Here is a 57671-nt window from a genome sequence, read left to right as displayed (position 1 = left end):
CGTCTTTCGGCATAGCCCGCCAGAAACGCCACAGATAATGGTGGGCTTTCTCAATATCATTGGGAGACGCGGTCGGGTTCACCACATATCCGCGGGCATCCATCTTCTCGGTCAGCCGCTTGATGGCGCCGCCTTTTCCTCCGGCGTCCCAGCCCTCGAATCCGAGCACAACCGGGATTCTTCTCCGGTACAGTTCGCCGTGGAGTTTCTCGATTTTCTTCTGAAGCTTATCCAGCTTCTCCTTGTACTCTTCCCTGGTATATTTCAGCGACAGATCTGCTTTTGAGAGGATGGAAACCTGCAGTTCTTTCATATCATGGTCAGCTTCCTGCGCAATCTCCGCTATTTTCTCAGTGCCGGAAAGGACGGCATTGTCCCTTTCTTCCACCTCTTTCTCCGCCTTTTTCTGTTCTGCCGCAGCCTGCACTTCCTCGATGGCATCCGCCAGCGCCTTGATCACGGTAGTATAGATCTTCACCGTGGCAAACCTGCGGTCCGTGGACTCGATAATCGTCCAGGGGGCATAATCTGTGTCTGTCTTAAAGAGCATGTCTTCCATCATGGCGGAATACTCGTCAAACTTCGCATTTCGTTCCAGGTCTCCCTGGGTTACGCGCCATGCCGTCTCCTTGTTCTTTTTCAGTTTTTCAAAACGTTTCTTCTGTTCTTTTTTGTCTATATCAAGGAAAAGCTTGATAATCACATTCCCGTCCACGGCGAGCTGCTCCTCAAAAGAATTAATGGAATGGAACACCCGCCCGATATCTTTTTCCTTTGTCCGCTTCTCGAAGCGGTCAATCAGGACTTTCCGGTACCAGCTCCCGTCAAAGATGGAGATCCTGCCCCGCTCCGGGGTCTTCGTCCAGAAACGCCAGAGGAACGGATGCATTCTCTCTTCCTCTGTCTCGTTCTTGATCGGATATACCTGGAATCCTCTCGGGTCCATACTCTGGATGAGACGCCCGATCTGCACGCCTTTTCCCGATGCACCAAATCCTTCAAATACAATCATCACCGGGATTTTCAGTTCCTTGCACTGCCTCTGCAGCAGTCCGAGCCTCGCCTCGAGCAGCGGCATCTTTGCTCTGTATTCTTCCTTAGACAACGATTTTGTCAGATCAACTTTTTCTAACATCTCTTTTTCCTCCGGTTCTTTATTCAGATATTATTGACGTGTTTCCTTAAATTATTGTAATTATATCATACAATCATAATAAAAAAAGGAAAAATCGCGTTTGGATTCTTCCTTTTTTCTAAATATTTTAGTCTTCATAAAAACGCATGTCATCCCAGACGTTCATAAGCTCTGACCGGTCAAGCACTTCCGTCCTTGTCTCGTGGTCAAAGATTCTCACCGGCGAGACCGCTCCTTCATACTTCGGCCAGTTTTCCGGATCGGGATCTCCGGTCTTAATAAAGCGCACCCATGCTCCGTGCATGTCGGAGATAATCTTATTCGCCGCCTCCTCGGACTCTCCCTCAAAGAACACCTTGCTGAACTCATGTTCTTTTACGCCGAACACGCAGGGAAGATCAAAGGCATGGGTCACAAGCATTCCCGTCTTTTTCGCGAACTCTGTGAGGTATTCGAACCGGTACATCCATGTATCCGCATACTGTCCCTGATACATGGCAGCCTTGACGGAAGGCATCTCCCACACGTAGTCTGTGGCGAAATGTACGAACGGCGACCCGTATTTTTCTTCTTTCGCGGGATCGTCATAGTACGCTTTAATGGCGTCATAGCCATCGAGATGACCGTTCTGTCCAAACATATCATGTACCATTTCCCAGCTGTTCGGGAATCCGGTATTCTCCTCGTGAACGAACATGGTTCCCTCGTGGAGGTTGTCGCCGATGATCAGTTTCACGCCTTTCGCGCAGCCGTCTTTGATGGCGTCAAGAGGACGGCGGGGAAGCAGATCATCGATTACCGGGCCCGGCTCAAAGATCCCCGGATAGTGGTACTGGTGCACCCTCTCCTGATAGCGGGTGGCTTTGATCATCTCCTCGGCATCTCCGTTTTTAAGTTTCTCCGCCAGATTCCTGTCGTCCCATCCCATTCCTTCCAGGAAGAGATCCACATTTTTCCGCTGCATCTGCGGGGTCATCACACAGTTGCACAGAGCGCTCTGGGCGATAACCTTCTGAAAGTATCCCTGCACAGCCGGAACCGCCATCAGCGTAACTACAGCCGCTCCTCCCGCAGATTCTCCGGCAATGGTCACATTTTCGGGATCGCCGCCGAAAGCCGCGATGTTCTCGTGGATCCATTTCAGGGCCATGATCATATCAGAAAGTCCCCGGTTGGACTCGATCTCCTCACATCCCTCGTAGGTTGAAAAATCATAGAATCCGAACACTCCCAGACGGTACTGGAAGTTGACGTAGATCACGCCGTCCTGCGCAAAGGTATCGCCGTGGTACAGCGTGTCGCTTGCGCTTCCGCACATGTATCCGCCTCCGTGGATCCAGACAAAAACGGGAAGCTTTTCTCCCGCAGCCTTTTTCTCTTCAATATTTTCCGGGCAGACAACATTAATGGTCAGACACTCGTTGGACCCCTGAAAGATCCCCTTGTCATCCTGCAGCGCCACCGGTCCGTATGCCTTTGCCTCAAGGACGCCGTCCCAGGGCTTACACTCCCGGCACCGTTTCCATACAAGGGCGCCTACAGGCTGCTCTGCAAACGGGATTCCCAGATATTTCACGAGACTGTTTTCTTCAAAGCCTTCCACTTTTCCATATTTGGTTTCAACGATATGATTCATTTTTATAGTCCTTTCTGTTCTGACTTGTACAGAACTTATTTTTCCCAGCCCGTTGTCCCTGCAATTCGCGGGAAATGCGCCATTACATGGCAGATCGCCCCATCTTTAATTTTAAAAGCTTCTACAATCATCATTCCCCTGCATCCATCAGGAGCTTCTTTATTATCCTGAAGCAGACACTCACTGACAACAAGTCCGCGAACCGGATCTGCAACTGGATAGCTTCTGGTGTTTTTTGGTGTTTTCCAACGGAACCCCGGATTATGTTTAAAATCCCCCAAAAATGAATATGAATGATTCGTCGTACGATACCCATTTTCAATTCGTTGGGCATCCGGGTGAACCGGAAGCTTTTTCCGCGCTTCTTCCTGTTCACAAGCATCCCAGTATGTTTCTACGATCTCAATCAGTTCCATGCGGGTTGAGCGTTCTTCTTCTGGAACAGGTATTTCGAATTCAAGATCAGGAAGTTTAATATCATGAATCTCATTATAAAAATTACGGATTCTCCTGTCACATGCAAGCTCTTCTATTTCTGTGATCTCATGGTTTTCCACTTTGATCCGTACCGTATACTGGTAATAAATTACGTAAACCGGAAAATCTATTTTAAAATCCTGATTTCTGTCTATTGTTTCATTTGTCATCATTCCAAAAAATACAGCTTCTCCACTGACAGGATCTACAAAAGTCTGTCTTTCTCTTATAACCAATGTATTTTTCCAGACTTCATTTTCTCCGGGATGGATTTCCATCCCATTATATGTTGCCCGGCAGTTATCTGCCAACGGAAGTGCAGACGGATTCTTTTCAATCAGAGCCTCCGTATATTTTGTCATGATGTTTACTAATTCACGACGTTTCACACTGTTTCCCGTCATTATATTCCCTTCCTTTAATCAATTTTTTATTTTATAACTTTTCATAAAAACTCTCACCATCACAAACTTTTTTCCCTCTTATCTTAAAACATCCATCCGGATCTCAGATATCTTCCCGGCTCTTATACTATAATACACCGAACTATCCAGTTCCTTCAAATGCCTGGGCTCGGGATCTTCTCTGAATTTTACCAGGATATTTGAAACCGCATACTCACCCGGGATAAGATCTCCTTTTCCATAAATGTGATAAACAACATCCACACTGCCAAAAAGTCTTGCTTTTACAACACCATCCTCTGGAATCAGGTACTCTGGAAGGGCCGGCGAAAACATACATTTCACGCTGCCTTCCTGTTCCTTCACAAAATGATTGCCAAAAAACATCCTGCGCCATATATCAAGAAATTCTGCTGTAGAACCGGAAAGCCGTGCCACAAAGCCTCTGCCGTGAAGAGATTTGTTTTCATTGACACTGCTGGCGATAAAAGAAGAATTTTCTGTCAGGCTTCTGCCATAAGTCCGATAATCCATAAACGGAACGCATGCCGTGTGCAATGCATCAAAAAACTCTTTATACATCCCGGATTTCAGCAGTTCAAGAAGATACTTATACTCCATGTGAAGCCATATGGACTCGTTTTCCAGCCATCCCCTGCCAAAAGCTCTTGCTCTTCCGATATCCTGAGGCTGATCTTCCAGAGATGTGTTTATTTTATACATTTTAAGTTCTTTGTCATATAAATCTGAATTCCTGACCTTTTCAAAAACAGATTTCTTTACTTCCTGACTTACCGGAAGCTTCAGAAAACGGACTGGACCTTCAAGGAAATCCGGCATGTGCCATTCCGTCAGGTTATGGAATGTTATCGCACCGTTCTTTTCTTCAAATCCATCCATATGATACGAACAGTATGCCGGAGGAATGCCCTTGTTCTCCCTGACAGCCTGTGAAATTCCATCATCCAGATAAAAAGAAAAATGGGAAAGAATATCTGCGAGCTCTTCTGCCTCAATTTTTCTCTGCTTTCCATCAATACCTTTTTCTGTGGCAGTTCGATATGCCTCTTTGGCAATATTGATCCTGTTCCACACATCCAGTTTATCCGCTGTTTTACTTTCAAATGAGTTCAAAGCTTCTTTCTCTTCCTCCAGAAGTCGCACCAGTTCCTCCGGCAGAAGGACAGGACGGTTATATCTCTTGAGGTTCTCTACTACGAAAAGTAACATTCTCTTCAATTCATATGTCTCACACATGGAAGAACCAAACATGCTTGGAAGTCCATTCAGTGCGTCATACCATCCCGGTCTGCCCGCTTCCATCTCAATGCCTTTTCCCTTCATATCCAGTGCAGCAAACTTCACTATACAAAGCAGGATCAGTTTTGTCATAAGAGAAGAACGGTAAACTTCTCCTTTTCCGTAATCAGTGTGAACCCATTTTTCAGTGTTTTCATCTGATTTTTCGCGGAGAAAGATGAATTCCCGCACTCCATTTTCTGTTTGTACATACCTCTCTTCTCTGGGGAGAACAGACGCACAGGAGCTATAGTACAGATAATCTGTATCATCATAGAGCAGATACTCTCTTTTCTCCGGATAAATCTCAAGATATTCTTCCACTAGGTCTAAGTTATAAGTCCAATGATCTGTCCAATACCCTTCGCTGAAATCAGCATTCTGAACTTTTTGTGAATGAGACAGGATCTTTCCGAACAGTTCTTCTTCACCCTCGTGCAACGCCATCAGCAGCCTGCCAGGGAAAAATTTTTCTTCCAGAATCAAAGCAAGTTCCTTTTCTCTTTTTTCGGACACAATTCCTTGCAGGAAAGATGTATCTTCTGTTATAAATGTCTCAGGGAGCAGAACAAGAGGGTTATATCCGTCCAACTGTATCAGATTATAGAATATTTTTATATTATAGTCTCCGACAAATGGTGAAAAAATAAGATCGCTTCGCCTGTTCTGGTTCACATCCCGGTAATTTCCATTTCCCTGGGAACAATATTCTGCTGACATAGAGAAAGAGTTATAATCACGTTCCAAATCGCCATGTTTTCTTGAGTAAATATATAAAATCTTATCTTTTGTAATTTGAACCGGATATCCTCCGCGGAGCAGATTATCCAGATAGGTCTGCCTGCAGTATTCGTCAAAACATTTATCTGCAGTTACTGTATTAATATGGGCAGTGATCTCATCCGCGATTTTTTCTGTCCTGGCATATTTACTGTCGAAAAATGTCTGATCCAGCCCTTTCTCCGCAAACAATTTCAACCCCTCATAATCCATTGTATGGCCTATCAGTGTATTAATTTTCAGTGCTCCGCCCGGAGCGATCTTTCTGCTCAGGCAGGAAAATCCGCATGGAATCTGATTCAGCACGGTCTGGTTTCCAGAGATCAATTCTGATAACGCATGTTTTTGAAAATTGACCGCATTCTCCAACGCCGTATCATATGCGAACAAAACCCCAGGGTCAACAATAACAGGCAGACGGTTTCCATTCTCATCAAACGCTGCATAAAAATTTCCTTCTTCGATCTGCTTAACTGCAGTTGTATCTCCAGAGCTTGCCCTAAGACGATAAAAAGGGAGATTTTCTTCGACATTTTCCACCTGCATCCACGCCTGTATTGTCTGAGTTACATTTTTCATATCATTTAATGTCACGCCATATGGGATCAGTTCGGGGATTCCGTCCACAACCTCCAGATCCATGGAAGATCCTGACTGATTCGTAATCGTCAGCTGCCGAACGAGGGCTCCGTTTTTTTCTTCGGGGAGAACATAATAGAGAACTTCTGTCCTGATGCCTGTTTCTTCATTCTTAACCGAAATTTCAAGCTCATTGTTTCCCACATACATATAGCTTTCATCTTCATAGGATGAAAACGGTTCGAAATATCTTCCGTCTGCTTTCACAAATGTGCGGAATCCTTTTTTTCTTACAAGTTCATAAGAAGTATGTGCAGGATAGAATTCCATAATCGGATTCTGCTTGTCGCTTATCCCAAAGCTGCAGATTCCCTGTCCACGGTTCACGTAGAAGCTCCATACAGGAATTCCCTTTATACCTGCAATACCCGGAAGAAAACTGGAAAATTCTTTCTGCTTCTGGTAATTTTTAATTATAAAACGTCTTTTTTCATCAAACATATCACCAACTCCTTGTCTGTCCACATTTCCCTTTGATCAGGATTTTAAAAAAGCGCCGCTGTCTGCACAGCAGCGCTTCAGATTACTCACAAAATCATTCTTTTACCGCACCTACGGTGATACCTTTTACAAAGTACTTCTGCAGGAACGGATATACAATCAGCACCGGGATAAGACCGATTACACCGATCGCCATACGGGATGTGGTCGTCGGGATGTTCGCCGTCGTCACTCCTGCGCCCTGGGCTGCAGTGGACAGCCACTGGATATTTTCACTGATCCTGTTTAACAGAAGCTGGATCGTGTAGTACTGGCTTCCGTTTCTTTCTGTCAGATAGTACAGACCGTTTGTCCAGTCATTCCAGTAGGCAAGCCCTGTCATCAGACCGATTGTTGCGTTGATCGGTATGGACAGAGGCATGGCGATTTTCCAGAAGATTCCAATCTCGCTGCATCCGTCGATTCTTGCCGCCTCACGCAGAGATGCGGGAATGCTGTTGACATAATAGTTCTTTACCAGAATAACGTTGAATGCATTCATCATCAGGTTCGGAAGAATCAGCCCCCAGATCGTATCACGGATGTGGAACACATTACTCCAGATATAGTAGCTTCCTACCACACCGCCGGAAAACAGCATAGTGAAGATACACAGGAAGTTCAGAATCTTAACGCCCGGAACAAAGTCCATGGACAGCGTATATGCGAACATACTTGTAATAATCATGCTGACGCCGGTGCCGATCAGGGTAACAAGGATCGTCATCAGATAACTTCTGCCGATATCCGCCCATCTGGTTGCAATATAGGTATAGGCATCCAGGCTGAACTCTTTCGGGATAATGGAATACCCCTGTGTCATAACCGCGACCTCGTCGCTGAACGACGCAGCTACAAGGAGGATAAACGGAATCAGTGCACACAGTGCAAAGAACATCAGGACAACATGTGATATAACCTGCCATTTAAAGGCGTCTCTTGTCTTCATAATCTTTCCTCCTCACTTAGAACAGCGCGTCTCTCTTGCTGATCTTTCTTACAACACCGTTGGCAGCCATGATAAAGATAAATCCGACTACTGACTGGAATACGGCTGCTGCCGCAGACATTCCGAAGTCGTTGTTGTTCATCAGGGCATTATATACATATACATCGATGGTCTGGGTTGTGTCGTAAAGGGCTCCGGAGTTTCTCGGGATCTGGTAGAACAGACCGAAATCTGAGTTTGCGATACGTCCCAGCATAAGGATCGTCATAGTTACTACGGTAGATTTGATCAGCGGCAGGGTGATAAAACGGATCTGCTGCCACTTCGTCGCGCCGTCAATCGTCGCCGCCTCGAAATAATCCGCGCTGATGCTGACGATACTGGAATAATAGATGATCAGCATATAGCCTACATTCTTCCAGATATAAACAATGAACAGGATGACCGGCCAGTACTGTTTGCTTGTATACCATGCCACATCCGGAAGTCCGAAGAAGTTCAGGATGCTGTTGATCAGTCCCACGTCCTGCGCCAGAAAAGCATATGCCAGATAGCTTGCCAGAACCCAGCTGATCAGGTAAGGAATGAGCAGCATGCTCTGATAAAATTTCTTAAATCCTTTCAGCCGGACCTCGTTTAAGAGAATGGCAAGGGCAACTGCAATAGCCGTTCCGACGATGAGAAATACCAGGTTATAACCGATTGTATTTCGGATGATCTTGAACGCTGTATTGGAACTGAAGAGGAACTCAAAGTTTTTCAGTCCCACCCACTCACTCCCGAAAATGCCTTTCCGGACATCCAGCTTCTTGAACGCAAGGAGCATTCCGTAAAGCGGCATGAAATTGTTGCAGATCAGGTACGCGATTCCCGGAAGCGCCATCACATAAAACGGAAGGCAGCGTACGATTTTATTACTCTTTCTCTTTGTCTTCATATTTTCCGTCCTTCCCGGTTCGGGTATTCAGAAGGCGGCCCCGGCGGACCGCCCTCATCATGATGATTTTACTGATTACTCCTGTGCTGCAAGCCATGCGTCAAGCTGCTCCTGGTTTGCCGCAATTACGTCGTTGATACCTGCTGCCTCAAGCTCTGAGATAAACTGCGGAAGCACCGTATCCACGTCTACCATTCCAAAACCAAGCTGTGCCCCGTAAGTCTCAATCACATTATTGATCGCAGAGATCTGGTTGGAATACTCAGACGAGTCGAATGTATAGCCAAACGCCTTGGAGTATTCGATGGAAGTATCATTATATGCAACAATCTCGTCAAACATCTCAGCATCTACCGGCACATACTTCGGTGCAGAAAGCGCATCGCCATAGATCGGACCTGAACCGGTATACGGTACTGTCGCAGCATCCAGTCCTTCCGGGTAATCGATGATAATCCTGCCATCGTCCAGCGTCTCAACAATTTCATAGCTTTCCCCTTCAATTCCGGCGGAGAGCAGCCAGCTGACATTTTCAGAAAGTTCCCTGTCCTGATAGAGAATGTTGAGGAACTCCATGACTTTTTCCGGGTTTTCACTTGTCACCGGGATCGCCCACAGCGCATAAGCCGCTTTCGTAGTCGTCGCATAGTCCGGGAAGAAGCGGATCACTGTCAGATCCTGTCCCACTGTTTTCTCATTCTGCGGAATTCCTTCCAGTCCGTTGCTTTGTACATACATAAAAGCGCCTAAATACTGGCCGGATGCAAGAAGTGTTGGCCATGTGTCTGTAATGGAAATGACATCCGGGTTTATGTAACCTGCCTGATTCCAACCCCGGATTCTCTCGTAGGCCTCTCTGTACTCATCCGTCGCGAAACGGTTTACAACGGTTGTATTGTCAAGGCCTCCGTTCATCAGAGAACCTATCGCCGGGTCGCCCAGATCGTCTGTCGGCACGAGATTTGTGACAAGCGGTCCATCTGCAAAACCTGCAATCGCATAATATCCGGAACCTTTAGACTCCTGATAAGCCGCCAGAACTTCCTCCACGTCTTCCAGTGTATAGATCTGATTCTCGTCAAAGGAGAAGCCGAGCGCTTCCAGCTCAGAAGTAATCGCTGCAAAGCAGTAGCCTCCGCCTGCGTAATAATTAGCCGGAACTGCATACAACGTCTCGCCCATGTATCCGATATCGATAAGATTGCCGAGGCAGGACTGAATATCCTTTCCATACTCATCATAAATATCATTAAGCTCTGTCAGCCCGTTCACATTTACATAATTGGAAATGGAATCCATGTTGCTTCCCATTGATTCGATACAGAGCAGATCCAGCTTTTCGCCGGAGGTAATCTGCAGTGTGGATGTATTGGGAATGTCCCAGGCTGCGATGGGTTCCAGAGTCACTGTTGCGTTGATCTCCGGTTCAATGATGGCATTGATTGCAGCCTCTACATCGGCAAGTCCCGAGTACTCCTGTCCCCAGGTCGGAACCTGCATAACGATATTGTAAGGTTCTTCTCCTTCTCCACCGCCTCCGCTGTTTCCGCCTTCACTGTCTCCGCCGCCGCTGCAGGCTGTCAGTCCGAATACCATTGCCGATACTAACATAAGTGATACGATTTTCCTTTTCATGATTATCCTCCTTTTTCCTGATCTCTTGTGATCTCCTTAAGATGTCTTTATTATAGCCGTCCGGATTCTTTTAGACCATTCAGATTTAAAACCTCTGACTTTTGAATTTTAAACTTTTGCATCTGAAATTTATAAATCTGAAACTTCTGAATCTTCTGAATCTGAAAAGAAAAATCGATTATTCAGAATTTCTCCGCTTATTTATTGATCCGGCTGTTCGTGGAAAACCGGTTGCGCTCCACCGCCCGGTTTGTCTCTATCACCGTCTGATAATTTTCCTCGTACGACAGGGCAAAAAAGCAGCTGTAGATAATATCAAGAATCGTGTGGATACTCTGTCTGGTGGAAAATGTGCTGATTTTGGAATGTACGTTTTCCCGGGTGCTGATATCAAGACATACATCGCTGTATTGTCTTACCGTATTCTCCCCGATCCCGGTAACCGCCATGATGGGGATTTTTTTCTTCTTCAATATATGGCATACCTCCGCCGCATGGGGCGTCTCTCCGGTATAGGAAATCACCATCGCACTGCTGCCCTGGCGCACTGCCCTGGCCTGGAAAAGCTGTTCTGCCTGCAGCTCACAGTATTCCACCGGCTTTCCGATCCGCTTCATGGAATAGGCAAATTCCTGGGCAGCCATATAAGACATGCTTGTCCCGTACATATACAGGATTTCCGTTTTCTTTAAGATCTGGAGCACCCGCTGCAGCCGGTCCTGGCGAATCAGCGAAAGTGTGTCCGAGATCGTCTCCTGCTGCAGCACGGCAATCTTGTTGGCAATCTTCATAATATTATCCGTCCCGGTAAAGGGTACATTTGCATCAATATCGTGGAAATGGCTGTCCAGATACGTCTGTTCCTCACCAAAAGACTGCCTGAATTCATTCCATCCGGAAAACCCCAGTTTCTTTGCAAACACAACCAGGCTTGCCGGAGAGACATAGATCTTATCCGCCAGTTCCCGCACGGTAAGGTTCACAGCCTCGTCCCTGTGGTCCAGAATATAATCCCGGATATGTTTTTCGTTTTCCGACATATGGATACTTTCCATTTTCTGCATAATAAGCATATGATCACCTCTCGTAATTCTCTCATAATAAACTTTCTTCGTGTAATAAACCTTCTAATTAAACCTTCCTCTATCATAACATATACATCATTTAATAAATATCCCGTTTTTTTCAGGGAAGTTGTAAACGCTGTTTAAAGATGAGGCCGGACCATGGAAATGCACAGTTCCTTTCATTTATAATTTTATCTGGCACAGCAATATTCCCAAAAAACGACCGGCTGCCAAAACGCAGACCGGATAAAAAGAAAGCAGATGCCAGATAAAGAAAGGAGCATGATAATTTATGAGAAAGGATTTTTTATGGGGCGGCGCCACTGCTGCCAACCAGTATGAAGGAGGCTACCGCGAGGGCGGGCGGGGTCTGAGCATCAATGACGTAGAGCGGGGCGCCTGCTACGGGAAAACCAGGCAGATCGATGATTCCGTTCTGGACGGAGTTTACTACCCGTCCCACACGGCAGTTGATTTCTATCACAGATACAAAGAAGACATTGCACTCTTTAAAGAGATGGGATTCCGGTGCTTCCGCCTGTCCATCTCCTGGTCCAGGATCTTCCCGAACGGCGATGAGACAGAGCCCAATGAGGAAGGGCTTGCGTTTTACGACCGTGTATTTGATGAACTCCGGAAAAACAATATCGAACCGGTGGTCACTCTGTCCCACTATGAGACTCCCCTGTATCTGGTGCAGAAATACGGGTCCTGGAGGAACCGGAAGCTTGTGGGCTTTTTCCTCCATTACTGCGAGACAGTGTTTGAGCGATATAAAGACAAAGTAAAATACTGGATGACATTTAACGAGATCAACGCAACTCTGGCAAGTCCGCGCCCCTGGCATCAGGCAGGAATCGTTTACTCCGACTCCGAAGACCGATGGCAGACAGCATTCCAGGCGTCCCATCACATGCTCGTGGCGTCAGCCGCTGCCGTTGCAGCAGGCCACAGGATCAACCCGGAATTCCAGATCGGCTGCATGCTGCTCTATCCCCAGACTTACGCCGCCACCTGTGCGCCGGAAGACCAGATCGCAAGACATGATAAGATGCGTTTCACCTATTATTATGGCGATGTCCAGGTGCGCGGGCGCTATACGAATACCTGCCGGGACCTGTGGAAAAAATACAATGCCTGCCCTGCAATGGAACCCGGAGATGAGGAGATCCTGAAAAACGGGACAGTCGATTACATCGGCTTCAGCTATTACTTTTCTTCTATCGAGGGCAAGGGTCTCGAACAGGTGGAAGGGAATATCTTTGCCGGGGGCAGGAATCCGCTTCTCGAATCCACACAGTGGGGATGGCAGATCGATCCCCTCGGACTGCGCCTGACTCTCAACGAACTTTATGACCGCTATCAGATTCCTCTGTTTATCGTGGAAAACGGCATGGGCGCTGTGGATCAGATCGCTTCGGACGGCAAGATCCATGACGACTACCGCATCGACTATCTGCGCAGACACATTCAGGCCATGAAGGATGCTGTAGAAATCGACGGCGTAGATCTGATGGGATACACGCCCTGGGGCTGCATCGACCTGATCAGCGCTTCGACGGGAGAGATGAAGAAGCGCTACGGGTTCATTTATGTCGATAAAGATGACACGGGTGCCGGAACCCTCAACCGCATGAAGAAGGACTCTTTCTTCTGGTATCAGAAAGTTATCGCGACGAACGGGGAGGATCTGGCATAATGGAAGATCAGAAAAGTATGAGCATGAAAACAAAATGCCTGCTCTCCTTTGTGGGAATGAACATCCTTGCCGCAGGGATCATCCTGAACACCAAGTCCACCCTCGGCGTCGGCGCCATCAACACGCTTCCCTATACTGCTGCGGAGATTCTGGGAGTAAGTCTGGGAACCACAACTGTGGTTCTCTACTTTCTCTTCATCGGGATTCAGTGCATCCTTACCCGGAAAGCAGACCTGAAAGCCTTTTTGCAGCTGCCCTTTTCTTTCGTGTTCGGAGTCGTCCTGAATATCTATGACGCTCTTCTGGAATTCGCCCCCTCTTCCCCGGTTCTGAAGCTGCTCACTCTCTCCGCAGCGATCCTGCTCACTGCCCTGGGGACCTATCTTATGACAGCCGGAAATCTTATTTTGAATCCTCCTGACGGGCTGGTCCGTACTCTCGCAGAATATGTCGGGAAACCGCTGGGGCTGATCCGGAATATTTTCGATATCAGTATGGTGGTCGTGGCAGCGGTACTCGGATGGATCATCTGCGGTCGGACTATCGGGATCGGGATCGGAACACTGTTGTCCGCACTTCTGATCGGGCGGTTCATCTCCCTGTTCCAGGCCATAGATTTTAAACTTTCAAAACCTGCCGGCATATGATAAAATATTTCAGTAAACGGTAAGCGAAAAATATTTCCGGAGACGATTGGAGATGATTATAAATGAAACTCAGACTGCCTTTTGAGATCAACAGAAGTTCCCTGATGGCAAAAGCACTTATTATCCTGCTGATTCTGGTGCTTCCCTTCAACATAATCGGCATTGTCGTATCCGTAGTTTCCTATCAGAATTCTATAAAAAGTGCCGAAACGGTGATCCGATATACGCTGGAATCCCAGGCAACTACGCTGGACAGCAAAGTTTATAATACGCACACTGTTTTTTATGATCTTGCGACGGATAATCCAACCCTTACCTCGCTCTGCAGCGCCCGGGACGATTCCCGGTATCTGATTTTCCGCCATCAGCTTGTGGATTCCCTGACATCACAGATACGCATCTCCAACGTGGCGGATACATTCTTCATTTACGTGCCGGACCGTGATGATTATATTCCGGTTCCCAATTATACTGCTGCTACTTCCGGCACACGTCCTTACTATACATATATTGAAAATCTGGACCGGTACGGTTCCCAGTGGTTTTTGCCGGAAGATCACACCCAGATGGTACGTGTCATTTATAATTCTGCTCTGGGAGTTTATTATGGCGCCGCCATAGACCTGAATGACTTTATGGAACAGTATGGCACGTTATCCAGCTATAAGTCTCTGGAATTATCTTTCGAGACTTCACCGCAGGAATCCACGCTGACGACGCACTATTTCAGCCGGGAAATCGAGGACGGCATCTATCTGACCGCCGCCATCTCATCCAGAGATTTGAACAGCAGCCCCGGCGTGCTGCCTGCTGCTGTCATTTTGTTTTTCATCCTGTATCTGGCGCTGATTCCCTGCCTGTACCAGCTGATGAAACGCTACGTTGCAACGCCGCTGACCCGCCTGAACTTTGCCCAGCTGCAGCTTCGGCAGGGCAACGACGACTACCGGATCACGGAGCCTGCCAATTCCATGGAGTTTGGCGCGGCATACGAGAGTTTCAACAAGATGGCGTCCTCCCTTCAGAAGCTCCAGAAAGAGGTGCTGGACAAGGAGCTCTCCAACAAGCAGCTCCAGATCGATTTCCTGCAGCTGCAGATCCGTCCCCATTTTCTCCTGAACTCCTTCAACGTGCTCTACACGCTGATTCAGAGCGGACACCGGGAAAACGCTCAGGAAATGGTGCTGTTCCTCTCCGACTATTTCCGCTACCTCTTCCGCAGCGTCGGGGACCTGCAGCTTTTCTCAAAGGAGCGGAAACTGATCGAAGATTACATGAACATCACAAAGATCTATTATCCCGTCTCTTTTGAAGTTTCCTATCAGTTGGAGCCGATCCTGGATGTGATGCGGGTGCCACCCCTGGTACTCCACAGTTTTATGGAAAATATTATTGCCCACGCCCTGCTGCCGGACCGGAAAGTACATATCGTTTTCTCCGGCGAGTATGAGGATGGGGTGGTGACTTTTTACATTTCAGACGATGGGAAAGGCATGGACGAGGAAGCCGTCCGCTCCATCAACGAACTGGAATCTCTGGAACAGTATTCCGTGGAAGACGGAAAGAATGTGGGCATCAAGAATTCCATCTGGCGTCTGCGCTATTATTACGGGGACAATGTTTCGGTTGTCTGTGACTCGGAAATCAATGTAGGCACCACTTTTACGATTACCATACCATACAATCTGGAGGAGGAATACTGATGAAGCTGCTGATCGTAAATGACATCGCCATCGAGGCGCAGACCATGGCGTCCGACATCCACTGGGAAGAGTACGGTATTGACGGCGTATTTACCGCATTCAGCGCTCTGCAGGCAAGAGAGGTCATTCAGGCAAACCATATCGATATCCTGCTCTCCGACATTGAGATGCCTGACGAAAACGGACTCTCCCTGATCCACTGGATCCAGGATAACGGCTACGATATCGACTGCGTCCTTCTGACCTGCCATGCAGATTTTGAATATGCCCGGGAAGGGCTCTCCCTTGGTTGCCAGGACTACATCACCCTTCCGGCGAAATACGAGGATATCGCGAAGGCGGTGCAGAAAGTCTGTCTGCGCAGGCAGCAGCATCTGGAGGAAAAACGTCTCCAGGACTACGGAAAGAACTGGCTTGCCAACCAGATCCAGACGGCGTCCGCCGAGGAGGAAGAAGGAAACACCCGCTCCACCCCGGCGGAGATCGCGGAGAAATGTGTCAATTACATTCTGGACCATATCGGTGACAGCACCTTAAGCGTCAACGATATCGCCGGAAGTGTTTATCTAAACCCGATCTACCTGAACCGTATCTTTAAGAAGGAGAAAGGATACAGCATTAATCAGTGGATCATAAAGGAGCGGATGGAGCTTGCCTCCACCCTGTTCCTTACCACTGACAAGCCTGCTGCCGACATCTCCTGGCAGATCGGATACAGCAACTATCCCTATTTCTCCACGGTATTTAAAAAATACTACGGCATGACGCCGTCCCAGTATGTAAAAGAGCACAGGCACCCGGAATCATGATCCCGGAGGGTCTGTGCTCTTTTCTTATTTTTCGTCTGCTCTGCTCTCATCTATCCGCAGAATTCCCCTTGGCGTTACGATCTCGCCGCGGATCCAGGAGAGATGTCCCAGATCTGTTTTCTTCTCGTATTCTGCAAATCCCGGTTTCACAGGACGGATCCCCAGATAGACCGCCGGGAGTGCGTACAGCGCCAATGCTCCCCAGGCGTGGCAGTCGCTTCTCTGATCGGTAAAATTCTCCGCGCAGGTGGTCATGTTGTTCTTCACCATCCAGCGCCACGGCTCCCACATCTGATCCGCCTTTTCCAGCATCCCGGTTTTCCTGAACGCCTCCAGAAGATAAAAACTCATGGACACCGAACACTGGGGAATGCCCTCTGTTCCAAACGTCCGTTCCAGGTTTTTCCTTCCCTGCTCCTCAGAAACGGTATCGGTCAGTGCAGCCCATACCTGGCAGTGCGTGCTGTAAAGCTCCAGTCCGGGTCCATCCTGGATCAGGCCGTCCTTTCCGGTACAGTATGCCTGAACCGCTGCTCTTACCTTTTCCGCGCGTTCCCGGTACTCTTCTGCCACACCTTCCCTGCCGATGTACTCTGCCAGCTCCGCCGCTCTCAGCAGTCCGCAGAGGTAAAGCAGACTCTCCATGGTTATGGAACCGTCGCCCTGTAAAGCTGCTGCCGGAACCCCGACCGATTCATTCCACTCCGGGCACCAGTCAATGAATGACCAGTATTTGTGACGGAACAGCACGCCGCCCACGCTTCCCACCAGACCTTTCTCTGTCAGATGGTTATGGAAAAATTCCAGAACACGGTCCACACAGGCAAAATGTTCACGCACCAGTGCCTTGTCTCCGAAATACATCATGTGATCATGTACCATAAGGATATAGAAAATGGAAAACCCTGGGATCACATTGACCCCCACCGCCGGAGCGCTCGCCTGCAGGATTCCGTCGCTTCTCTGTGTTTTCCGGAACGAATCCATACACTGGCGCGCCAGGCGGTCATCCCCCGACACTGCGTAAGTAAAGAGGATCTCCGCACGGGAATCCATGGTATACTGGAGCTGCTCATAGAAAGGACAGTCCACATACGTCTCGTGCATACACCGTTTCAGAGAGCGCATGGAAATATCCCAGATCCTGTTCAGCGACTCGTCGGACGTCTCAAGGTGCGTCTTTACCTCAAGCGGATACCCGGTGGACAGATAATCATAGCCAAGCAGGGACATGCCCTGATCCTTTGTGGTGATCTTCACCTGGATATAACGGAATGTGCGGAACAGAAACGGAGTATATTTCTCCGGTTTCTCCTTCGTACCGTATCCTGCTGCGTAATAGACGTCAGTCGTACCCTCAAGAACGCCGTGTACATAATCTGTACGGTCTCCTTTCAGGGGCGGGAGCTTCCTTGCCCCGCTCGGCGTCACCACGTCCGGCTGCGGCACTCCGTAACACTCCGAGCAGAGGAACGTAATCTCTGCTTCCTTTCCCCCTGCCATGATAAATGCAGGATATCCGCACATTTCTTCTCCGGCTGAGATCTCCACGATCTGGGTCGTATTTGCAGGGATTTCTACAGTTCCCGTTCCGGAGAGCATCTTCTCCCACTGCTCCTTTAAAGAATCCGCCGTCTGGGCAGACGATTCCCGCACACAGACTACGCCCTCAAATCTGCAGGATTCGTGCCGCATTGGCGGAATCGTCCGCTCCTCCATATTGAAGGGCGCAACAGGCTTGTTCACCTGAAGGAAATTATAGGGCTTTGCCTCCTGCCAGGAGCTGTCGTCATAGCCGGACTCCATCCAGCCTGCCAGATCCGCCCGCGCATGAACCCGCTCTTCCCCGTGAATAGGCGCCGGGTTGAAAGGTTCCCCGGTGATTCCGATATGGGACGCCATGGTATACCGCCATCCTTCTTTTCCGTTCAGTGCCTTTTCCACCGCATCTCCCAGATCTTCGATATAAAGGCAGGGATACTGGCTGTAATACAGACTGTCGTTTCTTCGGGCCGGATCTTCCGGATAATACAGCACCTCCACGGCTGCCGTGTTCTTTTCTCCCTTTCTTACATATTTACCCAAGTCGGCAGAATCCGCATAAGCAGTCTCTGCGTTCCCCTTCTGGGGGCCTTCCTGCACAAATACGTCGTTGATGTACAGCTTGTAGCGGCAGTTGGCGGATATGCGGATCTTCCCGGCGTCGTTAAATTCTTTGCGGAAATATACGATGCAGGGATACTCCCGTTCGTCATGAATTTCGTCCTGCATCCAGATCCAGTTTGTCCTGAAAAAATCTTGATTCATCGGAACGTCCTCCTTCGTCCAAAGTATTCTGTTATTGATTCTATCAGCAAACAGCCATTATGGAAAACCAGTTTCTGGCTTTCCGGTACATTTTTTCGCTATATTTTATTCATTATGATGCGAAGATGCCTGATCATCTGCATGCTTTTTTCTGCAGATGGACATACAGCGCTCCGATCAGGTTTGAGTCGTTAAAGAACCGGCAGGTCGTCACTTCCGGTACCGGCGTCTCGTAGGGATAGATCCCGCTGATCCTGCCAAGTTCTTCCCGGATCATTCCGATCAGAAGAGGCTGGGCGCTGACTCCGCCGCCCACTGCGATGCGCTCCGGATCAAAGATAAACTGGCAGTTATTGATCAGCACGGCAAGCCGGCAGGCATAATCCCGGATACAGCTAAGTACCTCCTCATCCCCTGCATCTGCCATGGCAAAAATCTTCTCTCCGCTTAAACTTTCCTCCGGAATATGCTTCTTCTCCGACACCACATGGATCAGTGCCGGCACACCGCCTGTCTTCGCAAGCGTTTTCGCGGGATTTAACGCGTCGCTGCTCTCGGTCAGGACATAACTGAATTCCCCTGCCATACAGTTGCTTCCACGCACAACTTTCCGGTCATAGATCACTGCGCCCCCGACAGCGGTTCCGATGATCACCACGATCCCGTTCCGGCAGTCAGCAAGAGCACCTTTCCACACTTCCGCAAGCGCCGCACTTTTCGCGTCATTCTCTACTGTAACAGGGACATGACACAACTCTCCCAGTCTTTCCGCCACAGCCAGGTTGCTGACGCAGTGCAGGGATCCGCTTGTATACATGTATCCCGCATCACTGTCGATCACCCCGGCGGAGCTTATGGCAATCCCGCTCACTTCATCTTTGTTCTCCTCATAGAGCTTTACGATCATCTCAAGGAAACGCTCCTCGCTGTCCTGGATGGTCGGCGTTTTATCTTTTTTATAGAAATTGCACTGTTCATCCATGACCGCATATTTTGTAAACGTCCCGCCTACATCAATGACCAGATATTTCATCTGCCTTTCCCTCCTTCAGACTCTCCCCGTTACTCTCAATGACAGACTTGTACCACCGGAAACTCTTCTTCCTGTAACGTGCAAGTGTCCCTGTGCCGTCATTGTTCCGGTCCACATAGATAAAGCCGTAGCGTTTTCTCATCTCCGCCGTGGATGCGCTGACCAGGTCGATGCATCCCCATGAGGTATAGCCGATCACGTCCACCCCGTCCTCGATGGCTTCCTCCACCTGGCGCAGATGGTCTCTCATATATTCGATCCGGTAGTCATCCTCCACGGTAAAACTTCCCTTTCCGTCCGGCACAAGAGTATCTGCCGCGCCCAGTCCGTTTTCCACGATAAACAGAGGCTTCTGGTACTTGTCCCAGAGCTGGTTCAATACATACCTGAGTCCCTTCGGGTCGATCTGCCATCCCCATTCACTTGCTTTCAATGTGGGGTTGGGAACACCGCCGAGGAGATTTCCCTCTCCCCGGATATTTTTCGCCGGATCTGCCGTCGCGCAGACGCTGACATAATAACTGAAGGAAATGAAATCCACCGTATTTTTCAGGATTTCCCTGTCCTCATCCGTAATATCAAGCTCGATCCCGTGCTCCCGGAAATAGCGCTTCACATAGCCGGGATATTCCCCCCGCACATGGACATCCGTGAATACGGAATTTTTATGTTCCTCCTCCATCGCTTTGATCACATCTGACGGATCCGGTGACAGAGGGTATACCGGCATGCTTAAGATCATGCACCCGATCCGGAACTCCGGATTGATCTCATGTCCGATCTTTGTAGCCAGCGCGCTTGCCACCAGCTCGTGGTGGATCGCCTGGTATAACTGCGAATCCGTAAGCTGCTCCTTCGGCGTATTGATGCCGCCGCTCATGAACGGGGAGTTCAGGATGGAGTTGATCTCATTAAAGGTCAGCCAGTATTTCACCTTGTCCTTATATCTGGCAAATATGGTTCTCACATACCGCTCGTAGAATCCGATCAGTCTGCGGTCCAGCCACCCGTCGTAGGCTTCCGCCAGATGAAGAGGCGTCTCGTAGTGGGAGATCGTCACAAGGGGCTGTATCCCGTATTTCAGGCACTCGTCAAACAGACTGTCGTAGAATGCAAGCCCCGCCTCATTGGGCTCCTCCTCATCCCCGTTGGGGAATATCCGGCTCCAGGCAATCGAAGTGCGGAATACCTTGAATCCCATCTCTGCAAAAAGTTTGATATCCTCTTTATATCTGTGGTAAAAATCGATTCCCTCCAACTTTAAATTATCCGGAGTCGGCTTTTCTGTCCTTGCGCCTTTCACTCCTTTTGGAAGAACGTCCTGGATGGAAAGACCTTTGCCATCTTCCAGATATGCGCCTTCACACTGATTGGCAGCCACAGCGCCGCCCCATAAAAAATTCTTCGGAAACATCGTTTTCTTCCTCCTTATTCATCCTTTGAATTAAACTCCGCCGGTTTGAACCGCTCCCGGTATTCTCTCGGCGTCATATGCTTATATTTCCGGAACATTTTTCCAAAATAACTCTGCGACGGAAAGTTCACATACTCGCTGATATAGGCGATCGTCTCCTCCGAGTAGATCAGGAGATTCGCCGCCCGCTCCACCTTAAACTGATTGATATAATCCTGCAGCTGCATTCCCGTCTCGCGGGAAAAGATCCTGGACAGATACGTGCTGCTGATCCCCAGGCTGTCCGCCATGTCTTTCAGATAGATTTTTTCTTTATAGTGCTTGCTGATATAGTCCATACATCTTTCAATGTAATTGGAATGTTTGCCGTTCTCCCGTTTTCTTCTGACCCTCTCCGTCAGATCCTGCACCGCCCGGTTCCGGATTTCCAGAAGGTCTGAGACTTTACGGCACTCTTCTGTTTTCTGGATATAGAAATCACTGATCTTGTACGCTTCTGCCGGACTTAATCCTCCTTCAATGGCGGCCCGGACGCACAGCGTGACTGCAGCCACTACCGTATTGGTCCAGTGGGTAAGATCCCGGCGTCCCAGACGCCCTACACCGATATCCAGTTCACTGGAATAGCGGACTGCCTCCTCCGTCCTTCCCTCTCTCACACAGTCAAGAAGCCTGCGCTCTTCCTGGTAGGTATGGTGATAGCGCTCCTTCTCATCCTCCCGGATTTCAAAAAGGATCTGCTCTTTTTCCACCTCTTCGTCGGATTCTCCTGCCAGATGATTTGCTTCCAGAAGATCCTTCTCCGGGAAGTCTTTCCTCAGGATCTCATATGCCATCATCTGTACCGCCGCTATGATCATGGAAAGCGTCATGACCGGGATCTGTCTTCCGTTCCCGGATTTCATCCCGTATTCTCTGTAATACCGGCGCAGCTCCACCTCATCCATATTTTCCAGGGCGAAAGGTCCGGCGAGAATGAATGTTCCGTTTCCTTCACGGATACAGGCACAAACTGTCTGCCAGGCGTCCTGATACAGAAGCGGGACGTCCTGTTCCTTTGCCAGGGTGATCAGCTTTTCGCGGAAAATCCGGTTATCGCGGATCGGATTGAACTCCGGGCTTGTATGGTATTCCTCCGGAACGCCGTCCGTACAGCAGAATATTTCTGTCCTCAGCAAAAGAGACAGCCGTTCCAGCTGGTATCTGTTTTTCATTGTAACCTCACTTCCGTTGTAAAAAAATTGTCTTCTGCAAAATTCAACTTTGTAATCATTTTAACAGGTTGTTGAGGCGTTATGTATAATTATTTTGTTCTTTTTAGTCTCATCTTGTCCAAATTCATAAAACAGAAAAGCAGAAAACAGAGCGGGCGGGGCGCTGCAGTAATCGGCCTGCAGCGCCCCGCTCGCTCTGTTTTTCTTTTATCACCACTTCTCTTATTGTAATGCTGTTGCACCGGATGCCTCAGATCTCCCTTGCCACTTCAAAGGCAGAGCCGATGGAAGTGTAAATATCCCCGACCTCTTTTCCGTCGCCCACTTCATAGACCTCGATTCCGTGTCCGTAAAGCTCTCTTGCCATGGATGGCACGGGACGGAAACCAACTGCAATAACAACCGTATCTGCTTCCAGGAACATCTCTCCGTTTTCTCCGGTTACAAAGACGCCTTCATCCGTTACTTTCGAGAGCATGGTCCCTGTTTTTACCTTCGTCCCGTAATACTTGAATGCATCAAGTAAAAACTGTTTATTTATAGAAGGAACGGGACCGTTCAGAATGTGATCCAGACCTTCCACAACTGTCACGTCTTTCTTCTTCATGGATAGATCGTATGCGATCTCACAGCCGACCAGACCGCCGCCGACAACGACAACTTTTTCTCCCAGCTCTGCTTTCCCACTCAAAATATCCAGACAGCCGACCGCCTTTTCGATTCCCTCCACTTTCGGAGTCACAGGCACCGAACCGACAGCAAGGATAACGGCATCCGGATGCACCTCTGTGATTTCCCCGGCAGATATTTTCCTTCCGGTATGTATTTCTACCTGCAGACGCTCAAGTTCCTGCTGATACCAGGCATTCAGCCTGTGGATATCATTTTTGAATTCATGAGCCCCTGCCGGGATCAGATTCCCGCCAAGCTCACTGTTTGCTTCGTACAGGACAACTTTATGCCCTCTCCTGGTCAGTGTTCTCGCCGCTTCCATCCCCGCGACTCCGCCGCCGACAACGATCACATTTTTCTTTTCCAGGGCAGGCTGCGGCAGATAGTCTACGCTCTTGCCAAGCTCCGGATTCACTGCACAGTAAGAATCCACTCCCTGCTCCAGCAGACGGTACATGCATCCCTGATTGCATGCGATGCATGGGCGGATCCGCTCCGGCATGCCCATTTCTACTTTTTTCGGGAGATCCGGGTCCGCGAGAGACGGTCTGCCAAGAACGACCGCATCAATCTTTCCGTCTCTTACAGCCTCCTCGTCAAGATCGATATCCGCCATACGCCCTCCAAGCATAACCGGAATCTTTACTTCCTGTTTCACCCGGGCTGCCAGATCGATCGCGAACCCGGATGGTACATACATCGGAGGACATGCGTAATAGAAGGAATCATATACGCCTGTGTCAACAGACAGGCCGTCCAGTCCATAGGACTCCAGCAGTTTTGCGATCTCAACCGCCTCATCGATATCCCTGCCCTTTTCCTCACTGCCGTCAAAGCTTGCCTCATTGAAATCTTTCATGAAGGCTTTCAGTCCCAGACGGATCGTCACGATAAAATCACTTCCACAGGCATTTTTTATCCCTTCGATCAGTTCTTTTGCGATACGGATTCTGTTTTCCAGTGTTCCGCCATATTCATCCGTCCGATGATTCGTGATGCTCATGGAAAATTCATCCAGCAGATATCCCCAGTGCATCGCATGGATTTCAAATCCGTCGTATCCGCCCTGTTTGCACAGTTTCGCCGCCTCGATCATAAGACGCTCTTTTTCATGGATCTGTTCCACGGTCAGGACCGGGGACGTCTGATCCGGGAAATTGTAAACAGGCAGGGCGCTCGGCGCCAGATAGCCCGGATAATTTCTCCCAAGTCCCATTGTCACCTGGGCAATGATCTTTGTCCCGTATATATGAACCCTTCTGGTCAGCTCAAGAGACGTTTTTACGAATAATGAGGGACTTTTCAGCGGATTTGCCGCCAGCGGATTGTCAGCATCCACGGTGCTGTCCGAGTTAAACGACCCGGAATAGATAAGACCGAATCCGCCCTTAGCTCTTCTCTCGTAATATTCCAGCCCCTTTGTGTTGATCTCCCCGGTCAGGCTCATAGATGAATCCCACGCCCATCGGAGCGACCACAAAACGGTTTCTGAGGACTGTGTTTCCAAGTTTCATCGGACTGTTGAGATACTCGTACTGTTTCATCATTGTATTCCTCCTTCTATATTGACATGATGTCACTAATCAAAGAATAACTCTAAAGTGACATTGTGTCAATATAAAAGAAGAAAAAATACAGAAACCAGAAATACAGAAGCGATAAAAAGCATAAAAAATAAAGTTCTTAAGAGCACGATCAAAAACAGACTTAACTTTCTCCTGGAAATCCTCCGTTTAAAAGCGCTGTAATGCAGTCATAGGACAGCTGGTATATCGAATAATAATGAAATCCCACATCTGCCTCTTCCATGGCCTTTACCGCTTTTTCATTTAAATTCGTATAGGGGTAAAGCCCGAAGGTGAAGGGGAAGAAGGTGTAAATAAATTTTTCCTTCTGCTCTTCGCTCAAGTCCGCGCAGAATTTGTCGAGAATCCGCCTCATGATCTTCATCGAATCTCCCAGTGCCTTTTTATACTCTACTACTCTCTCAAACCTGCTCTGTTCTTCCAGTTCAAAATTATTCATCGACATGATCTTTAAAAGCTGGATCCTCTCTTCCAGAGAGCGGGAAACCGCCCTGGCAAGCTCTTCCTTTGTCAGGCTGTCATTTTCATTCAGAATCGCCAGGAGGCTTTCGTTCCATTTTTCATACTCTCTCTGGAGCAGGCCGAGAAATATTTCTTCCTTTGTCCTGTAATATTTATATAACGCTGTTCTTGTAAGCGTCGTTGCATCCGCAATATCCTGCAGTTTGATCTCCTTAAAACTTTTCTCCCTGTAAAGCCTGGAGCATGCCTCAATAATTTCTGATTTTCTTGCTTCGGTAAGCTGAACTGAACCTCTGGACATCGTTTTTCCTCTCTTTCTCTGCTCTGTCTCTCCTAATCTATTTCTCTATTATAGTGAATCCTGAGCCGTATTGTAAATATGTTTATCAGCAGCGTATCAATATTGGGTACTGATTGTTTTATTTTCCGTTGGGAGTCAGAAAATTTTCCGGAATTTTTTTGGAATTTTTTTCAAAAAATTATTGACAGATTCTGGTCAAAGATGTATTATATAATGGTGTCTTACATAAGACTTGTGCGGAAGTGTCGGAACTGGCAGACGAGCAAGACTAAGGATCTTGTGACATTCGTGTCGTGTGGGTTCAAGTCCCATCTTCCGCATTATAGAACAGCAAATTCTGTGGTTGCAGGATTTGCTTTTTCTATTTTACTGATATAATCCTCCGCACGATTCCGGTTAAAAATAAAAGAAAAAAAGTGTTGACATTTTAACAGGAAACGTGTATTATATCACTTGTGGTCAGCGCGGGAGACCAGTTGACTACGAATAATGAGTTGCGGAAGTGTCGGAACTGGCAGACGAGCAAGACTAAGGATCTTGTGACATTCGTGTCGTGTGGGTTCAAGTCCCATCTTCCGCATTTATAATAATTGCTGGAACCCTTGTATTTCTTGGGTTTCAGTTTTTTTTATCAGAGGAGGCTTTAATATGAGATGTGCAATTTATGGAGCCTGAAAAAAGAACAGTCCGGGGAACTTCCTCTGTCGGCTTCGAATCTGGAACTGTTTAAGGATCTGATTTGATCCCTTTTTGACAGAAAGAAGGAGCAGCTGAAAACCTTTGTTTTTATGCTGCTCCTTCTTTCTGTCAGTTAATTATGGCTTTGCATCCCCGCCGCCCTCATTTCTCCTATTGCTTATACTTACTCCATATTTCCCGGGAATCTGGGGATCCCGTCAAATCCGGCTTTGAGATCCTCGTCTGTGGGGATATAATCCGTCATTCTTCCATCGTTGAACGCTTCGTATGCATACATATCGAAATATCCGGTTCCTGTCAGTCCGAAAAGGATCGTCTTCTCTTCCCCTGTTTCTTTACACCTGAGAGCCTCGTCAATAGCAACCTTGATCGCGTGGCTGCTCTCCGGAGCGGGAAGAATCCCCTCCACTCTCGCGAACTGCTCTGCCGCTTCAAACACAGCCGTCTGCTCTACTGATCTGGCTTCCATGTACCCGTCGTGATAAAGCTGTGAAAGTGTGGAACTCATACCGTGATAGCGCAGGCCCCCGGCGTGGTTTGCGGAAGGGATAAAACCGCTTCCCAGAGTATACATCTTCGCCAGCGGGCAGACCATTCCCGTATCGCAGAAATCATATGCATACACGCCTCGTGTCAGGCTCGGGCAGGACGCCGGTTCCACTGCGATAAACTCATAATCAGCCTCGCCTCTGAGCTTCTCGCCCATAAACGGGGAGATCAGTCCGCCGAGGTTGGAACCGCCGCCTGCGCATCCGATGATGATGTCCGGCTTGATTCCGTATTTATCCATGGCGATTTTCGTCTCAACACCGATCACAGACTGGTGAAGGAGCACCTGATTCAGAACGCTTCCAAGCACATATCTGTACCCCTCTGTATGGGTAGCCACTTCCACAGCCTCGGAAATCGCGCATCCCAGGCTTCCGGATGTTCCCGGATGCTCTGCCAGGATCTTTCTTCCCACTTCCGTTGTATCCGACGGTGACGGTGTCACGCTTGCACCGTAAGTGCGCATCACCTCACGGCGGAAAGGTTTCTGCTCGTAGGAGCATTTCACCATATATACTTTGCAGTCAAGATCCAGATACGCGCATGCCATGGAAAGAGCGGTTCCCCACTGCCCTGCCCCGGTCTCTGTCGTAACACCTTTGAGTCCCTGATCTTTTGCGTAGTAAGCCTGGGCAATAGCAGAATTCAGCTTATGACTTCCGCTGGTATTATTTCCTTCAAATTTATAATAGATCTTTGCCGGAGTCTGCAGCTTCTCCTCCAGACAGTAAGCCCTCACAAGCGGAGACGGACGGTACATCTTATAGAAGTCCCGGATTTTCTGGGGGATCTCAATGTAGCGGTTGTCATTGTCAAGTTCCTGCTTTACCAGTTCCTCGCAGAATACAACGCCAAGCTCCTCGGCGGTCATAGGCTTTAATGTCGCCGGATTGAGAAGCGGCGCGGGCTTATTCTTCATATCCGCCCGGACGTTGTACCATTCTTTCGGCATCTCACTTTCTTCCAGATAGATTTTGTACGGGATTTTCTGTTCACTCATTTTTCTTCTCCTTTCTACTTACGCGAGAGAAGTTCGCAGGCCATTAAAAAAGCTCCTGTCCCTCGCAAATAAAATGCAGGGACAAGAGCGTAAAATTTCAAACTCCTGCGGTGCCACCCGGCTTGATGTAATTTTATACATCCTCTCACGCATACAAACATATGCTTTCTTTGTTAACGGAGTTAAATCTCCGGCTTTCCTACTTGGCTGCCTTTCCTGAAAATAATAATCCAGGTCATCCTTTTCCGGCACCCCTGTTCAGTTCGCCCTCAGAAGCCCATTCACCCCGCGCCTGTCATACTGCAATTCCACCGCCTGCAGTTCTCTGTAAAGAAGCACATCGAAGTTACTTGCTCTTCCTCATCGGTTTAAAGGAACTTTACCACATTAATCTGATGGTGTCAACCCCTTTTTCAATACCTGTTTTAATACCCGCTTAAACCTGCTTAATACCGGTTATGCACCTTCTCCGCAAAACACATGAAATCCTTCAGTTCGATAAATCTCCCGTCGTCCAGCACTGCTCTCCCGCTCATCCTTCCGAATACCTGGTGCTGTTCCGTGGAGATGCACAGAACTTTCATGGAAGCGGACCGGTCGAGCACCGGGACGAAATCCATCTCAAATCTTCCGTCACTGGAGGAGAATTTCCAGGGCTTCATGTAGTCGTCCTCCGGGATGTGAAATGTCACGTCATCCAGTTTATGCCCTTTTCCGTCATAGAACAGAATATTCTCCGTGGCAGCGGTTGTGTCGCCGAACCCGTATCCCAGATTAAAGCCGAAGGGTCTTCCGCCTACCGTGCCGTTTCCCGAACTCCAGTACCAGGTGTTGTCGTAGGTCCATACGCCACGTCCCCAGTCCAGCGTACCATAATCATGTTTCGGCTCGAACCAGTATGTCACATTGTCATAGGACATATATCCTTCCGCTGGCATACAGTTGATCTTCCGGTTGTAGTAGAAAGCCTTCCCCTCCTGCCATGGTGTGGCGATCACCAGGCTGTCCATATCCGGCTGCTCCAGTGTGATCTCACAGTAGAACGGCTTTCCCTCATAAAAATCCTTAAAATCACAGGAAATCGTCCTTCTCTCCCGCTCCGTGCCAAACTCCAGTCTGAGTCTTTTATCCCGGAAAGATGTATTTCCTTCCTCGGAAGAAGGATGGAGCTTCATCCTGCCCATGGGCAGGGCTGTCACTATGGTTTCCGTGTGTTCCCATCCCTCCCGGAAATTCAGCAGAGACACGGACAGAAGTCCCGCATAGCCCAGGTCCGATATTGTAAATGCCGCCCCGTAATCCTGATTCATCACCAGATAGTAATCCCATTCTTTAATCCGGAAGGCGGGCGCTTTTATCATGCTTCTGTCATAGGTCCACACCGGCGTCCTCGCCCACCCCGGTTCCTGTATCCTTCCTTCCGAATTCAGCAGCGGCTGAACCGCCGTCACTTCATGATTTCTCATGGCAACCACTCCCCTGTCGTTTTCGGGACTGTTTCTTCCCCGTAAGTCACTCAGATAAGAAAACAGCCCGGATCCCAACCGGGACCGGGCTTCCTGTCTCTATAATACTACGCAACCTTCTCTTTTGCAAGAGCTGCAAGTGTTGCGAATCCTTCTTTGTCGTTTACAGCAAGTTCTGCAAGCATCTTTCTGTTGATGTCAACATTTGCCAGCTTCAGGCCGTGCATAAATTTGCTGTAGGAAAGGCCGTTCATTCTTGCTGCAGCGTTGATACGTGCGATCCACAGCTGTCTCATCTGACGTTTGCGCTGCTTTCTTCCTGCGTATGCAGATGTAAGAGCTCTCATTACAGACTGTTTTGCAACTCTGTACTGTTTGGAACGTGCTCCTCTGTATCCTTTCGCCAGTTTCAGTGTTCTGTTATGTTTCTTCTTAGCGTTCATTCCGCCTTTGATTCTTGCCATTTCTTAATCCTCCTTCATCAACTTCCAAATCTTACAGATATGGTAAAACCTTCTTCATATTCTTTACATTGGTAGCATCTGTAATCGTAGCCTGTCTGAGATTTCTTTTTCTCTTCGTAGACTTCTTTGTTAAGATATGGCTCTTGTAAGCTTTATTTCTTTTCAGCTTTCCTGTACCTGTTTTTTTGAAGCGTTTTGCTGCCGCTCTATTTGTTTTGATTTTTGGCATGATAATTTCCTCCTTTATTGTGCTGCCTTTTCAGGATATTCATCCCGGAATATATATTATTTTTTAACGTTTTTCAGTTAAAACCATGCTCATATTCCTGCCTTCAAGCTTTGCAGGTTTTTCCACTACGGCGATGTCCTCAAGCATCTTTGCGAAATCGTCAAGAATATGTTTACTCTGCTGCACATGCGCCATCTCACGGCCGCGGAAACGCAGCGTTACCTTAACCTTATTCCCCTTGGTGATGAACTTCTTGGCATTATTCACCTTGGTGTTAAGGTCATTCGTATCGATATTCGGTGACAGGCGTACTTCCTTGATTTCAACAGTCTTCTGCTTTTTCTTCGCCTCTTTTTCTTTTCTGGTCTGCTCGTACTTGAACTTACCGTAATCAATGATCTTGCAGACCGGCGGTTTGGCCATCGGTGCGATCTTTACAAGATCAAGCTCCGCTTCCTGGGCAATCTTCATTGCCTCTCTGGCAGACATGATGCCTAACTGTTCCCCATCCTCGCTGATCAGACGGATCTCTTTGTCTCTGATCTGCTCGTTAATCATTAAATCGCTAATTGTAGTATACCTCCGTCAAATGAATTTCCCTCAGGTCCTATGCGAAGACACAAAAAAACGAGTGAATATCATATCCACCCGACACAATTAGCAACGCTTTCCGTAAAAGAACCCGGAATCCGTCAAACTTAAAAATATCGAACCAGTAGTCACGCGATTGTGCTATGGTGAGAGTGGATACTCTACTTTGTTTTTTGCTTCACGCAGGTATTAACTTACCACATTCTCATCCTCTTGTCAACAGTAAAAACATGATTTTTTCATCTTCTGATTTTCACACATTCATACCTTATAGAGAAAGCAGCCTGCGGACAGTAAACAGACCGTCTTTTCCGTGCACTGCCCGCCCCGGCCGGATTCCGTCCGAATTTTCACTTTATCCGCTTCCCTGTCAGGCCAGGACCCGGATATATCTTATCACTTACAAACTTACGAATTCTTCATAACAACGCTTTCAACCACATCCGCCACATGCTCGCAGGCGTCCGCGCAGCGCTCCAGATAGATATAGATATCTCTCCATGCAATGATGCGGATGGGATCTTCGGACTCCACATAAAGGCTGCGGATATTTTCCATGAACATCTTGTCCGACTTCTCCTCCAGATCATTGATTCGGATCACCAGGTTCTTCAGATTCTTTGACTTCCTGAATTCCCGGAACTCTTCCAGAAGAGCCTTTACCGCCTCACAGCACTCGATGATAACATCCGTCATCTTAAGTGCTCCCGACTCGATATCCTGCACATTGTTCATGTAGACACGGAGCATTACGTCCTCCACCTTGTCGGTGATGTTATCGATATTCTGGCTCAGAGAGATAATGTCCTCCCTCTCGATGGGCGGTATAAACTCTCTTGCCAGACGGTCCAGCATATCATGCTTTTTCATGTCCGCGCTGTGTTCCACCTTATGAAGCTCGTCCAGCTGCTCCTTAAGCTGGTCCGGATGAAAGTTGTTGAGACTTTCTTTTAACATATGCGCCGCCCTGCATGAATCCTCTGCGCATGCCACAAATGTATCAAAATAGTACAGATCCTGTTTCTTTGCCATTTCTTCTCCTCCTGCTGATTTTCCTTTTTTGTTTTCATACTGCCGTCAGAAAACCATAATAAATATTTTTGCAATCACAAAACTGATCAGTCCGCATCCCGGGAAAGTAAAGATCCAGGTCAGCATCATGTCCTTTACCACCCCGAAATTGATGGCGGAAAGTCGCTTTACAGCTCCCACGCCCATGATCGCGCTTGTCTTTGTGTGTGTCGTAGATACCGGAATTCCGAATACACTGGAGAGGAGCAGACAGACCGCGCCTGCAAGGTCTGCGGAAAATCCCTGGAACTTCTCCAGCTTTACCATATCCATGCCGACAGATTTGATAATCTTCTCTCCGCCGACGCTTGTCCCCACACCCATGACCACGCTGCACAGCAGCATCAGCCATACCGGGATAATCATTCCCTCCACACTGCTCTGCCCGTTGCAGAACGCGATGCCGAGGAACAGAACGCCGATGAATTTCTGACCGTCCTGGGCACCGTGCATAAAGCTCATAAATGCCGCACCGAAGATCTGTGCCACCGTAAAGAAACCGTTCGTACTGCGCCGGTCCATCTCTGCACAGATCAGGGTAAGCGCCTTGCAGATCACCCAGCCCATGGCAAATCCGAGCGCCAGGCTCAGCACAAGTCCGTAGAGTACCTTTACCCACTCATTAAAGTTGATACCGCCGACTCCGTTGTGAATCGCAATCGCTGCCCCGGAAAGTCCGGCGATCAGGCTGTGGCTCTCACTGGTAGGAATGCCGAACACCGATGCGGCGACACTGTAGACAACAATGGAAAAAAGCGCGGCACACAGGGCGATCAGCGCCTCTCCCGTCTCTCCGCCGAAATCCACCATGTTGGAAATCGTAGAAGCCACCGCACTGTTGATGTGCGTCATGACAAGCACGCCCAGAAAATTAAACACTGCACTCATCATGATGGCTGTCCTTACCTTCATACATCTGGTGGCAACACAGGTTGCAATCGCATTTGGCGCATCCGTCCAGCCATTGACAAAGATAACTCCCAGAGTAAGCGCAACCGTAATCAGCAGGACCGGGTTGGAAAAGACCTGCTGACAAAAATCAGTAAATGTAATTCCCATAAACTTTCTCCCTCTATATTTTTGCGCAAAAAAATGGCGTGAAGAAAACAAAAACGGAATCTGCCGCAAATGATACAGACACCTTCTCACATATGATCTATGTCTTCCTCCTGCCATTTATTTTACTTACTTTTTACTTAAATATAACATTCTGTTTTCTGTATGTCAACAAATCTCCATTTACATTTCCGATTTCTTAACATATTATTTATTAATGATCCCCCTTTTCCTGGAAAATTATTCGTGATATAGTGTTAGAAGCTGCGGCATTCATCTGACTTTTTTCTTTCATCGTCTGGTGAAACCGCACAATGATTATCCGGAATAATTAAAATATCTGGGGAAAGTGAGAAAAAGTAGAAATGAGTTCTGAAAAGTTTAATAACAAATGGGGCTTTGTCATCTCCTGTATCGGAAGTTCCGTGGGAATGGCGAATATCTGGCTCTTCCCGTACCGGATCGGCGAGTTCGGCGGTGCCGCATTCCTGATCCCCTACCTCATCTTTGTCGTCCTGATCGGATTCAGCGGGGTCATCGGCGAGATGGCATTCGGACGCGCCATGCACTCCGGTCCTCTAGGTGCTTTCAGAAAGGCGTACAGCATGAGGGGGCTGCCACGGCTTGGGACATTCATCGGGCTGATCCCGGTGATCGGCTCCCTGGGAATCGCCATCGGCTACAGTGTCATCATCGGTTGGATCTTAAAGTTTCTTGCAGATTCTATCAGCGGTGAGATTGTCTCATCCGAAGATCCCGCTGCAGTTTTCGGCGGTCTGTCCGGGAATTTCGGGAGCATTCCCTGGCACCTCCTGGGTCTGGTTCTTGTGCTGATCTGCATGTCCTTCGGCATCGCCCGGGGCATTGAAACTGTCAACCGCATCATGATGCCGGCCTTTTATGTTTTGTTCCTGTTCCTTGCCGTGCGTGTTTTCTTTCTGGACGGATCGCTGGAGGGGTATGCCTACCTTTTCAAGCCGGACTGGTCAGCCATGGCGAATCCGCGGACATGGGTCTATGCCATGGGGCAGGCATTCTTCTCCCTGTCTGTAGCGGGGAGCGGCACAGTTGTCTACGGGAGCTATCTGAAATCCGATGTTGATGTGGTGAGCAGCGCCAAATACGTCGCCATATTTGACACGGCAGCCGCTCTCCTGGCAGGACTTGTGATTATTCCTGCCGTATTTGCCTACGGAATGGAGCCCAACTCCGGTCCGGGACTGCTGTTCATCACAATTCCCACTGTGATCCGCAGCATTCCTTTCGGAAGAATCTTTGCAGTGGTCTTCTTCCTGGCGGTACTCTTCGCAGGTGTGACCTCCCTTATGAACCTTCTGGAGAGCCCGGTTGAAGCACTTCAGAAACGCCTGGGCTGGTCCAGAAAAATGTCCCTCCTTCTGGTCGGGGCCGTGACGGCAGTGGTGGGCATCTTCGTGGAAGGTCCCCTCTTAAGTCCCTGGATGGACAGTATTTCCATCTATGTGATTCCCCTCGGAGCGCTCCTGGCAGGGATCACCATGTTCTGGGTATGCGGCTCCACATTCGCCCGCAACGCTGTACAGCTCGGTCGGAAACGCACACTGGGGAAATGGTTTGAACCGATGACAAAATATGTCTTCTGCATTGTCGCAGTCCTTGTATATATTCTCGGAATATTTTTTGGAGGGATCGGCTGATCCCTCCATTTTTTATCGTTTATCGCTTGTTACCCATGCAGAACACCGCGACAACGCCCGGACCGGTATGGCTTCCGATCACCGTACCGATATTGTTGATCAGGATGTTGTCGATCCCCATCTTCTCACGGACAAGCTTCGCCACGTACTCTGCGTCTTCCAGACAGTCCCCGTGGGTAATCATGATAATATCATTGTCCCATCCTTTCGACTGTTCCACAGCCATATCCACGATCCGGTTCAGCGACTTCTTTCTGCCCCGCTCTTTTCCGATCACCTGCAGGCTCCCCGAATCATCCATATGTATGATCGGCTTGATCTGGACAAGAGTTCCGAGTACAGCCGTCGTCTTCGAGATACGCCCACCTCTGTGGAGATGGTTCAGATCATCCACCGTCACATTGTGGCATACATGAAGCTTGTTCTCCTCCACCCACTGTGCGATCTCATCGATATTCTTTCCCTGCTCCTTGAGCTGAAGACTCTTATAGAGAAGCATTGCCTCTCCAAGGCATGCGCACAGAGTATCAATAATATAGATCTTTGCCTCCGGATATTTCTCCGACAGTTCTTCCCCCGCAATGCGCATACTGTTGTACGTGCCGCTCAGAGCAGAGGAAAAGCCGAGATGAAGGATGTCTTTTCCTTCCTTCAGAAACGGCTCGAGCATCTGTACCGCTTCCTCCGGATTGATCTGGGATGTAACAGACATGTGTCCCTCTCTGAGTTTCTGGAAAAATTCTTTTGCGGACAGCCCGTACATATCTGTGTACGTCTGCCCGTCAATCGTATATTTCAGCGGAATTACAGGCACATGCCTCTCCTCAAGCCACTCCCGCGGCAGATCAACGGTACTGTTCACCGTGATTACAAAATCTCTCATATTACTGGATCCTCCTGATAAAATTTTTTACCCTGATTAAAGGAGTAATGTGTACCTAACTATCATACCATCTTTTCCTTACCAAGGCAAAATCTTTTTACCGCAGTCCCGGTATCGATCTGCCGTTCATGATCTTTCCTTTTCCGTTCTGTCCTTTTCTGATCTCCTTCCCCGGTCATTCAGTTCAGCTTGACGTTCAGATAGTTCCGCCCTGACAGTGTCTTGTTAAAGACAAGGAAACAGAGCACCAGTATGCAGCCGATGATAAACCCGTACAGATTGAAGCATGCTGTCAGGATAAGCAGAAGCAGCCGCATGAACTTAAGAGCATAGCCGAGTTCGAAATTCGGCTGTGTATAGTTCGCCACCGCCACGAATGCCATGTATAACATCACTTCCGAGTTAAACCAGCCTGACTGCACGGAAAACTCTCCCATGACAATACCGGCGATCACACTCAGGGGCGTACTGAGCATGGTTGGCGTATTCATTGCTGCCAGGCGCAGGCCGTCAATGGACAGTTCCAGGATCAGAAACTGGAAGATCAGCGGGATGTTCACCTCATCTCTGACCGCCACAAATTCGAACACCTCCGGCAGCCACTCGAGATTCTGCATAAACAGCAGATACAGCGGTGTAAAGAACACGGTTGCCACTGTGATGAGAATCCGGGTCGCCTTCAGATAGACTCCCGTAATCGTCGGGAAATAATAATCATTTGCCTCCTCAATCATATCCAGAACCGAAGTGGGCAGAATCAGGGCAGACGGGGAATTGTCCACCAGAACCACCACCTTGCCTTCCAGAAGGCAGGCAGCCGCCGTATCAGGCCGCTCCGTATACTTGAACTTCGGAAACGGATTGAACCACTTTCTCTTAAACAGAGCTTCCGCAAGACTCTGCTGCGTCATGCGCAGATCCCCGATCTGCAGGCTCTGGATCCGATTTCTTAAATTGTCCAGAAGCCCCCGGTCCACCCGGTCTGTCATATAGCAGATGGCGATATCCGTGCGCGACGCCTGCCCCGCTTCCATCATCTCCATGACCAGATGGGGATCCCGGATGCGCCGGCGCATAAGCGCCGTATTGAACACAATCGTCTCCACGAATCCGTCCCTTGATCCTCTCAGGGACTTGTCTTTGTCCGGCTCCTCAACGCTTCTGGCCGGATAGGTCCGGCAGTCGATGCAGATACACTCGCTGTATCCGTCAATAAAAAGACATGCGGCGCCTGACAGCACGTTCCGAACCGCCTGGTCAAAGTCCTCCAGTACGTCCACCTCCACATAAGGGACGTGTTTCCGGACGAATCCCTCTGCATCCTCCGGCATATCTTCCTCCGTCACCGACAGGAAAGAATCCATGATCTTGAGCATGGCCTCATCTTTTATAAAACCGTCGATATAGTAGAACACAGACGCTTTCCCGCCGATCTCAATCTCTCTTCTTATAATGTCAAAGCTCTCCTTCACCGGAAGAGTCTCGTTCATGTACGCAATATTTTCTTCAAACAGCGCGCTGATTTTTCTGGTGTCTTTCTCAACCATGGCAGCTTTTCCTTTCTTCTTTTCCCTGTTAGATTTCCCTGTTTGTCCGGAAAATATGCAGCAGACTGCCGGATGCATTCTCTCTGTCATAAAATATATTTTTGTTTCACGGCCGCGAAATGTACGGTCAGACGGTCTGCACTTCCTGTCTGTCCGCTGCAGGTTCCCAGGGTGAATATTTTCCCCGGACTTTCCACCACATTTCCCGCCGATATGCTCCTCTTCTGCAGATCTGCGCTGAGCGCTTCCAGTTCCAGAGTATCTCCTGCGCGGTCCAGTTCAAATACCCCGTCATCTTTTCGACAGGGAAACACGGAGATCAGGCGGCACTTTACCGTTCTGTCCGGTGTATACAGGTACATGGTCTCATGGGCGCCGGCGAAGTCCCGGTTTCTGTAATTTTTCAGTTCGCCGAACATCTGGCCGGAGATCAGATTATGGCCGAAAATGCAGATATGGCCGTCATTTTCCAGATCTGCCCCGGCGAATGTAAACACTGCGCCGTTTTCTGCTTTTTTCCCCTGATAGTCCAGCGACAGATACTCCTCATCCGTCTCCCCGGTCAGCACCGGGTAGTCAATCTTCGTATCCGGCACGTAGATCCAGCCGCAGATGTCCGGATTGATCGCCCGGAGCTTCTCGAAATCAATATTCCGGTTAAATGGATCATCCGGGTCAAGAAGCTGTCCGGCGCCCGGGACTCTGACAACGGCATTTTTCAGCGCCTCACTCTGCGCCTGGAGATCGCGGAACTTCACAAGTTCCGCTGTCCCCGCCGCAAGCAGCACCGCTCCGAGAAGAAGAAAAACAATCCCTGTATAGATCCTTTCTGCTGTATGCTTTCCTTTCTGCCGTTTCTTCCGCCGTTCCAATTTTCTTATTCTCTGGTCAATCCTTCTCATCGCTCTCTTTTTTTCCTCCCGGCAGATTCATCATAATTCCCAGGGTAAAAAGAGCTGCCGCTGTCCCGAAAAACAGCAGCACCGGGCTGAACACTCCGGTCTGGGGCGCGTGCCTTTTCTCCTCTGACTCCTCCGGTCTGGGGGTATGTTTCGGTTTTACCGTAATCTCATAAAGCATGGTCCCCTCTTCCTCACTCCAGGTCGGCACTGCAATGAGGAAATGCGTAATCTCATCATACCCCGAATCATCCAGCGCCTGAATCAGGTAGACGCCCACATCCAGACCGGAAAATACAGCCTTCCCTTCTGCATCCGTCTGCACGGTAGTGTCCGGTGCCACACTTTTCTCCGCAATTATCCGGGCCGCCCGCTCCAGTTCCGAAGCGCTCCCGATGCTGTTCAGGTCGATGCGCTCATCGCTGCAGGCGTCCGTCAGCTCATAGGTTCCCTCTGTGACATTTGCTGCCTTTGTACAGGAAAGCCATACTCCTTCCCTTGATGTTCCTTCTGCGCCCTCAGTCAGCAGGATCTCAATCTTCCCCGCTCCGGCATCAGGCATAACGTTTCCGCCTCCTGTTCCTTCTCCTTCTTCTGCGCACACGGGCATCGCGGACAGAAGAAGTATCCCGGACAGAAGAAGTGCGGGAACCATTCTTTTTTCCATTCTGCTTTTCTCTGACATATTTCTCTTTCCTCCAATCTGTGATCTGAAACACGGCTGCCCCTGCAAGGAGCAGAAAAGGCAGAGCCGTAAAAGTGAGTTCTCGAAAAGACGGGATCCCCGGCGCGATGCTTTCGTACACCGTCTCCTCGTAAGGGACCCTCTCACCGGTGACAACCAGTCTGTGGGTATTGATGCCGTAGGGCGTGCATGTAACCAGGGAACAGAGATCTCTCCCCGCCTGAATCTTCAGCACGCCGGTATCTTCCGGCTCCACCACATCTGTCCCGCAGATCCGGTAGGCAAGCGTCTCTCCCATAACCTGCAGAAAGAACAGATCCCCTTCTTTTAATTCATCCAGCCGGGTAAAGAGACTGGAGCCGGGGATTCCGCGGTGTCCGGTCAGGACGCAGTGAGTGTTTTCGCCGCCCACCGGCAGACTGGTTCCCTGCTGATGACCTGCGCCTGCGGACAGAACCTCCTCATCTGTCCCGTGGTAAACCGGAAGGTCCACATCGATCTTCGGGATCTCGATACTTCCCATAATGCCGTCAGACTGGTTCAGGATCCGGCAGTAGCTCTCATCGCTTAAGATTCCCGTATCCATATTGTCCACCACCGCTCCTTTTGACTGGAACAGCATGCTGTTGTACTCTTCCGCCTCGTCCAGGATCTCCCGGATCCGGGATTCATCCTGTTTCTCCAGAATACTCCGGCAGGAGGCAACAGCATATTTCTGCTGCTGCCGCTGAATGATATTCCCTGCCAGGGGATAACAGAGGAGAAGAAAACCGGCGGCAAACACAATCCTCAAAATCCATTTTTTTCCCTTATTACTTCCCATAGGTTTCATGCTCTCTCCTGTGTTTCGCTTTTATCTATTCTTTTCTGTTCTTCTTTCTGCCGAGCACCGCAGCAGTAACCATCAGAACCGCTCCGCTTCCGATGAGCACAGGCATGGCCGCGGATCCTGTCACCGGAAGACGGCTCCCCACCTGGTTGATCACTTTCAGGTCACCGGAACCATCTGCGGCGTCACCGTTCAGGTCAACCGTATCTTCCGCGTACTCTCCTTCGTAGAATTCCCGGATATGGGCAGTCATCTCCAGACTTTTCAGAATACTGCTGCCTGCGGATTCCCCTGCCGTGTATCCGTTCCGGTCATCGGTGTACGCAGGCGTAACCGTGATCACAATGGGATCCAGCAGCGTGCGGTATCCGTCCGGCGCCGCAGTCTCTTTCAGGTAATAAACGCCCTGGTCCAGTCCGTAGATGGTAAAGACACCGTCCTGTCCGGAAGATATCTCCACCGCATCCTTCGGCACACTTCCGCCGGTATGGTCATCCCCTCCGGTGCTGTCCCGGTTGATCACAATATAGCCGCTTCCGCCCTGATTCTTTTCCTTCACATAGACTTCATTTCTGCAGTCCGCATCACTGTAGAGCCGGAATTTTGCTCCTTCCAGTACAAGATCGTGGTCGTTGGTCTTCAGACCGTTGAGCCGGAACGTAAAGCACACAACCGTATCCCAGGGGGTATAGCCGGTCTCCCCTTTTCCGTCTGCATCCGGGTCATTGGAGAATTCCAGACGGACACCGTTCTCGAAACCGGGCCTTCCTGTCCGGTCTGCCGCCAGGTCATTGAGGGTAGCCTCATAGGTCAGCGTCACGGTCAGACCGGTATAGTCGTTGTGTCCCAGACTGTTTATCCTGTCAAACTCCCGGTCCACGACAGCCTTGATATCCTGCACCTCGATGAGGAACGTATCGCCGCTGTCCAGCCTGCTGCCCTCCGTAATCACGGTGTATTCTCCTTTTGTCAGGACATAGTCTTTCTTTCCGTTGGAAATGGTAATCTGAATCGCATTTTTATCGCCGTTGAAGGTCAGCGCCTCATCCATCCGGTCATGCCATGCATAGTAGTAACTGTGATATCCGTTCATGTCGCAGATCGTTGAGACGAACCGGTATGGCACAGTCTGTCCGATCTCGTAGTCCGCAATATCATTCCATCCGTCATCCCCCACAGAATCCGGATTATCATCCTCACGCCCCTTCTTGACGATCCGGGGATAATCGGATTTGATCTCGATCTCCGTCGCCGGATTGGCAGTGTCCACCATGCAGAGGGAAGAGGCATACCATTCCCTGCCGTCTTCGTCATATTCCGAGATCTCATCCACGATATAATATCCGTAGGAAAGACCGCTGATTGTCACCGAGTTGTCGGATTTTGCACTGCCCACATAGACGTATTCTCCTTCCCCTCCCATGTCTTTGATCGTGGTTCTCACCTGCTCCACGAAATACCGGAAGTCCGAATAGCTCCCCTCCGGCTTCTGGTCTGCATGGGCGCCCTCCACCTGATTCGTGTTCAGGGACTGAATGTAATCGATCACCTGATATTCCGTCACGGCGGATGCCTTCAGGGATGTGCCGTCCCTCCTGTTAAGTGCCTGCGCCACGACTGTCTGAAGGGCTGTTTTATATTGAGCGTTAAATGTATAGTTGATGGATTCACCCTGCTTTGCATTCACTGCGTCGAACAGACGGAAGATCTCGAACCTTTTGCCTTCCATGGACTGTCCCTGATTTCCGTTGACAGTAATAGAGGCTCCTCCGCTTCCCAGACTTACATACCCCTTTTCTGCCACATGGTTTCCCGCTGCGTACCACGGTTCTTCTGCCGCCATGACAACGGGCAGCTCAGCAAAAGAAGTCAGGGGGAAGGCTGCTGCAAGGGCTGCGCAGGTACATATCACGCGGACCCTGTATTTTCTCCCGACACTGTATTTCTTTTGTTCACCGTACTTTCTCCCGACAGTATTTCCCTTTACACCGCTCTTTTTCGTCTCTCTTGTTCCTTTGTTTATCTGATTCTTTTTCATACTTTTCCCTTTCATCTTTTACGTCTGCCTGTTCCTCTGTCTCTCACAGAAACCGTAAATGCTGCCGCCGCCAGCAGAATCCCCGCCGCCGTCATAAGCAGGGTTCCTCCGGATCCCGTCTTCGGCAGCCGGATACCGGTCTCATTGTATATGGTCATCCGGGCGATTCGGTCCTTCTTTGTTCCTTCCACACAGAACTGGCCTTCCCGGTCAGTGTATGCCTTTCCGTTCACATAGAAGGTAAATGTCCCCTCCGGCACACTGCTTTCGGCACAGATCTCCCAGACAACATCCTCTCCTTCTTCGTCCATGGGAAGCCGGTATCCTGCCGGCGCTTCTGTCTCTTTCAGATAGTAGACCGTCCCCGGATGCAGTCCTTCCAGCGTAAGAGTCCCGTCTTTTCCGGTGACTGCCTTCGCCACTGTCCGGCTGCATCCGCTGTCACTGTAAAGTGTAAATTTCGCTCCTTCCAGGACCTTCCCCTTTTCATTCTCTTTGCAGATTTTCAGGGTAAATGGCGCCGGCTGGTTCTCGACCCGGATATCTGTGGCTCCGGCCTGCTTTGCCGTGACCACAATCGCTCCGCTCAGTTCTGTGACTTCCGCCTTGGATGTGACAGTAACATTTCCTTTCCTGTCCACTGTAAATGTAATCACATTTTCATTGAGAGACAGACCGTCCGGAACGCCCACTTCTCTTACCGTGTGTTTCCCTTCCCGGAGTCCGCGGATCACTGCCATTCCCTCGCTGTCTGTCGTGTATCTTGTCTTTGTTCCGTCAGGTCCCGTATGTTCGAACACTACACCGGAAACCGGCAGATCCGTGCCGGACTGTACTTTCTTCAGGTTCAGCCTGATAATATTTTCCTTCTGAACCGGCTCCTGATAGACAATGGTTCCGCTGCCTCCGCTTCCCTCTTCTATGCTGGCGGTAATAATCTGGCTGTCAGCCAGGTATCCCGGCGGCGGAGCGATCTCTTCAAAGGTCAGTGTGCCGTATGGCAGCGCCGGCTTTTCCCCCGCATCATAGTAAAGATCGTCACCGGAGAGCAGATACTCCGTCGAATACTTCAGTTTTCCTTCCGCATCTGTGACGAAGATCCACGTCCGGAGCGGAGTATCCCCGTCTTTCGCCGGATCCGAGCTGCTCCGGGTACCATAGAATTTCACCCGGAACTGGGCTCCTTCCAGAGAGCCTGTCCCCTGGGCTGCACCGCCGGTTTCCGCATCCACTTTTCTCAGAAGGATACTCACCGGCAGCATGACCGGCGTATCCGTGACGACCGGCGTATTGGGCACTGCGGACGTATGGTTTGCCGCAACGCTGACCTTTACTGCGGCGTCGTCCGCTTTATACCCCTGTGGCGCTTTTATTTCTTTTACATAATATGTTCCCACTTTCAGGCAGACAGTTCCCGCATTTCCCGATGCGTCCGTCTCCAGCACGGCATTGACACCGGTATCTGCCGTCAGGGCAGGCGTTCTGCACGCTTCATCCGTATATACCCCATATTTGGCTCCTTCCAGGGAATACAGAGGATTCTGCGCTGTAACAGAAGTATTTGCCGAGCGCTTTGCCAGAGACAGATAACCGTTTGGCTGATATTCCCAGTACATCAGATCCTGCTTTGCCCCGTTTCCCGTGGAAACCTTGTAAACCTTAAAACCTTCCGGAGCTTCCGCCGCGCTCTCAATATAATCGATAAATCCGGACAGTCCCATCTGGGTGGAATAATTTCCGTGAATTCCCCAGTTTAAGGAATCCGCGCCGGAATAATAGTAACTCAGAGCCAGAGATGTAACCGCTCTTCCCTGCTCAAAGCTGAATATGCCGCTCCACTGCTTCGGGCCGCTGTACCCGTAATAGAGGACTTTTCTCTGCATCGAATCCGTCACCGTTTCCGGAGCGGATGTGGTTTCGCCGACAAGAGGGCGGTCCACTCCATGTTCTGCGCAAAACGCCTGGATTCCGTTCACTTCAAAATATCCTACAACTGTGTTCATATACCGCACCAGTTCTGATGCAGTCACTGTCCCTCCTGCAGATCTGGCTGCAGGGACAGCCGTCCGCACCGCACTTTTCACCCCGGCGGGCACTTTCTTTTTCGCCGTTTCCGGAGAATAACTCCGTATCAGCTGTGCAGTACCCGAGCGTTCCAGCTCCAGTGTACTTTTGTCTCCAAGATACTCTTCGGTCAGGTACCCCTCCGGGTCCACATACCCGGATAGCCCCAGTTCTTCGGCAAGCGACATCCTTCCGCTGATGCTGTCTGCACCTTCGTCCTCTCCGGCAAAGGACCGACTTCCCCCTGCCGCAGCTAACAGAAATACAGAGAACAGTACACCGGAAAGGAGCCTCGTTCTTCTCTTCATGCATACCTCTCCTTTGTTTACTGAATCAACACTCTCTGCAACAATATTCTTTTGTCTCAATCCTGCTTCATACGCTGCTCCTCCTTTTCTCTTTGTATTTCTCATCAAAACTGGTATCTCCGGCCGAATCTGCCGCGACAGTAGAGATCTGCCCTCCCGCCCCCTGACGGAGAGGCTTTTCCAGACAGGTGAATTTTTAGAATGAAATTCGTCTGGGATTTTGATGTAGTGAAATCATACCACACGCAAAGCAGTATGACAAGTGCTTTTTCAGATTTTTACGACACGCATTGCATCGTAATTTTGTTTTGTCGGAATTTGATGCATCGCGTCTCTCAGAATACAAAAAATACCCGGAGTCTTATCACTCCGGGTATTCCCGACTCCGGATACCCTTTACTCCAGATATCCGGCTTTTTCCATTTTTTCGATTACCTGCGCCTGCCTCTCCCGGGCAAGTTCAGGGCTTGCGACCGGATTGTAGTTGCTCGGCGCATTGGGTATTCCCGCCAGAAGAGTACACTCATCGAAGTTCATCTGGGAAGGCGGTTTCCCGAAATAATATTCCGCCGCATCTCCCACACAGTAATTCCCGTTTCCGAAAAAGATGGAATTCACATACAGTTCCAGGATCTTGTCTTTGTCCAGAACACTCTCGATCTTAAAGGCCATGAACATCTCCGAGATCTTTCTGACGATCTTTTTATCCTGGGTAAAATACTGGTTTTTGGCAAGCTGCTGGGTGATCGTGCTTCCGCCCTCCACATAGGCACCGGCCCTGATGTCATTGACCAGCGCCCTCCCGATCGCAATCGGATCGACTCCCGGATGGTGGTAGAACCGCTTGTCCTCCACCGCCAGAACCGCATTGATATATGTATCCGGCAGTTCATTCAGGGGCGTATAATTGTCGATAGACTCGATCTGGGATGCCATCTCCTCCACACTCTTGTTCTGCAGGGCTTCCCGGTATCCCCGGTACCCCTGCCATATAAGGACGCCGCCAAGGATCATGGCGCAAAGTAATATAAAAGAACACAGCCGCTTTATCAGTTTCATCTTCCGGTACCTGCCTTTCCTGTTCCTCTTTCGTTTACAGTTTCAGTATACCGGATCCCTGCTGGTTCTTCCATACGATTGCCTTACGTTTTCACCGGGCGTCCTTACATTTTTGTAAGATGTCTGTCTTATACGGGAAGCGGCGCCTCCCTGCAGGACGCCGGGTTATTTCGTGGTACTTCCAAAACCGCCGTTTCTTACATCAGTCACATCGTCATCCAGGGTGATGCCGTACTCCACGAAAATCCCCTGCATGAATCCTTCCCCCGGCTTTACATCTACCGTCTTTCCCTCGTTGGAATCATTGGTCAGCTTTGCAAAAATCTGTCCCTCGTTATCAGAATAATAATAGTCACTGTCGATAATTCCCACCGTATTGTTGAGCTGCAGACGGTACTTGAAGCCCAGTCCGCTTCTGGGATAGCATTTCAGCACCCACTCGGGCTCCATCCAGACACGGATTCCCGTAGGAATCTTCACTGTCTCTCCGGGTTCCAGTACGAAACGTGCCGGTGCAAAAAAGTCATATCCCGCGCTTCCGGATGTAGCACGCTTCGGCAGCCGGATATCGCGGTAGATCTCCTCAATCACGCCCTCGTCCGCCGGTCCGAAGGTGTCTGTCCACCCTTCCCGGAACTGCTCCAGGCTTACCTTTTCAAACTTTGCAATTCTCTTCATTGGCTCTCTTCTCCTCTCTGTCAGTTCTGCTCTTTCCGAAATATTCCGGACTCGTCCAGAACCCCGATTACCTCCCGGATGGTCTCCTCGTCCACCACAAGTGCCATCCGCACATATCCTTCTCCGCCGCTCCCGAAAGCACTTCCCGGCGTCACAATCACACCCGTCTTCTCCATCAGCTTCATACAGAAATCAGCAGAAGACTCATATCCTTCCGGTATCTTCGCCCATACGAACATGGTCCCCTGGCTGTCCGGCACATTCCAGCCGATTCTGCGGAGCCCTCCGCAGAGTGCCCGGTTTCTCGCCGCGTATTTTTCCCTCTGCTCTTCGATGAAATCATCCGGTCCCGTCATCGCCGCAATGGCTGCATACTGCACCGGATAGAAGATCCCGTAGTCAATCTGTGAGCGGAGCAGGCGGAATTTCCGGATAATCTCCCGGTTGCCCACAACGAAAGAAATCCTTGCCCCGGTCAGGTTGTAGGATTTGGACAGGGAGTAAAACTCGACTCCCACTTCTTTCGCCCCCTCAAAAGAAAGAAAAGATCTTCCCTGTTTCCTCGTGAAAATGATATCCGAATAGGCATTGTCATGAAGGATGACAATGTGATGCTTTCCTGCAAAGGCGATCAGCCGCTCATAAAACTCATCAGGAGCGCAGACACAGACCGGATTCAGCGGATAAGAGACGATCATATACTTCGTCCTCTCCAGGACATCCTCCGGAATACCGTCAAGATCCGGCAGATATCCGTTCTTCTCTTCGATCGTATAATACTCTACATTGGCGTGCGCCATGATGCCGCTCATCTCAAACATGGGATATCCGGGATTCGGCACCAGGATCGTATCCCCCGGGTTGCAGAACACCAGGCCGATATGCGCCATCGCCTCCTGAGATCCGTATACTGACATGATCTCATCCGCCTCAAGCTCCACGCCGAAGCGCTTCTGATACCGGTACTGCACTGCCTCGATCAGCTCCGGCAGGTCTGCCAGAGAGTATTTGTAATTTTCCGGGTCTTTGCAGGCGTCCTCCATGGCCTTCATCACATGGGGCGCCGGTTGGAAATCCGGCGTACCCACGGACAGGTTGTATACTTTCCGCCCCTCCCGGAGCAGCTCTTCCTTCTTCTCGTTAAGCGCCCCGAAAATTCCCGGCTGAATATTGTTTACCAGATCTGAAAACTGTGTGTTGTCCATACTACCATTCCTCTTCCGTCATCTATATTTGCCTCAATAAAAAAGTCTTTTTACAGCACTACAAGAGTATCATAAAAAGACTTTTTGTTCAAGCGTTATAATTTCTTCTAAATTCAGAAAGCGGGCGCCCCGTACAGATCATAAGGGGTCACCTGATACACGTAATAATTCAGCCAGTTCGTGTAGAGATTGTTCGCGTGGGATCTCCAGGTCAGCAGAGGTTTCTTTCCGGGATCATCGTCCGGATAGTAATTCTCCGGAACTTTGGGGTTGAGTCCCTTCCCCAGATCCCGCCGGAACTCCGAGTCCAGAGTCACACGGTCATATTCCGGATGCCCCATCACGAAGATCTGCCTTCCTTCCAGTGCCATGCAGAGGAATACCCCTGCTTTTTCCGAATCCGCCAGAATCGTGATCCGCTCATCCTTCTCCAGGAGATCCTGGGGAACCTCCGTATATCTGGAGTGAGGAGCAAGGAACTGATCGTCAAATCCTCTGACAAGGGGAATCTTCCGGTTTCTCACATGATGCCAGTACAGACCGGAAAGCTTCTCCGGCAGCGGAACTTTATTGATCCCGTAATGGTGATAGATTCCCGCCTGGGCTCCCCAGCAAAGATGCAGGGTGGAAGTCACGTTTGTCTTTGTCCAGTCCATGATCTCTACCAGTTCATCCCAGTAGTCCACTTCCTCGAAAGGCATCTGTTCCACCGGCGCCCCGGTAATGATAAAGCCGTCGAACTTGTGGTTCCTGATATTTTCAAAAGGTTCATAGAATTTATAAATATGGCTTGTGGAGGTGTTCTTTGACACATGGCTTGTCACACGCACGAAAGTCACATCCACCTGCAGCGGTGTGTTGGAAAGGGACCGCAGAATCTGCAGCTCGGTATCCTCTTTGAGAGGCATCAGGTTAAGCAGCCCGATACTGATCGGACGGATATCCTGATGGGCGGCGCGGTACTCATCCATGACAAATATGTTCTCCTGTTCCAGTATTTCTTTTACCGGCAGGTCATTCTGTACTCGAATCGGCATAACTTTCTTCCTCTTTTCCTGTTTTGTAATTGCGATAGTATATCAATTATAACGCGCCGGATATGTATGAGTCAACTTAATAAAAAAACTTCCGAACCCTCACTCCGTTTCTTTCAAACAGAACGGGGATCCGGAAGCCGGGTTCATGCCGTCATGCCGTTTTCATGGCAGACAGTTTTCAGTCCGTGTTAAGAACATTTGAATGTGGCGCACTCTGTACCGCTGCTGTCGCTTGCGCTTCCGCCCTCCACGCTGATCTTCCCGGCGTGGCATTCACAGTTCTCATTATACATACACTGGGTTGCCTTACAGTCCACACAGGCACAGTCGGAAGCAGCGTGCATGGAACTGTGCATGGAATTCTGCATACTGTTCATATAGCCGCCTCCCTCTTTGCGCTCCTGGAAGCTGTCGCAGCATGTCTCCTGGGGATTTCTCGCATTCTCGCCGCCCACCTTGATGGAATCCAGGCTGCACAAAAACTGATTGTTGTGTACACATGTCTGTACCGTACATTTTAATTCTGGCATAATAGTTTCCTCCTTATCTCTTTACAGATTCAGGTTTATTATGCCCGTCTGTCCGTTTTTTATTCTTTTTCTTTTTTTCGAAATCCGGATAAGACAGCAGCCGCAACCGCAAAAAACTCCCGTACCAGATAATTCGGCAGGAAAACCGGATCGGAAGGTGCAGGAAGCGGACAGACCCGGCGGTACCCCTCCTGCCTGGCAAGAATCAGTGTCCGGAACATATGAAAATCACTGGTGACAATCCCGGTTCTCTCACCGACAGGACTGCTCTTGTTGCTATCATACAGCGAATCTGCCAGTTTCCGGGAGAATCTGAGATTCTCCCGGGTGGAGACAGAACGGTCTTCCCGGATAATCTGTCCTTCCGGGACTCCGCTTTGTATCAGGTAATCCGCCATGGCATCCGCCTCCGGCACAGCCTCATCTTTTCCCTGTCCGCCGGATACGATCACCGTTGTCTTAGGGAAACACGACAGATACATAAGGGCCGTATCAAGCCTGGATTTCAGCGCCGAAGAGAGGGTTGTCCCGTTGACGAATGCGCCGAGTATGATGATGCAGCCGGCCTGGTGTGCTGCAATATACTCTTCTTCATGACATTTTTTCAGCGTATGCCTGTTTTCCGCTGCATGCCTTATCAGCGTGTACCGGTTTTTCAGCATGCCGCCCACAATGGGGATCTCCCCCACAAGGAAAACCGTCCATACAGCAGGAACCAGACACTGAAACACCGTCCGCATACCCACAGAAAACGGCGCGCATCCGAGTGCCAGATGCGCGCCGCCCGTTATCAGCCAGAAGCCGGAAAATGTCGGCCACCGCCTTCCGGTGTATAATCTGAGTATAAAATAGTAGAGAATGCAGACCATTCCAAAAATCAGAAAATACAGTCTCATCTTACTCCTTATCACCTGAATCAGGCATTTCTTCCGCAGCAGTATTTGTACTTTTTACCGCTGCCGCACGGACAGGGATCATTTCTGCCGATCTTCTTGCCCTTGCGGATAGTTCCGGAAGCTTTCTGCTCACGGTAAAGCCGTTTTCTCGTCTCCTCATCGAAGATCTTCTCCCACTGGGGAAGCTCATAGAGCCAGTCAGCCTTGGCGTCCACCATATTTTTATAGAGCTTCTCCTTGTCAAATGCAAGGCTCACTTCCGTGTCCTCTGTCATCGTCTCGATGGGATTCGCCACCTTTAAGCTGTCGTTGATCCCGTCCAGAAATCCTACCATGGTAAGCACTTCCTGGCCGTACTTCTCCGCGAGCTCTTTCACGGTACCTTTTACTTCTGTATCGGGATCATCGAGAAGCTGCTCATAGATCTCCTTCTCGATCAGAAAATATCTGTTCCAGAATCTTTCCAGCTGATCTTTGGACAGGCTTCTGTCATAGGCCATATCACGCCACTGGTCCAATAAACATTTCTCACTCATCGTATACTGCTCCTTTATCTTTTTTCAAAATCTCAATCTGCACTGCAAAAAACAGGTCAGTTCTGTACCCGGTTTATTATATAACAAATTCCGATTGCCGTAAATACCATTTTTCGCTATACTGTAACTGGAAAGGATGTATGATGTCATGAAAAATGTAAAGCGTGTCCTTGCTCTCGGAGGAGCTGTTCTTCTTGTCCTCCTCTATGTGAGCACCCTTGTTTTTGCACTGATGGATTCCCCGGCAGCGGGACGTCTTCTGACTGCTTCCATCGCTGCTACCGTTCTGATTCCGGTCCTGCTGTACGGATACGGCCTGATCGCCCGCGTCCTGAAAAGGACGGACGACTCCCGGGACTTTGACTCAGACAAATAGGATTCCGGCAAGCTTAAGAGCAGATGCTTCCTCCTCAGAAAGCCCTGCTCTTTTTCCCGGGTCCTGTTTTCTCAATGCCTGTCTTCTTTTCAGGTATTCTTCCATCGAAATCATATTTCTGACCCTGCCGTCGCTGTTCTGACGCATAAAATACCTCCTCTTCTTTTTCTCTGCCCGGATTTTTCCCAAATCCCGACTCTATAGTATATTATGCGTCCCGGCGAAATATTCCTGTTTTTTCCTGTTCCGGCAGTCTTATTTATTGCAGCAGTTCACTTAATGCGGTAATTTATTTATTCCGGTAGATAATGTCATCTCTGCCCGGTCCGTTGCTGATCATTGTGATCGGATAGCCGATCTCCTTCTCTATGAACTCGATATAATTCCGGCAGTTTTCCGGAAGATCCTCGTACTTTCTGATACCGCGGATATCACACTTCCAGCCCGGAAGTTTCTTAAGAACCGGTTTTGCCTTCTCGAGAAGATGAGTCACCGGAAAATCTGTTGTCACTTTTCCGTCGATCTCATATCCCACACAGACCGGAATCTCATCCAGATATCCGAGTACGTCAAGAACCGTAAATGCAACGTCTGTGGTTCCCTGCATCCTGCATCCGTACTTGGAAGCCACACAGTCGAACCAGCCCATTCTTCTCGGGCGTCCTGTCGTTGCGCCGTACTCTCCGCCGTCTCCTCCGCGTTTTCTCAGCTCATCCGCCTCATCGCCGAAGATCTCGCTTACGAAAGCGCCTGCTCCAACCGCGCTGGAGTAAGCCTTGCATACGGTGATGATCTGCCTGATCTCGTACGGCGGGATTCCCGCGCCGATGGCTCCGTAGGCTGCCAGAGTAGACGAGGATGTCACCATCGGGTAGATGCCGTGATCCGGATCCTTCAGGGAACCGAGCTGTCCCTCAAGAAGGATATTCTTTCCTTCCTTCAGCGCATTGTAAAGGAACAGGGATACGTCGCATACATACGGCTCCACCATTTTTCTGTAGCTGACAAGTTCTTCATATAATTCATCAGGATTGATCAATGGTTTGTGGTAGAGATGCTCAAGCAGAACATTCTTCTGATCCGCCACCCTTACAACTTTCTCCTTCAGCAGATCATCATCAAAAAGTTCGCTCACCTGGAATCCGATCTTTGCATACTTGTCCGAGTAGAATGGTGCGATTCCCGACTTGGTGGAACCGAATGATTTTCCGCCCAGACGCTCCTCCTCATATGCATCGAAATTCTTGTGGTAGGACATTACCATCTGCGCTCTGTCGGACACGAGAAGTTTCGGCATCGGAACTCCGCGCTCCACAATGGACTGAACCTCCTTGAAGAGTCTCGGAATATCCAGTGCAACTCCGTTTCCGATCACACTGGTCGTATGGCCGTAAAATACTCCGGACGGAAGTGTGTGAAGCGCAAATTTGCCATAATCATTAACGATCGTATGGCCTGCATTTGCCCCGCCCTGAAAACGGACGATGATATCGGCTTCTTTTGCAAGCATGTCTGTGATCTTGCCCTTTCCTTCATCGCCCCAGTTTGCACCAACTACTGCTTTTACCATTTCAAACCCTCCTGCGTATCGTGCTTCTAAAGTTCACCGGCGGCATTCTTCAATGACCGCCTTAAGAATTATACTATAATTTTCCGGGGATGTAAAACGTTATTTCTTTTTTTGTTGTAATTGTGCGGAAAAAGTATTACAATAAAAAACAAATTCGGGATGTTCTCTTTTCTTCTGACGGGGACATCTTTTTACGGAAAGGAGACATTAGCTTTGAAAAAGTTTATTAAATGGTTTGGATTCCTTGCCGCTGCCGGAACCGCTGCAGGTGTGGTCGCCGCATATGTCCTGAAGAACAGAAGTGAGGACTCCGCCGAAAAAGAACCGGATCTTACCGAAGATGAAGACTACGATCTCGATGCCGACCTGCAGCCGGCCGCAGAACGGGAGTATGTTTCGCTCAACAGCAGACCCGGTGCCGCGGAAGAGACAGAAGACTCCGGGAATAAGGAAGACGCAGGGAATACAGAAGAATCCGACGGAGAAGAGGCCGCGGAGAATACAGAAGAGCCGGACGGGAAAGAAAACGCGGAATAGACCGCAGAGATCGGCGCTTTTACGCGCCGGGCAGACCGGAAAAGATATGGAACAGCCGGAATCAGGGGAGACATTCGCCCCTGATCCCGGCTGTTTTTATCACATTTCTCTATTCCTTACGGCTCCACGCTTCACCGAGCAGCGCCACCGCCTCGGCGATCTTCTGTTCACTCATATTCGCATACCCGAGCAGGATCACCGGATCCGGATTCTCCGGACGCGCATCCCTGACATAGTAGGAGGACAGGCCGTACACCCGTACTCCTTTCTCCTCCGCCCTTCGGATCAGATCGCTCTCCGTCCCCGAATCATGAAAATGCAGGAGCAGATGGACGCCCGCGTTCTCACCGGAAACTGCAAAATTTCCGTCCAGCTCTTTCAGGCACCCGAGAAGCGTGTCATGTCTGCTCTTATAGAGTGCTCTTGTCTTATTCAGATGACGCTCAAAGTATCCCTCTTCGATAAATTTCTGCAGAATAAGCTGGTCCACCTTTGACACAGTAGAGTTCAGGAAGCTGCAGCGTCTGCGGTAGACCTCGAGAATATGTTCCGGCAGAACGATATAGCTCATACGGATCGCCGGGGCGATGGATTTGGAAAACGTCCCCGTGTAGATCACTTTCCCGCTGCTGTCATAGCCCTGCAGTGCGGGGATCGGCTTTCCCTTATAGCGGAACTCGCTGTCGTAGTCATCCTCAATGATGTATCTGCCTTCCGCCTCGTCCGCCCAGCGCAGCATCTCCATTCTTCGCTTTACCGGCATGACGACTCCGAGGGGATACTGGTGGGAAGGCATCACAAAGGCAATGTCCGCCCCCGATTCCCGGAGCTTCTCCACATCCATTCCCCGCCGGTCCATATCCACCGTGCAGACGTCAAATGAAAGATTTTCAAAAAGCCGGTATGCCTGCCGGTAGGTGGGGTTCTCGAAGGCAATCCTGTGCCGGTTTCCGATCACCGTGGAGAGAAGCATCAGAATGTAATCATTTCCCGCACCCACGATAATCTGCTCCGGACGGCAGTTGACTCCCCGTGCCTGATGAAGATAGCTGCAGATAGCATTTCTCAGCCCATACTCTCCCTGGGGATCTCCCAGGCGGAACAGCTCCGCCCTGTCATCCACAAGACTCTCTTTCGACAGTTTTCGCCATGTATTATACGGAAAGCTGTTCAGATCCACTCCGTTGGGAGTAAAATCATAGCGGTAGTTCTTCCTGACCGCCTCTTCTTTCCGGGGCTCAGGCTTCTCCGCCGGACCAAGCCGGTAAAGTCCGTCAATCTCCGAGACAAAATATCCCCGGTATGGCCGGGACTCGATATACCCCTCCGACAAAAGCTGTTCGTAGGCCTGTTCCACCGTTGTCCGGCTCACCTCAAGATGCCGGCAGAGCGCCCGGGTAGAAGGCAGGCGCTCCCCGCTCTGAATCATTCCGCTGAGAATCTCGTTCTTGATATAAGCATAAATCTGCTCGTAAAGCGGTTTTCCGGAACCGGACTGCAGACTGATCGTCAGCTCCTGCATGGCAACACACTCCTTGCTGTTATTTCGGAAGCTTAAAGGAGCTCTTCAGAGATACGATCCGGTTGAATACCGGATTCTCATCGGTTGAATCCTTCGCATCCACGCAGTAATAACCGTTTCGTACAAACTGGAAACTGTCGTAGGCTTTCACCCCTTCGAGCGCCGGCTCCACATAGGCATCTCTGATAACGGTCAGAGAGTTGGGATTCAGGTTCAGAGAACCGTCCTCCTTGTTGTAGACGCCCTTCTCCTCGTCAATCAGGTTCTCGTACAGCCTTACTTCCGCTTTCTTCGCAAACGGCGCCGGTACCCAGTGGATCGTTCCCTTCACTTTTCTTCCGGTAAATCCGCTTCCCGCCTTTGTCTCCGGATCGTAGGTACAGTGCACTTCCGTGATCTTTCCGTTTTCATCTTTTACAAAGCTTACGCATTTCACAAAATATGCGTGCATCAGGCGCACTTCATTTCCCGGGAAAAGGCGGAAATACTTCTTCGGCGGCTCCTCCATGAAGTCGTCCCTCTCGATATAGAGCTCGCGGCAGAAAGGTATCTTCCTTGTACCCAGTTCCTCGTTCTCCAGATTGTTCGCCGCATCCAGGTACTCCACCTGTCCCTCCGGGTAGTTGTCAATCACCAGTTTAATCGGATCAAGGACAGCCATCATCCGGGATTTCTTCATCTTCAGATCCTCCCGGATACAGTACTCGAGCATGGCGTAATCCACAGAGCTCTGCGCTTTTGAGACCCCGCACATATCGATAAACATCTTGATGGACTCCGGCGTGAATCCTCTTCTGCGCAGCGCCGCAATGGATACCAGACGCGGATCGTCCCATCCGTCCACAATGCCATCCTCCACCAGTTTCTTGATATAACGCTTTCCGGTCACAACATTGGTGAGATACAGCTTGGCGAACTCGATCTGCCTTGGCGGGTTCTCGAACTCGCACTCCCGCACAACCCAGTCGTACAGCGGTCTGTGATCCTCGAACTCCAGCGTACAGATGGAGTGGGTGATTCCCTCGATGGCGTCCTCGATGGGGTGGGCGAAATCATACATCGGGTAGATGCACCACTTGTCACCTGTGTTGTGGTGCGTCATATGCGCCACGCGGTAGAGGATCGGGTCCCTCATATTGATATTCGGGGAAGCCATGTCGATCTTTGCGCGAAGCACTTTTTCTCCGTCTTTATACTTTCCGTCCTTCATGGCCTGGAAGAGCTCCAGGTTCTCCTCCACGGAACGGTTGCGGTAAGGGCTCTCCTTTCCCGGTTCTGTCAGTGTGCCCCGGTACTCTCTCATCTGCTCCGCCGTCAGGTCGCAGACGAAAGCCTTTCCTTTCCTGATAAGCTTTACCGCACACTCATACATCTGGTCAAAATAGTCGGATGCAAAATACAGATGCTCTCCCCAGTCTGCGCCGAGCCACTGAATATCTTCCTTGATCGAGTCCACGAACTCCATCTTCTCCTTGGTCGGATTCGTGTCGTCAAAACGCATGTGGAAAGTTCCGCCATACTCCTGTGCCAGTCCGTAGTTCAAAAGGATGGACTTGGCATGTCCGATGTGGAGATACCCGTTGGGCTCCGGCGGGAATCGTGTACACACATGGTCATACACCCCCTCCGCAAGGTCCTTGTCAATCTCCAGCTCTATAAAATTCTTTGAAACATTCTCGTTTTCCATCTTCTCACCTCGTTTTTCTTCATTCACAGGCTTTATCTTACCATAAAATGTATCCGACCACAAGGCAATGGGATATAATGTTTTTTAAGAAAACAATGAACCTTTCCTGCTTTTGGGGTGTATATGTATGTGAAAGGAGGGACAGGGAATGATCGATCAGTATATCAGACAATACGGGAAACGGCTCTACGGCCTGTGCCTGACGCTGTGTGCCGATCCTTATGAGGCGGAAGACCTCTATCAGGAGACCTGGCTGAAAGCCCTGAAGAATCTGTCCCGGTATGACCCGGCAAGAGAGTTTGAGCCCTGGCTTACAAAAATCTGTGTCAATACATACCGCAACACGCTGCGGCGCATCGCCAGGAGCCCGCTTCTCGCCTTTCGGGACACTGCGGAAAAGGATGCCTTCCTTCACGCTGTCCCTGCTCCGGAGCAGAAAGATTATGAACCGCTCTATGAGGCGGTGCGCACCCTGCCGGAAAAACTGAAGCTGGCGGTAATCCTCTTCTATTTTGAAGACATGGATATCCGCTCGGCGGCAGAGGTACTTGGCATACCGCCCGGGACCGTAAAATCCCGGCTGAACAAAGCGCGCAGTATATTAAAGGAGGTGCTTCGAGATGAAACAGATCTGCAATTTTGAACAGCATGACCCGCCGGCACTCAATGAAAATATGCTGCGGGCAGAACTTGAGAGACGTGCTCTGAAAAGACAGACCACACTGGCTGCACTGGCGGGAATTCTCTCCCAGACTGCCATGCTGGTGCTCGGCATACTGGCACTGCCGTATATGCCTGTGGTCTCGGTCTTCTGTTTCGGTTATGTGACCGTGACAATAACCGGAAGTGCGGTTCTCGCAATCCTGTGTACAAGAAAAGGAGGAAATGATCTATGGCTCTTGCTTCAATAACTGTTCTTATCATTTTTGCCATCGCCCTGGTCATCCCGGTACTCATCGGAGTCTATGTATTCCGGGACGCGTCCTCCCGCGGCATGAACGCGGTGCTCTGGACGCTGATCGCGGTGATCGCCCCGTCGCTGATCGGCTTTATCATCTATCTTCTGGTGCGGGGCAATTATTCCAACTTAAAGTGCGGCTCCTGCGGCGCTGATATCCGGGAGGATTTCGTGATCTGCCCTGTCTGCGGCGCAAAGTTGAAGCCCACTTGCCCAAGCTGCTCCTTCCCGGTGGCCCCCGGATGGAAGGTGTGCCCCAGATGTGCGGCTCCTCTTCCTGAGGCTCAGAACGATATTGTCACACCGGTGAAAAGAAAGGACCGGACGCTCTGGAAAATCCTGGCGGCAGTGATCCTGATCCCCGTCATTCTGATTATTTTTGCCTTCGTTGCATTTTCATCCTTTCACTCTGAAAGTGCAGGCGCCAGCGTCACAACGCTCCCGGCAGACGATTATATCCAGGAGACCGGATACTCCCAGGTGGAGGACTGGCTTGACAGTCTGACTCTGGATTACGATGAGGCAGGCGTACTCCGCTACGAGGAGAAAAACGGCGATGAGACTACCGTGCAGTTTCTGATCTACATGCCGGCTCTTGAAGAATTTCCGGATATCTCCGTCACTCCGGGGAGCGGTTTCTTCGGGAACAGGCTGCAACTGGATATCTCTTCATCCGGAGAAAGCGGCGGGAATACGCTGATCCTCGCAAGCTGTGAGAGCAAACGGGCAGCAGTTCTTGAACTCGTATACGGCGGTTCAAAGACAGACTGCCAGGTTACAGACGTAGATTATCCGCTTGATTTTCTGAACACGCCGGATGGGAATACAGACATTGCGCCATAATTCCGAAAAAAGCGCCGGAAAAAGCCCCGGGCGGAAAGTTTTACAGGAACTTTCCGCCCGGGGCTTTTTCTGCAGTTCAGCTAAAGAGCGCCCGTCACTGTACTTCTTCCACCCGCTGCCGCAGCAGTTCCATAGCCTGAACGATAATCGCGGCATGGTCTACAGCGATGACACCGCCATCGATTACCCGGTACTTTCTCTCCCGGATCAGGCCTTTCCGCTCCTTTTTCTCAACCAGAGCCCTGGTGTGAATCTGCCTGTCTTCGTTATCCACCCGGAGAACATACTGCTTCACACCCCATTCCGGCGACTCCTTTTCTGCTTCTTCCGTACAGGTCACGGTACACCAGGCTGCATCTGCCGCATCATCTCCCGCCTTTACTTTCACGTTCTTCTCATCCGTCAGCGCCATATAGGCAGTGGTAATCACCCGGGCACGGGGGTCTCTGTCATAATCTCCATAGCAGGCAAACTGTTCCACGGGAATCCCCTCCACGCCGGTTTCCTCCTCCAGTTCCCTGCGGGCCGTATCGTCCAGATTCTCCCGGAGATTGGCGAATCCTCCCGGAAGAGCCCAGAAGCCTATGCTCGGATGATTGCTCCGCTTTACAAGAAGTACTTTTAACCCTTTGAGGTCTTTCTCCACCCTGTCCCTATACGAGAAAACCACGGTATCGGTCGTTGCGCTGGGATTCTTATATTTGTACGGATCGTACGCCTCCAGAAATTCTTCCAGAGTCTGTCCCTCCCTGTTCTTTTCTCCTGTCCCGTAAAACCTTGAAATATCTTCTAAAAATGCCGGCATAAATCATTAACTCCTTCTGTCTGTCATCTCCCGCCCCGGCTCAGCCTGTGCCGCCGTACAGCTACCCTGTAACAGCATGTTCCACATGCCTCC

At 49.8% G+C, this 57671-nt stretch carries 52 protein-coding genes and 2 tRNA genes (2 of these 54 running past the window's edge); 12 read left to right on the top strand and 42 right to left on the bottom strand.

The genetic code is table 11. The annotated features are described in order from the left end of the window. From pap to B5F07_RS04875, 8 genes are all read right to left on the bottom strand, one after another. Positions 1-1135, bottom strand: the 5' portion of a protein-coding gene (gene pap / locus B5F07_RS04910; RefSeq protein ID WP_087160159.1) for a polyphosphate:AMP phosphotransferase. Its footprint begins 434 nt before the window's first position; 1135 of the gene's 1569 nt are visible here — the first part of the coding sequence; the start codon lies at positions 1133-1135; its stop codon lies beyond the left edge, outside the window. A 127-nt stretch (positions 1136-1262) separates the two neighbouring features. Further along, positions 1263-2771 carry a carboxylesterase/lipase family protein gene (locus B5F07_RS04905; protein ID WP_087160158.1) on the bottom strand — a complete coding sequence of 503 codons (1509 nt, stop codon included), beginning with the start codon at positions 2769-2771 and terminating at the stop codon, positions 1263-1265. 35 nt (positions 2772-2806) lie between these two features. Beyond that, entirely contained in the window at positions 2807-3652 is an 846-nt protein-coding gene (locus tag B5F07_RS04900) for a hypothetical protein (protein ID WP_087160157.1), read from the bottom strand. Positions 3653-3730: 78 nt separating this feature from the next. Next, positions 3731-6811, bottom strand: coding sequence for a hypothetical protein (locus B5F07_RS04895; protein ID WP_087160156.1), 3081 nt, complete (start codon positions 6809-6811; stop codon positions 3731-3733). 94 nt (positions 6812-6905) lie between these two features. Then, positions 6906-7799, bottom strand: coding sequence for a carbohydrate ABC transporter permease (locus tag B5F07_RS04890; RefSeq protein ID WP_087160155.1), 894 nt, complete (start codon positions 7797-7799; stop codon positions 6906-6908). Positions 7800-7815: 16 nt separating this feature from the next. Beyond that, entirely contained in the window at positions 7816-8736 is a 921-nt protein-coding gene (locus tag B5F07_RS04885; protein WP_087160154.1) for an ABC transporter permease, read from the bottom strand. Between the two features lie 75 nt (positions 8737-8811). Then, positions 8812-10371 carry an ABC transporter substrate-binding protein gene (locus B5F07_RS04880; protein ID WP_087160153.1) on the bottom strand — a complete coding sequence of 520 codons (1560 nt, stop codon included), beginning with the start codon at positions 10369-10371 and terminating at the stop codon, positions 8812-8814. Between the two features lie 197 nt (positions 10372-10568). Further along, the gene (locus B5F07_RS04875) at positions 10569-11444 is read right to left on the bottom strand and encodes a MurR/RpiR family transcriptional regulator (RefSeq protein WP_087160152.1); all 876 of its coding nucleotides are present in this window, start codon (positions 11442-11444) and stop codon (positions 10569-10571) included. A gap of 286 nt (positions 11445-11730) precedes the next feature. On the opposite strand from B5F07_RS04875, the gene B5F07_RS04870 reads away from it, so the two are divergent. The 4 genes from B5F07_RS04870 to B5F07_RS04855 all read left to right on the top strand — a co-directional run bounded on the left by B5F07_RS04870 (position 11731) and on the right by B5F07_RS04855 (position 16296). Further along, a complete protein-coding gene (locus B5F07_RS04870) occupies positions 11731-13137 on the top strand; it encodes a 6-phospho-beta-glucosidase (RefSeq protein WP_087160151.1) in 1407 nt (468 codons plus the stop codon). Next, positions 13137-13784 (top strand): YczE/YyaS/YitT family protein, encoded by a 648-nt coding sequence (locus B5F07_RS04865; RefSeq protein ID WP_087160150.1) that lies wholly within the window; start codon positions 13137-13139, stop codon positions 13782-13784. Before B5F07_RS04870 ends, B5F07_RS04865 begins: the two co-directional genes overlap by 1 nt. A 62-nt stretch (positions 13785-13846) precedes the next feature. Continuing rightward, positions 13847-15487: a sensor histidine kinase gene (locus tag B5F07_RS04860; RefSeq protein WP_087160149.1), complete on the top strand. Its 1641-nt coding sequence runs from the start codon at positions 13847-13849 to the stop codon at positions 15485-15487. Next, entirely contained in the window at positions 15487-16296 is an 810-nt protein-coding gene (locus B5F07_RS04855; protein ID WP_087160148.1) for a response regulator transcription factor, read from the top strand. The genes B5F07_RS04860 and B5F07_RS04855 overlap by 1 nt, the downstream gene beginning before the upstream one ends. A gap of 24 nt (positions 16297-16320) precedes the next feature. Here the strand turns inward: B5F07_RS04855 and B5F07_RS04850 are convergent, their stop codons facing one another. The 7 genes from B5F07_RS04850 to B5F07_RS04825 all read right to left on the bottom strand — a co-directional run bounded on the left by B5F07_RS04850 (position 16321) and on the right by B5F07_RS04825 (position 25285). Next, complete coding sequence (locus B5F07_RS04850) at positions 16321-18603, bottom strand: alpha-L-rhamnosidase-related protein (protein ID WP_087160147.1); 2283 nt, start codon at positions 18601-18603, stop codon at positions 16321-16323. Between the two features lie 133 nt (positions 18604-18736). Then, positions 18737-19636, bottom strand: a complete 900-nt coding sequence (locus B5F07_RS04845; RefSeq protein ID WP_087160146.1) for an ROK family protein — start codon at positions 19634-19636, stop codon at positions 18737-18739. After that, positions 19617-21050, bottom strand: a complete 1434-nt coding sequence (locus tag B5F07_RS04840) for a glycoside hydrolase family 1 protein (RefSeq protein WP_087160145.1) — start codon at positions 21048-21050, stop codon at positions 19617-19619. Before B5F07_RS04840 ends, B5F07_RS04845 begins: the two co-directional genes overlap by 20 nt. 14 nt (positions 21051-21064) lie before the next feature. Then, entirely contained in the window at positions 21065-22264 is a 1200-nt protein-coding gene (locus B5F07_RS04835) for a helix-turn-helix domain-containing protein (protein ID WP_087160144.1), read from the bottom strand. Positions 22265-22514: 250 nt separating this feature from the next. Further along, the gene (locus B5F07_RS04830; RefSeq protein ID WP_204248818.1) at positions 22515-24383 is read right to left on the bottom strand and encodes an FAD-dependent oxidoreductase; all 1869 of its coding nucleotides are present in this window, start codon (positions 24381-24383) and stop codon (positions 22515-22517) included. Beyond that, on the bottom strand, positions 24325-24483 hold the full coding sequence (locus B5F07_RS22795) for a hypothetical protein (RefSeq protein WP_204248817.1): 159 nt from the start codon (positions 24481-24483) through the stop codon (positions 24325-24327). The genes B5F07_RS04830 and B5F07_RS22795 overlap by 59 nt, the downstream gene beginning before the upstream one ends. A gap of 160 nt (positions 24484-24643) precedes the next feature. Continuing rightward, complete coding sequence (locus B5F07_RS04825; protein WP_087160143.1) at positions 24644-25285, bottom strand: TetR family transcriptional regulator; 642 nt, start codon at positions 25283-25285, stop codon at positions 24644-24646. Between the two features lie 236 nt (positions 25286-25521). Here B5F07_RS04825 and B5F07_RS04820 point away from each other — a divergent pair. Both B5F07_RS04820 and B5F07_RS04815 read left to right on the top strand, forming a co-directional pair. Then, positions 25522-25605 (top strand) — tRNA-Leu (locus B5F07_RS04820). 176 nt (positions 25606-25781) lie between these two features. After that, positions 25782-25865 (top strand) — tRNA-Leu (locus B5F07_RS04815). A 282-nt stretch (positions 25866-26147) separates the two neighbouring features. On the opposite strand, the gene B5F07_RS04810 is transcribed toward B5F07_RS04815, so the two are convergent. The 7 genes from B5F07_RS04810 to B5F07_RS04780 form a co-directional block, all read right to left on the bottom strand. Then, the gene (locus B5F07_RS04810; RefSeq protein WP_087160142.1) at positions 26148-27533 is read right to left on the bottom strand and encodes a TrpB-like pyridoxal phosphate-dependent enzyme; all 1386 of its coding nucleotides are present in this window, start codon (positions 27531-27533) and stop codon (positions 26148-26150) included. Positions 27534-27979: 446 nt separating this feature from the next. Beyond that, positions 27980-28999, bottom strand: a complete 1020-nt coding sequence (locus B5F07_RS04805) for a DUF2804 domain-containing protein (protein ID WP_087160206.1) — start codon at positions 28997-28999, stop codon at positions 27980-27982. 107 nt (positions 29000-29106) lie between these two features. After that, positions 29107-29463: a 50S ribosomal protein L20 gene (gene rplT / locus B5F07_RS04800; RefSeq protein ID WP_087160141.1), complete on the bottom strand. Its 357-nt coding sequence runs from the start codon at positions 29461-29463 to the stop codon at positions 29107-29109. A gap of 31 nt (positions 29464-29494) precedes the next feature. After that, positions 29495-29692 carry a 50S ribosomal protein L35 gene (gene rpmI, locus B5F07_RS04795; protein ID WP_004840820.1) on the bottom strand — a complete coding sequence of 66 codons (198 nt, stop codon included), beginning with the start codon at positions 29690-29692 and terminating at the stop codon, positions 29495-29497. A 63-nt stretch (positions 29693-29755) separates the two neighbouring features. Continuing rightward, positions 29756-30250, bottom strand: a complete 495-nt coding sequence (gene infC / locus B5F07_RS04790; RefSeq protein ID WP_087160140.1) for a translation initiation factor IF-3 — start codon at positions 30248-30250, stop codon at positions 29756-29758. A 441-nt stretch (positions 30251-30691) separates the two neighbouring features. Then, positions 30692-31315 carry a DUF47 domain-containing protein gene (locus B5F07_RS04785; protein ID WP_087160139.1) on the bottom strand — a complete coding sequence of 208 codons (624 nt, stop codon included), beginning with the start codon at positions 31313-31315 and terminating at the stop codon, positions 30692-30694. A gap of 45 nt (positions 31316-31360) precedes the next feature. Continuing rightward, complete coding sequence (locus B5F07_RS04780; protein WP_087160138.1) at positions 31361-32413, bottom strand: inorganic phosphate transporter; 1053 nt, start codon at positions 32411-32413, stop codon at positions 31361-31363. A gap of 362 nt (positions 32414-32775) precedes the next feature. Here B5F07_RS04780 and B5F07_RS04775 point away from each other — a divergent pair, with 362 nt between their 5' ends. Further along, complete coding sequence (locus B5F07_RS04775; protein WP_087160137.1) at positions 32776-34086, top strand: sodium-dependent transporter; 1311 nt, start codon at positions 32776-32778, stop codon at positions 34084-34086. Between the two features lie 19 nt (positions 34087-34105). Here B5F07_RS04775 and B5F07_RS04770 read toward each other — a convergent pair whose 3' ends face one another. From B5F07_RS04770 to B5F07_RS04705, 14 genes are all read right to left on the bottom strand, one after another. Beyond that, the gene (locus B5F07_RS04770; RefSeq protein ID WP_087160136.1) at positions 34106-34969 is read right to left on the bottom strand and encodes a DegV family protein; all 864 of its coding nucleotides are present in this window, start codon (positions 34967-34969) and stop codon (positions 34106-34108) included. Between the two features lie 179 nt (positions 34970-35148). Further along, positions 35149-36516: a spore germination protein gene (locus B5F07_RS04765; protein WP_087160205.1), complete on the bottom strand. Its 1368-nt coding sequence runs from the start codon at positions 36514-36516 to the stop codon at positions 35149-35151. 86 nt (positions 36517-36602) lie between these two features. Further along, the gene (locus B5F07_RS04760; protein ID WP_087160135.1) at positions 36603-37418 is read right to left on the bottom strand and encodes a class B sortase; all 816 of its coding nucleotides are present in this window, start codon (positions 37416-37418) and stop codon (positions 36603-36605) included. After that, positions 37405-37977 (bottom strand): hypothetical protein, encoded by a 573-nt coding sequence (locus B5F07_RS04755; protein ID WP_087160134.1) that lies wholly within the window; start codon positions 37975-37977, stop codon positions 37405-37407. The genes B5F07_RS04760 and B5F07_RS04755 overlap by 14 nt, the downstream gene beginning before the upstream one ends. Beyond that, positions 37970-38923, bottom strand: a complete 954-nt coding sequence (locus B5F07_RS04750; RefSeq protein ID WP_087160133.1) for a class C sortase — start codon at positions 38921-38923, stop codon at positions 37970-37972. The genes B5F07_RS04755 and B5F07_RS04750 overlap by 8 nt, the downstream gene beginning before the upstream one ends. A gap of 34 nt (positions 38924-38957) precedes the next feature. Next, positions 38958-40967 (bottom strand): isopeptide-forming domain-containing fimbrial protein, encoded by a 2010-nt coding sequence (locus tag B5F07_RS04745; protein WP_242972434.1) that lies wholly within the window; start codon positions 40965-40967, stop codon positions 38958-38960. 11 nt (positions 40968-40978) lie between these two features. Then, positions 40979-43339: an MSCRAMM family protein gene (locus B5F07_RS04740; RefSeq protein ID WP_162613055.1), complete on the bottom strand. Its 2361-nt coding sequence runs from the start codon at positions 43337-43339 to the stop codon at positions 40979-40981. Positions 43340-43735: 396 nt separating this feature from the next. Then, positions 43736-44398 (bottom strand): transglycosylase domain-containing protein, encoded by a 663-nt coding sequence (locus tag B5F07_RS04735; protein WP_087160131.1) that lies wholly within the window; start codon positions 44396-44398, stop codon positions 43736-43738. Between the two features lie 165 nt (positions 44399-44563). Continuing rightward, positions 44564-45076, bottom strand: coding sequence for a deoxyuridine 5'-triphosphate nucleotidohydrolase (locus B5F07_RS04730; protein ID WP_087160130.1), 513 nt, complete (start codon positions 45074-45076; stop codon positions 44564-44566). 20 nt (positions 45077-45096) lie between these two features. After that, entirely contained in the window at positions 45097-46281 is a 1185-nt protein-coding gene (locus B5F07_RS04725) for an aminotransferase class I/II-fold pyridoxal phosphate-dependent enzyme (RefSeq protein ID WP_087160129.1), read from the bottom strand. 113 nt (positions 46282-46394) lie between these two features. Further along, complete coding sequence (gene metA, locus B5F07_RS04720; RefSeq protein ID WP_087160128.1) at positions 46395-47318, bottom strand: homoserine O-acetyltransferase MetA; 924 nt, start codon at positions 47316-47318, stop codon at positions 46395-46397. A 188-nt stretch (positions 47319-47506) separates the two neighbouring features. Continuing rightward, positions 47507-47848, bottom strand: a complete 342-nt coding sequence (locus tag B5F07_RS04715; RefSeq protein ID WP_087160127.1) for a DUF1540 domain-containing protein — start codon at positions 47846-47848, stop codon at positions 47507-47509. A 59-nt stretch (positions 47849-47907) separates the two neighbouring features. After that, positions 47908-48744 carry a YdcF family protein gene (locus B5F07_RS04710; RefSeq protein WP_087160126.1) on the bottom strand — a complete coding sequence of 279 codons (837 nt, stop codon included), beginning with the start codon at positions 48742-48744 and terminating at the stop codon, positions 47908-47910. A 20-nt stretch (positions 48745-48764) separates the two neighbouring features. Beyond that, complete coding sequence (locus tag B5F07_RS04705; RefSeq protein WP_087160125.1) at positions 48765-49280, bottom strand: SEC-C metal-binding domain-containing protein; 516 nt, start codon at positions 49278-49280, stop codon at positions 48765-48767. A 148-nt stretch (positions 49281-49428) separates the two neighbouring features. Between B5F07_RS04705 and B5F07_RS04700 the strand changes: the two genes are divergently transcribed. Further along, on the top strand, positions 49429-49656 hold the full coding sequence (locus B5F07_RS04700) for a hypothetical protein (protein ID WP_087160124.1): 228 nt from the start codon (positions 49429-49431) through the stop codon (positions 49654-49656). Here B5F07_RS04700 and B5F07_RS22580 read toward each other — a convergent pair. Both B5F07_RS22580 and B5F07_RS04695 read right to left on the bottom strand, forming a co-directional pair. Further along, positions 49645-49803, bottom strand: a complete 159-nt coding sequence (locus B5F07_RS22580; RefSeq protein ID WP_162613054.1) for a hypothetical protein — start codon at positions 49801-49803, stop codon at positions 49645-49647. The two genes, B5F07_RS04700 and B5F07_RS22580, sit on opposite strands and share 12 nt — an antisense overlap. A gap of 142 nt (positions 49804-49945) precedes the next feature. After that, on the bottom strand, positions 49946-51226 hold the full coding sequence (locus B5F07_RS04695) for an adenylosuccinate synthase (protein ID WP_087160123.1): 1281 nt from the start codon (positions 51224-51226) through the stop codon (positions 49946-49948). Between the two features lie 213 nt (positions 51227-51439). Here B5F07_RS04695 and B5F07_RS22790 point away from each other — a divergent pair, with 213 nt between their 5' ends. Beyond that, positions 51440-51763, top strand: coding sequence for a hypothetical protein (locus tag B5F07_RS22790; RefSeq protein WP_191404033.1), 324 nt, complete (start codon positions 51440-51442; stop codon positions 51761-51763). Positions 51764-51872: 109 nt separating this feature from the next. Here B5F07_RS22790 and pdxR read toward each other — a convergent pair whose 3' ends face one another. Together pdxR and B5F07_RS04680 are read right to left on the bottom strand one after the other, a co-directional pair. Then, positions 51873-53285: a MocR-like pyridoxine biosynthesis transcription factor PdxR gene (gene pdxR, locus B5F07_RS04685; RefSeq protein ID WP_087160122.1), complete on the bottom strand. Its 1413-nt coding sequence runs from the start codon at positions 53283-53285 to the stop codon at positions 51873-51875. Positions 53286-53304: 19 nt separating this feature from the next. Beyond that, a complete protein-coding gene (locus B5F07_RS04680) occupies positions 53305-54972 on the bottom strand; it encodes a glutamine--tRNA ligase/YqeY domain fusion protein (protein ID WP_087160121.1) in 1668 nt (555 codons plus the stop codon). A 148-nt stretch (positions 54973-55120) separates the two neighbouring features. On the opposite strand from B5F07_RS04680, the gene B5F07_RS04675 reads away from it, so the two are divergent. The 3 genes from B5F07_RS04675 to B5F07_RS04665 are packed head-to-tail and all read left to right on the top strand — an operon-like array spanning position 55121 to position 56773. Then, on the top strand, positions 55121-55615 hold the full coding sequence (locus tag B5F07_RS04675) for an RNA polymerase sigma factor (RefSeq protein WP_087160120.1): 495 nt from the start codon (positions 55121-55123) through the stop codon (positions 55613-55615). After that, positions 55593-55883 carry a hypothetical protein gene (locus B5F07_RS04670; RefSeq protein ID WP_087160119.1) on the top strand — a complete coding sequence of 97 codons (291 nt, stop codon included), beginning with the start codon at positions 55593-55595 and terminating at the stop codon, positions 55881-55883. Before B5F07_RS04675 ends, B5F07_RS04670 begins: the two co-directional genes overlap by 23 nt. Continuing rightward, positions 55865-56773, top strand: coding sequence for a zinc ribbon domain-containing protein (locus tag B5F07_RS04665; protein WP_087160118.1), 909 nt, complete (start codon positions 55865-55867; stop codon positions 56771-56773). The genes B5F07_RS04670 and B5F07_RS04665 overlap by 19 nt, the downstream gene beginning before the upstream one ends. 94 nt (positions 56774-56867) lie before the next feature. On the opposite strand, the gene B5F07_RS04660 is transcribed toward B5F07_RS04665, so the two are convergent. Both B5F07_RS04660 and B5F07_RS04655 read right to left on the bottom strand, forming a co-directional pair. Next, entirely contained in the window at positions 56868-57578 is a 711-nt protein-coding gene (locus B5F07_RS04660; protein WP_087160117.1) for an NUDIX domain-containing protein, read from the bottom strand. 61 nt (positions 57579-57639) lie between these two features. Further along, positions 57640-57671 carry the 3' end of a hypothetical protein gene (locus B5F07_RS04655; protein WP_087160116.1) on the bottom strand. It continues 349 nt past the right edge of the window, so 32 of the gene's 381 nt are visible here — the last part of the coding sequence; its start codon lies off the right edge, out of view; its stop codon occupies positions 57640-57642.

This window comes from Lachnoclostridium sp. An169 (assembly GCF_002160525.1).
Taxonomy (GTDB): Bacteria; Bacillota; Clostridia; order Lachnospirales; family Lachnospiraceae; genus Mediterraneibacter; species Mediterraneibacter cottocaccae.
The sequence above is the reverse complement of the archived record's forward strand: the minus strand, read 5'-3'. Positions and strand labels throughout refer to the sequence as shown.

Coding starts and splice junctions, on each gene's coding strand:
- rplT (WP_087160141.1), bottom strand. CDS start 29,463: ATGGCAAGAATCAAAGGCGGAATGAACGCTAAGAAGAAACATAACAGA.
- B5F07_RS04715 (WP_087160127.1), bottom strand. CDS start 47,848: ATGCCAGAATTAAAATGTACGGTACAGACATGTGTACACAACAATCAG.
- B5F07_RS04810 (WP_087160142.1), bottom strand. CDS start 27,533: ATGAGTGAACAGAAAATCCCGTACAAAATCTATCTGGAAGAAAGTGAG.
- B5F07_RS04675 (WP_087160120.1), top strand. CDS start 55,121: ATGATCGATCAGTATATCAGACAATACGGGAAACGGCTCTACGGCCTG.
- B5F07_RS22795 (WP_204248817.1), bottom strand. CDS start 24,483: ATGATGAAACAGTACGAGTATCTCAACAGTCCGATGAAACTTGGAAAC.
- B5F07_RS04700 (WP_087160124.1), top strand. CDS start 49,429: ATGAAAAATGTAAAGCGTGTCCTTGCTCTCGGAGGAGCTGTTCTTCTT.
- B5F07_RS04725 (WP_087160129.1), bottom strand. CDS start 46,281: ATGGACAACACACAGTTTTCAGATCTGGTAAACAATATTCAGCCGGGA.
- B5F07_RS04845 (WP_087160146.1), bottom strand. CDS start 19,636: ATGAAATATCTGGTCATTGATGTAGGCGGGACGTTTACAAAATATGCG.
- B5F07_RS04750 (WP_087160133.1), bottom strand. CDS start 38,923: ATGGGAAGTAATAAGGGAAAAAAATGGATTTTGAGGATTGTGTTTGCC.
- B5F07_RS04740 (WP_162613055.1), bottom strand. CDS start 43,339: ATGAAGAGAAGAACGAGGCTCCTTTCCGGTGTACTGTTCTCTGTATTT.
- pdxR (WP_087160122.1), bottom strand. CDS start 53,285: ATGCAGGAGCTGACGATCAGTCTGCAGTCCGGTTCCGGAAAACCGCTT.
- B5F07_RS04905 (WP_087160158.1), bottom strand. CDS start 2,771: ATGAATCATATCGTTGAAACCAAATATGGAAAAGTGGAAGGCTTTGAA.
- rpmI (WP_004840820.1), bottom strand. CDS start 29,692: ATGCCAAAAATCAAAACAAATAGAGCGGCAGCAAAACGCTTCAAAAAA.
- B5F07_RS04835 (WP_087160144.1), bottom strand. CDS start 22,264: ATGAAAAACAGATACCAGCTGGAACGGCTGTCTCTTTTGCTGAGGACA.
- B5F07_RS04755 (WP_087160134.1), bottom strand. CDS start 37,977: ATGCCTGATGCCGGAGCGGGGAAGATTGAGATCCTGCTGACTGAGGGC.
- B5F07_RS04780 (WP_087160138.1), bottom strand. CDS start 32,413: ATGGGAATTACATTTACTGATTTTTGTCAGCAGGTCTTTTCCAACCCG.
- B5F07_RS04865 (WP_087160150.1), top strand. CDS start 13,137: ATGGAAGATCAGAAAAGTATGAGCATGAAAACAAAATGCCTGCTCTCC.
- B5F07_RS04705 (WP_087160125.1), bottom strand. CDS start 49,280: ATGAGTGAGAAATGTTTATTGGACCAGTGGCGTGATATGGCCTATGAC.
- B5F07_RS04660 (WP_087160117.1), bottom strand. CDS start 57,578: ATGCCGGCATTTTTAGAAGATATTTCAAGGTTTTACGGGACAGGAGAA.
- B5F07_RS04670 (WP_087160119.1), top strand. CDS start 55,593: ATGAAACAGATCTGCAATTTTGAACAGCATGACCCGCCGGCACTCAAT.
- B5F07_RS04900 (WP_087160157.1), bottom strand. CDS start 3,652: ATGACGGGAAACAGTGTGAAACGTCGTGAATTAGTAAACATCATGACA.
- B5F07_RS04870 (WP_087160151.1), top strand. CDS start 11,731: ATGAGAAAGGATTTTTTATGGGGCGGCGCCACTGCTGCCAACCAGTAT.
- B5F07_RS04880 (WP_087160153.1), bottom strand. CDS start 10,371: ATGAAAAGGAAAATCGTATCACTTATGTTAGTATCGGCAATGGTATTC.
- B5F07_RS04855 (WP_087160148.1), top strand. CDS start 15,487: ATGAAGCTGCTGATCGTAAATGACATCGCCATCGAGGCGCAGACCATG.
- B5F07_RS04895 (WP_087160156.1), bottom strand. CDS start 6,811: ATGTTTGATGAAAAAAGACGTTTTATAATTAAAAATTACCAGAAGCAG.
- B5F07_RS04665 (WP_087160118.1), top strand. CDS start 55,865: ATGGCTCTTGCTTCAATAACTGTTCTTATCATTTTTGCCATCGCCCTG.
- B5F07_RS04765 (WP_087160205.1), bottom strand. CDS start 36,516: ATGGTTGAGAAAGACACCAGAAAAATCAGCGCGCTGTTTGAAGAAAAT.
- B5F07_RS04735 (WP_087160131.1), bottom strand. CDS start 44,398: ATGAAACTGATAAAGCGGCTGTGTTCTTTTATATTACTTTGCGCCATG.
- B5F07_RS04875 (WP_087160152.1), bottom strand. CDS start 11,444: ATGCTTATTATGCAGAAAATGGAAAGTATCCATATGTCGGAAAACGAA.
- B5F07_RS04830 (WP_204248818.1), bottom strand. CDS start 24,383: ATGAGCCTGACCGGGGAGATCAACACAAAGGGGCTGGAATATTACGAG.
- B5F07_RS22580 (WP_162613054.1), bottom strand. CDS start 49,803: ATGCGTCAGAACAGCGACGGCAGGGTCAGAAATATGATTTCGATGGAA.
- B5F07_RS04745 (WP_242972434.1), bottom strand. CDS start 40,967: ATGAAAAAGAATCAGATAAACAAAGGAACAAGAGAGACGAAAAAGAGC.
- B5F07_RS04710 (WP_087160126.1), bottom strand. CDS start 48,744: ATGAGACTGTATTTTCTGATTTTTGGAATGGTCTGCATTCTCTACTAT.
- B5F07_RS04825 (WP_087160143.1), bottom strand. CDS start 25,285: ATGTCCAGAGGTTCAGTTCAGCTTACCGAAGCAAGAAAATCAGAAATT.
- B5F07_RS04890 (WP_087160155.1), bottom strand. CDS start 7,799: ATGAAGACAAGAGACGCCTTTAAATGGCAGGTTATATCACATGTTGTC.
- B5F07_RS04695 (WP_087160123.1), bottom strand. CDS start 51,226: ATGGTAAAAGCAGTAGTTGGTGCAAACTGGGGCGATGAAGGAAAGGGC.
- B5F07_RS04785 (WP_087160139.1), bottom strand. CDS start 31,315: ATGGCAAAGAAACAGGATCTGTACTATTTTGATACATTTGTGGCATGC.
- B5F07_RS04840 (WP_087160145.1), bottom strand. CDS start 21,050: ATGTTTCCGAAGAATTTTTTATGGGGCGGCGCTGTGGCTGCCAATCAG.
- infC (WP_087160140.1), bottom strand. CDS start 30,250: ATGATTAACGAGCAGATCAGAGACAAAGAGATCCGTCTGATCAGCGAG.
- metA (WP_087160128.1), bottom strand. CDS start 47,318: ATGCCGATTCGAGTACAGAATGACCTGCCGGTAAAAGAAATACTGGAA.
- B5F07_RS04885 (WP_087160154.1), bottom strand. CDS start 8,736: ATGAAGACAAAGAGAAAGAGTAATAAAATCGTACGCTGCCTTCCGTTT.
- B5F07_RS04730 (WP_087160130.1), bottom strand. CDS start 45,076: ATGAAGAGAATTGCAAAGTTTGAAAAGGTAAGCCTGGAGCAGTTCCGG.
- B5F07_RS04760 (WP_087160135.1), bottom strand. CDS start 37,418: ATGAGAAGGATTGACCAGAGAATAAGAAAATTGGAACGGCGGAAGAAA.
- B5F07_RS04775 (WP_087160137.1), top strand. CDS start 32,776: ATGAGTTCTGAAAAGTTTAATAACAAATGGGGCTTTGTCATCTCCTGT.
- B5F07_RS04860 (WP_087160149.1), top strand. CDS start 13,847: ATGAAACTCAGACTGCCTTTTGAGATCAACAGAAGTTCCCTGATGGCA.
- B5F07_RS04850 (WP_087160147.1), bottom strand. CDS start 18,603: ATGAATCAAGATTTTTTCAGGACAAACTGGATCTGGATGCAGGACGAA.
- B5F07_RS04805 (WP_087160206.1), bottom strand. CDS start 28,999: ATGAGAAATCATGAAGTGACGGCGGTTCAGCCGCTGCTGAATTCGGAA.
- B5F07_RS04680 (WP_087160121.1), bottom strand. CDS start 54,972: ATGGAAAACGAGAATGTTTCAAAGAATTTTATAGAGCTGGAGATTGAC.
- B5F07_RS04770 (WP_087160136.1), bottom strand. CDS start 34,969: ATGAGAGATTTTGTAATCACGGTGAACAGTACCGTTGATCTGCCGCGG.